At 53.0% G+C, this 57671-nt stretch carries 56 protein-coding genes (2 of these 56 cut by a window edge); 30 read left to right on the plus strand and 26 right to left on the minus strand.

All coding sequences use genetic code 11. From position 1 onward, the window contains the following. The 6 genes from ACI1P1_RS24295 to ACI1P1_RS24320 form a co-directional block, all read left to right on the plus strand. Positions 1-337 carry the end of an aminotransferase-like domain-containing protein gene (locus ACI1P1_RS24295; RefSeq protein ID WP_416219044.1) on the plus strand. It extends 1007 nt beyond the left edge of the window, so only the last 337 of its 1344 coding nucleotides appear in the window; its start codon lies beyond the left edge, outside the window; its stop codon occupies positions 335-337. A gap of 143 nt (positions 338-480) precedes the next feature. Further along, on the plus strand, positions 481-1251 hold the full coding sequence (locus ACI1P1_RS24300) for an amino acid ABC transporter substrate-binding protein (protein WP_416219045.1): 771 nt from the start codon (positions 481-483) through the stop codon (positions 1249-1251). Between the two features lie 33 nt (positions 1252-1284). Continuing rightward, positions 1285-1944 (plus strand): amino acid ABC transporter permease, encoded by a 660-nt coding sequence (locus tag ACI1P1_RS24305; RefSeq protein ID WP_416219046.1) that lies wholly within the window; start codon positions 1285-1287, stop codon positions 1942-1944. A 14-nt stretch (positions 1945-1958) separates the two neighbouring features. After that, on the plus strand, positions 1959-2702 hold the full coding sequence (locus ACI1P1_RS24310; RefSeq protein ID WP_416219047.1) for an amino acid ABC transporter ATP-binding protein: 744 nt from the start codon (positions 1959-1961) through the stop codon (positions 2700-2702). A gap of 144 nt (positions 2703-2846) precedes the next feature. Then, positions 2847-4340, plus strand: a complete 1494-nt coding sequence (locus tag ACI1P1_RS24315) for a UDP-N-acetylmuramoyl-L-alanyl-D-glutamate--2,6-diaminopimelate ligase (protein WP_416219048.1) — start codon at positions 2847-2849, stop codon at positions 4338-4340. 21 nt (positions 4341-4361) lie between these two features. Next, a complete protein-coding gene (locus ACI1P1_RS24320; RefSeq protein ID WP_416219049.1) occupies positions 4362-4868 on the plus strand; it encodes a GNAT family N-acetyltransferase in 507 nt (168 codons plus the stop codon). A gap of 189 nt (positions 4869-5057) precedes the next feature. On the opposite strand, the gene ACI1P1_RS24325 is transcribed toward ACI1P1_RS24320, so the two are convergent. After that, positions 5058-6416 (minus strand): MATE family efflux transporter, encoded by a 1359-nt coding sequence (locus ACI1P1_RS24325; RefSeq protein WP_416219050.1) that lies wholly within the window; start codon positions 6414-6416, stop codon positions 5058-5060. 138 nt (positions 6417-6554) lie between these two features. Here ACI1P1_RS24325 and ACI1P1_RS24330 point away from each other — a divergent pair, with 138 nt between their 5' ends. From ACI1P1_RS24330 to ACI1P1_RS24340, 3 genes are all read left to right on the plus strand, one after another. Beyond that, a complete protein-coding gene (locus ACI1P1_RS24330) occupies positions 6555-7235 on the plus strand; it encodes a TetR/AcrR family transcriptional regulator (protein ID WP_416219051.1) in 681 nt (226 codons plus the stop codon). A 67-nt stretch (positions 7236-7302) separates the two neighbouring features. Then, positions 7303-8565: a DEAD/DEAH box helicase gene (locus ACI1P1_RS24335; RefSeq protein ID WP_416219052.1), complete on the plus strand. Its 1263-nt coding sequence runs from the start codon at positions 7303-7305 to the stop codon at positions 8563-8565. A 183-nt stretch (positions 8566-8748) separates the two neighbouring features. Continuing rightward, the gene (locus ACI1P1_RS24340; RefSeq protein WP_416219053.1) at positions 8749-9729 is read left to right on the plus strand and encodes a diaminopimelate dehydrogenase; all 981 of its coding nucleotides are present in this window, start codon (positions 8749-8751) and stop codon (positions 9727-9729) included. Between the two features lie 62 nt (positions 9730-9791). Here ACI1P1_RS24340 and ACI1P1_RS24345 read toward each other — a convergent pair whose 3' ends face one another. From ACI1P1_RS24345 to ACI1P1_RS24355, 3 genes are all read right to left on the minus strand, one after another. Next, positions 9792-10883: a GerAB/ArcD/ProY family transporter gene (locus ACI1P1_RS24345; RefSeq protein WP_416219054.1), complete on the minus strand. Its 1092-nt coding sequence runs from the start codon at positions 10881-10883 to the stop codon at positions 9792-9794. 249 nt (positions 10884-11132) lie between these two features. Further along, entirely contained in the window at positions 11133-12371 is a 1239-nt protein-coding gene (locus tag ACI1P1_RS24350; protein ID WP_416219055.1) for a Ger(x)C family spore germination protein, read from the minus strand. Further along, complete coding sequence (locus tag ACI1P1_RS24355) at positions 12364-13779, minus strand: spore germination protein (protein WP_416219056.1); 1416 nt, start codon at positions 13777-13779, stop codon at positions 12364-12366. Before ACI1P1_RS24355 ends, ACI1P1_RS24350 begins: the two co-directional genes overlap by 8 nt. Positions 13780-13920: 141 nt before the next feature. Here ACI1P1_RS24355 and ACI1P1_RS24360 point away from each other — a divergent pair, with 141 nt between their 5' ends. After that, positions 13921-15552, plus strand: a complete 1632-nt coding sequence (locus ACI1P1_RS24360; RefSeq protein ID WP_416219116.1) for an MFS transporter — start codon at positions 13921-13923, stop codon at positions 15550-15552. Between the two features lie 87 nt (positions 15553-15639). Here the strand turns inward: ACI1P1_RS24360 and ACI1P1_RS24365 are convergent, their stop codons facing one another. The 5 genes from ACI1P1_RS24365 to ACI1P1_RS24385 form a co-directional block, all read right to left on the minus strand. Then, entirely contained in the window at positions 15640-16320 is a 681-nt protein-coding gene (locus ACI1P1_RS24365; RefSeq protein WP_416219057.1) for an ABC transporter ATP-binding protein, read from the minus strand. Further along, positions 16321-17442, minus strand: a complete 1122-nt coding sequence (locus ACI1P1_RS24370; RefSeq protein WP_416219058.1) for an ABC transporter permease — start codon at positions 17440-17442, stop codon at positions 16321-16323. Between the two features lie 132 nt (positions 17443-17574). Next, the gene (locus tag ACI1P1_RS24375; protein ID WP_416219059.1) at positions 17575-18141 is read right to left on the minus strand and encodes a TetR/AcrR family transcriptional regulator; all 567 of its coding nucleotides are present in this window, start codon (positions 18139-18141) and stop codon (positions 17575-17577) included. 70 nt (positions 18142-18211) lie between these two features. Then, on the minus strand, positions 18212-19228 hold the full coding sequence (locus ACI1P1_RS24380; protein ID WP_416219060.1) for an anthranilate phosphoribosyltransferase: 1017 nt from the start codon (positions 19226-19228) through the stop codon (positions 18212-18214). Then, complete coding sequence (locus ACI1P1_RS24385; protein ID WP_416219061.1) at positions 19225-19866, minus strand: ANTAR domain-containing response regulator; 642 nt, start codon at positions 19864-19866, stop codon at positions 19225-19227. Before ACI1P1_RS24385 ends, ACI1P1_RS24380 begins: the two co-directional genes overlap by 4 nt. Before the next feature lie 303 nt (positions 19867-20169). Between ACI1P1_RS24385 and ACI1P1_RS24390 the strand changes: the two genes are divergently transcribed. Both ACI1P1_RS24390 and ACI1P1_RS24395 read left to right on the plus strand, forming a co-directional pair. Beyond that, the gene (locus ACI1P1_RS24390; RefSeq protein WP_416219062.1) at positions 20170-21783 is read left to right on the plus strand and encodes a hypothetical protein; all 1614 of its coding nucleotides are present in this window, start codon (positions 20170-20172) and stop codon (positions 21781-21783) included. Positions 21784-21823: 40 nt separating this feature from the next. After that, on the plus strand, positions 21824-22678 hold the full coding sequence (locus ACI1P1_RS24395) for a formate/nitrite transporter family protein (protein ID WP_416219063.1): 855 nt from the start codon (positions 21824-21826) through the stop codon (positions 22676-22678). Positions 22679-23026: 348 nt separating this feature from the next. On the opposite strand, the gene mnhG is transcribed toward ACI1P1_RS24395, so the two are convergent. Genes mnhG through ACI1P1_RS24430 form a run of 7 tightly spaced genes read right to left on the minus strand, consistent with a single transcriptional unit; the run spans position 23027 to position 28878 of the window. Next, complete coding sequence (gene mnhG, locus ACI1P1_RS24400; RefSeq protein ID WP_416219064.1) at positions 23027-23458, minus strand: monovalent cation/H(+) antiporter subunit G; 432 nt, start codon at positions 23456-23458, stop codon at positions 23027-23029. Beyond that, a complete protein-coding gene (locus tag ACI1P1_RS24405) occupies positions 23436-23720 on the minus strand; it encodes a Na(+)/H(+) antiporter subunit F1 (RefSeq protein WP_416219065.1) in 285 nt (94 codons plus the stop codon). Before ACI1P1_RS24405 ends, mnhG begins: the two co-directional genes overlap by 23 nt. Then, positions 23720-24202, minus strand: a complete 483-nt coding sequence (locus ACI1P1_RS24410; protein WP_416219066.1) for a Na+/H+ antiporter subunit E — start codon at positions 24200-24202, stop codon at positions 23720-23722. The genes ACI1P1_RS24405 and ACI1P1_RS24410 overlap by 1 nt, the downstream gene beginning before the upstream one ends. Positions 24203-24241: 39 nt before the next feature. Further along, complete coding sequence (locus tag ACI1P1_RS24415) at positions 24242-25726, minus strand: Na+/H+ antiporter subunit D (RefSeq protein WP_416219067.1); 1485 nt, start codon at positions 25724-25726, stop codon at positions 24242-24244. After that, positions 25719-26057: a Na(+)/H(+) antiporter subunit C gene (locus ACI1P1_RS24420; protein ID WP_416219068.1), complete on the minus strand. Its 339-nt coding sequence runs from the start codon at positions 26055-26057 to the stop codon at positions 25719-25721. The genes ACI1P1_RS24415 and ACI1P1_RS24420 overlap by 8 nt, the downstream gene beginning before the upstream one ends. Further along, positions 26057-26488: a Na(+)/H(+) antiporter subunit B gene (locus tag ACI1P1_RS24425; RefSeq protein ID WP_416219069.1), complete on the minus strand. Its 432-nt coding sequence runs from the start codon at positions 26486-26488 to the stop codon at positions 26057-26059. Before ACI1P1_RS24425 ends, ACI1P1_RS24420 begins: the two co-directional genes overlap by 1 nt. After that, positions 26485-28878, minus strand: a complete 2394-nt coding sequence (locus ACI1P1_RS24430) for a Na+/H+ antiporter subunit A (protein ID WP_416219070.1) — start codon at positions 28876-28878, stop codon at positions 26485-26487. The genes ACI1P1_RS24425 and ACI1P1_RS24430 overlap by 4 nt, the downstream gene beginning before the upstream one ends. Positions 28879-29143: 265 nt before the next feature. Here ACI1P1_RS24430 and ACI1P1_RS24435 point away from each other — a divergent pair, with 265 nt between their 5' ends. From ACI1P1_RS24435 to ACI1P1_RS24460, 6 genes are all read left to right on the plus strand, one after another. Continuing rightward, positions 29144-29797 carry a universal stress protein gene (locus tag ACI1P1_RS24435; RefSeq protein ID WP_416219071.1) on the plus strand — a complete coding sequence of 218 codons (654 nt, stop codon included), beginning with the start codon at positions 29144-29146 and terminating at the stop codon, positions 29795-29797. Between the two features lie 159 nt (positions 29798-29956). Continuing rightward, positions 29957-30973: a phosphotransferase gene (locus tag ACI1P1_RS24440; protein WP_416219072.1), complete on the plus strand. Its 1017-nt coding sequence runs from the start codon at positions 29957-29959 to the stop codon at positions 30971-30973. A gap of 211 nt (positions 30974-31184) precedes the next feature. Next, positions 31185-32288 carry an ATP-binding protein gene (locus ACI1P1_RS24445; protein WP_416219073.1) on the plus strand — a complete coding sequence of 368 codons (1104 nt, stop codon included), beginning with the start codon at positions 31185-31187 and terminating at the stop codon, positions 32286-32288. A 416-nt stretch (positions 32289-32704) separates the two neighbouring features. Next, entirely contained in the window at positions 32705-33277 is a 573-nt protein-coding gene (locus ACI1P1_RS24450) for a chloramphenicol phosphotransferase CPT family protein (RefSeq protein ID WP_416219074.1), read from the plus strand. A 423-nt stretch (positions 33278-33700) separates the two neighbouring features. After that, entirely contained in the window at positions 33701-34426 is a 726-nt protein-coding gene (locus ACI1P1_RS24455; protein WP_416219075.1) for a 3-ketoacyl-ACP reductase, read from the plus strand. Between the two features lie 58 nt (positions 34427-34484). Further along, positions 34485-34829, plus strand: a complete 345-nt coding sequence (locus tag ACI1P1_RS24460) for a zinc ribbon domain-containing protein YjdM (protein WP_416219076.1) — start codon at positions 34485-34487, stop codon at positions 34827-34829. A 65-nt stretch (positions 34830-34894) separates the two neighbouring features. On the opposite strand, the gene ACI1P1_RS24465 is transcribed toward ACI1P1_RS24460, so the two are convergent. Then, positions 34895-35422 carry a DUF2812 domain-containing protein gene (locus ACI1P1_RS24465; protein WP_416219077.1) on the minus strand — a complete coding sequence of 176 codons (528 nt, stop codon included), beginning with the start codon at positions 35420-35422 and terminating at the stop codon, positions 34895-34897. A 1-nt stretch (position 35423) separates the two neighbouring features. Continuing rightward, entirely contained in the window at positions 35424-35759 is a 336-nt protein-coding gene (locus ACI1P1_RS24470; protein ID WP_416219079.1) for a PadR family transcriptional regulator, read from the minus strand. A gap of 216 nt (positions 35760-35975) precedes the next feature. Here ACI1P1_RS24470 and ACI1P1_RS24475 point away from each other — a divergent pair, with 216 nt between their 5' ends. From ACI1P1_RS24475 to ACI1P1_RS24490, 4 genes are all read left to right on the plus strand, one after another. Continuing rightward, a complete protein-coding gene (locus ACI1P1_RS24475; protein WP_416219080.1) occupies positions 35976-36440 on the plus strand; it encodes a phage tail protein in 465 nt (154 codons plus the stop codon). Positions 36441-36464: 24 nt separating this feature from the next. Further along, positions 36465-37370: an alpha/beta fold hydrolase gene (locus tag ACI1P1_RS24480; protein ID WP_416219081.1), complete on the plus strand. Its 906-nt coding sequence runs from the start codon at positions 36465-36467 to the stop codon at positions 37368-37370. Positions 37371-37402: 32 nt separating this feature from the next. Further along, positions 37403-38845, plus strand: a complete 1443-nt coding sequence (locus ACI1P1_RS24485) for a flagellar hook assembly protein FlgD (protein ID WP_416219082.1) — start codon at positions 37403-37405, stop codon at positions 38843-38845. 89 nt (positions 38846-38934) lie between these two features. Next, complete coding sequence (locus ACI1P1_RS24490; RefSeq protein WP_416219083.1) at positions 38935-40893, plus strand: GTP-binding protein; 1959 nt, start codon at positions 38935-38937, stop codon at positions 40891-40893. A gap of 16 nt (positions 40894-40909) precedes the next feature. Here ACI1P1_RS24490 and ACI1P1_RS24495 read toward each other — a convergent pair whose 3' ends face one another. Then, the gene (locus tag ACI1P1_RS24495; RefSeq protein WP_416219085.1) at positions 40910-42184 is read right to left on the minus strand and encodes an MFS transporter; all 1275 of its coding nucleotides are present in this window, start codon (positions 42182-42184) and stop codon (positions 40910-40912) included. Between the two features lie 387 nt (positions 42185-42571). Between ACI1P1_RS24495 and abc-f the strand changes: the two genes are divergently transcribed. Then, positions 42572-44488: a ribosomal protection-like ABC-F family protein gene (gene abc-f / locus ACI1P1_RS24500; RefSeq protein ID WP_416219086.1), complete on the plus strand. Its 1917-nt coding sequence runs from the start codon at positions 42572-42574 to the stop codon at positions 44486-44488. Between the two features lie 162 nt (positions 44489-44650). Here the strand turns inward: abc-f and ACI1P1_RS24505 are convergent, their stop codons facing one another. Next, on the minus strand, positions 44651-45460 hold the full coding sequence (locus ACI1P1_RS24505) for a hypothetical protein (RefSeq protein WP_416219087.1): 810 nt from the start codon (positions 45458-45460) through the stop codon (positions 44651-44653). Positions 45461-45724: 264 nt separating this feature from the next. On the opposite strand from ACI1P1_RS24505, the gene ACI1P1_RS24510 reads away from it, so the two are divergent. From ACI1P1_RS24510 to ACI1P1_RS24520, 3 genes are all read left to right on the plus strand, one after another. Further along, complete coding sequence (locus ACI1P1_RS24510) at positions 45725-46612, plus strand: alpha/beta fold hydrolase (protein WP_416219088.1); 888 nt, start codon at positions 45725-45727, stop codon at positions 46610-46612. Further along, positions 46609-47001, plus strand: a complete 393-nt coding sequence (locus ACI1P1_RS24515) for a VOC family protein (protein ID WP_416219089.1) — start codon at positions 46609-46611, stop codon at positions 46999-47001. The genes ACI1P1_RS24510 and ACI1P1_RS24515 overlap by 4 nt, the downstream gene beginning before the upstream one ends. A gap of 109 nt (positions 47002-47110) precedes the next feature. Then, positions 47111-47992 (plus strand): MerR family transcriptional regulator, encoded by an 882-nt coding sequence (locus tag ACI1P1_RS24520; RefSeq protein ID WP_416219090.1) that lies wholly within the window; start codon positions 47111-47113, stop codon positions 47990-47992. A gap of 290 nt (positions 47993-48282) precedes the next feature. Here the strand turns inward: ACI1P1_RS24520 and ACI1P1_RS24525 are convergent, their stop codons facing one another. Continuing rightward, positions 48283-49596: an NTTRR-F1 domain gene (locus ACI1P1_RS24525; protein WP_416219091.1), complete on the minus strand. Its 1314-nt coding sequence runs from the start codon at positions 49594-49596 to the stop codon at positions 48283-48285. Positions 49597-49809: 213 nt separating this feature from the next. Between ACI1P1_RS24525 and ACI1P1_RS24530 the strand changes: the two genes are divergently transcribed. Both ACI1P1_RS24530 and ACI1P1_RS24535 read left to right on the plus strand, forming a co-directional pair. After that, the gene (locus ACI1P1_RS24530) at positions 49810-50673 is read left to right on the plus strand and encodes a sigma-70 family RNA polymerase sigma factor (protein WP_416219092.1); all 864 of its coding nucleotides are present in this window, start codon (positions 49810-49812) and stop codon (positions 50671-50673) included. A 25-nt stretch (positions 50674-50698) separates the two neighbouring features. Beyond that, positions 50699-51181 (plus strand): GyrI-like domain-containing protein, encoded by a 483-nt coding sequence (locus ACI1P1_RS24535; protein WP_416219093.1) that lies wholly within the window; start codon positions 50699-50701, stop codon positions 51179-51181. 81 nt (positions 51182-51262) lie between these two features. On the opposite strand, the gene ACI1P1_RS24540 is transcribed toward ACI1P1_RS24535, so the two are convergent. From ACI1P1_RS24540 to ACI1P1_RS24555, 4 genes are read right to left on the minus strand one after another with little or no spacing between them, the layout of a single operon-like run. After that, the gene (locus ACI1P1_RS24540) at positions 51263-52069 is read right to left on the minus strand and encodes an ABC transporter ATP-binding protein (RefSeq protein ID WP_416219094.1); all 807 of its coding nucleotides are present in this window, start codon (positions 52067-52069) and stop codon (positions 51263-51265) included. A gap of 1 nt (position 52070) precedes the next feature. Further along, the gene (locus tag ACI1P1_RS24545) at positions 52071-53108 is read right to left on the minus strand and encodes a FecCD family ABC transporter permease (RefSeq protein ID WP_416219096.1); all 1038 of its coding nucleotides are present in this window, start codon (positions 53106-53108) and stop codon (positions 52071-52073) included. Beyond that, positions 53105-54145, minus strand: a complete 1041-nt coding sequence (locus tag ACI1P1_RS24550) for a FecCD family ABC transporter permease (RefSeq protein ID WP_416219097.1) — start codon at positions 54143-54145, stop codon at positions 53105-53107. The genes ACI1P1_RS24545 and ACI1P1_RS24550 overlap by 4 nt, the downstream gene beginning before the upstream one ends. Further along, positions 54142-55221, minus strand: a complete 1080-nt coding sequence (locus ACI1P1_RS24555) for an iron-siderophore ABC transporter substrate-binding protein (RefSeq protein WP_416219098.1) — start codon at positions 55219-55221, stop codon at positions 54142-54144. The genes ACI1P1_RS24550 and ACI1P1_RS24555 overlap by 4 nt, the downstream gene beginning before the upstream one ends. Positions 55222-55656: 435 nt before the next feature. Between ACI1P1_RS24555 and ACI1P1_RS24560 the strand changes: the two genes are divergently transcribed. Together ACI1P1_RS24560 and ACI1P1_RS24565 are read left to right on the plus strand one after the other, a co-directional pair. Then, positions 55657-56109: a MarR family winged helix-turn-helix transcriptional regulator gene (locus tag ACI1P1_RS24560; RefSeq protein WP_416219099.1), complete on the plus strand. Its 453-nt coding sequence runs from the start codon at positions 55657-55659 to the stop codon at positions 56107-56109. 23 nt (positions 56110-56132) lie between these two features. Then, on the plus strand, positions 56133-57359 hold the full coding sequence (locus ACI1P1_RS24565) for an epoxide hydrolase family protein (protein WP_416219100.1): 1227 nt from the start codon (positions 56133-56135) through the stop codon (positions 57357-57359). Between the two features lie 100 nt (positions 57360-57459). Here the strand turns inward: ACI1P1_RS24565 and ACI1P1_RS24570 are convergent, their stop codons facing one another. Then, a protein-coding gene (locus ACI1P1_RS24570) for a DUF3231 family protein (RefSeq protein ID WP_416219101.1) crosses the window boundary here: on the minus strand, positions 57460-57671 show its final stretch. Its footprint extends 829 nt past the window's final position; the window shows 212 of its 1041 coding nt (coding positions 830-1041); the start codon falls outside the window, past its right edge; it ends in the stop codon at positions 57460-57462.

Genomic DNA, 57671 nt, shown 5'->3' on the forward strand with positions numbered 1-57671 from the left:
CCACAAGCACAAAATCAGCAGCTTGTACGCCTCGCGGCTGCAGGTGCTGATGGAATCGGTGAAGCGGCACAATGAAGCAGGGTTACTGGAGGTGCCGGAGATTACATCGGGCATCTACACCCCGTTTATGCTGCAGCCCGCGGTCAATCTGGAGCGGCTGGTCATGCGGCTTGCGGCGAGAGGAGTCACTGTTGTACCCGGCAAGGCCTTCTATTTGTCCGGTTATAGGGAACGGGAGAAGTTTCTGCGGATCAGCATTTCCCAGACAGGGGCGGAGCAAATCGAGCAGGGGGTCAAGGCAATCGTGGAGGAGGTGCGGCAGCGGAGCCCGTGGTAAAAATAGACATGCGGTTAATTCTTCTATGAAACTATCGACTCTATGTGAGGGGTATGTTATGATATATTTCTGTGATAACGTGGTAATGGAGTAAAGCGTTTGGGATTACTTTGTGAAATATTTCCTACAGATGGGGGATTCGCATGAAAAAGATTACGGTATTGGGCATGACTCTTTTGATTATGGTGATGGCTGTTCTGGGCTGCTCCAGCTCAGGCAAAAAGGATAACGAGCTGGTCATCGGCATTGACGACAAGTTCGCCCCCATGGGCTTCCGGGATGAAAAGAATGAAATTGTCGGCTTCGACATTGATTACGCCCGGGCTGCCGGTGAGCAGATGGGCTATAAGGTGAAATTCCAGCCCATCGATTGGAAGACCAAGGAGACCGAGCTCTCCAGCGGACGGATCGACCTGATCTGGAATGGCTACACCATTACAGATGAGCGTAAGGAAAAGGTGCTGTTCACCAAGCCGTACCTGAAGAATAGCCAGGTGGTGGTGGTAGCGGCCAATTCCGGCATCACGAAGCTTGCTGATCTGGCAGGCAAGGAAGTGGGGCTGCAATCCCTGTCCTCCGCAGCAGATGCGCTGGACGGCAACGCCATCAAGTCCCAGATCAAGAAGGTAACAGAGTTCTCGGATAATGTGCTGGCCCTTGCCGACCTGAAGATTGGCCGGGTACAAGCCGTGGTCATCGACGAGATCGTAGCGAAATATCATATGTCCAAGGACAAAGCCGCCTTTAAGCTGCTGGATGAATCGCTGGCTCCCGAGGAATATGGCATTGGCGTGAAAAAAGGCAACGAAAAGCTCCTGACCGAGCTGCAAAAGGCGCTGGACGAGCTGAATCAAAACGGCAAGGCTGCAGAAATCTCCAACAAATGGTTCGGCGAAAATAAAGTATTGAAGTAATTGATACAGCTGTTCGAAGGAGCTTTAAGCGCGATGGATCTGGATTATTTGATTCGTATTGGAAAGCCCATGCTGGAAGGGGCCCAAACCACCATATTGCTGTTTCTCATCGCCATTGTGCTGTCCATTCCCCTCGGGTTTCTGTGCACGCTGGCGGTCAAAAGCAGGGTGAAGCCCTTGTCCTGGCTGGCCGGCGCCTACATCTATGTGATGCGGGGAACTCCGCTGCTGCTGCAGCTGCTGTTTATCTGCTTCGGCCTGCCGATGCTGCCGGTGGTGGGCGAATATTTGGTGATGGACCGTTTTGCGGCGGCTTGTCTGGGCTTTGTGCTGAACTATGCGGCCTACTTCGCGGAGATCTTCCGGGGCGGGTTGCTTGCGGTGGATAGAGGCCAGCAGGAGGCTGCACAGGTGCTGGGTTTGAGCCGCTGGAAAAGCATGACGCTGGTGATTATCCCCCAGATGTTCCGGGTCGCCCTGCCCGCGGTTGCCAATGAGTCGGTGACTCTGGTGAAGGACACGGCGCTGCTGTATGCCGTAGCCGTCCCGGAGCTGCTGCATTTTGCCCAAACGGCGGTAAACCGGGACTCCTCCATTGCTCCCCTGTTTCTGGCGGGTGTGATCTATCTCCTGATGACGGCGGTGCTGACGCTGCTGTTCAAGTGGCTGGAGCGGAGATTTAAATTCGAATAAAGGAATGGCGGCATATGACCATGATTCAAGTTGACGGACTACATAAATCCTTCGGCGAGTTGAGCGTTCTGCGTGGCGTAAGCCTGGAGATCAAGAAAAATCAGGTGGTGGCGATTATCGGGCCCTCCGGCTCCGGCAAAAGCACCCTGCTGCGCAGTCTGATCCACCTGGAGCAGGTGAATGGGGGCAGCATCCGGATCGGGGACGATTATCTGGTCCGGGACGGGGCATACGGCAGCGGGACGGAGATCAAACGGATGACGGCCCGAATGGGAATGGTGTTTCAGCATTTTCATCTGTTTCCCCATCTGACCGTAAGGGGCAACTTGGAGCTGGCTCCGCGCCATGCAGCCCGGAAGCAGGAGACGGCGGATGTACGGCGCAACAGCCTGGAGCTGCTGCAGAAGGTCGGCCTGTCCGACAAGGCGGAGGTGTATCCCTCCCGATTGTCCGGAGGCCAGAAGCAGCGGGTCGCCATTGCCAGAGCCCTGATGATGAAGCCGGAGCTCCTCCTGTTCGATGAACCCACCTCGGCCCTTGACCCGGAGCTGACCGGGGAGGTGCTGAAGGTCATCCGCGAGCTGGCGCTGGAACGGATGACCATGGTCATAGTCACCCACGAAATGAGCTTCGCCCGGGAGGTGGCCGATCAGATCATCTTCATGGACAAGGGAGAGGTCATCGAAACCGGCACGCCGGGAGAGTTGTTCGGCAATCCCCAGCAGGCACGGACCCGCGCTTTTTTGGGCCTTGCATAATAGAACAAGGTGAAGCATGTTATCCCTGGTAAGTACAGGCATAACATGCTTTTTTTGTTTGCCCCGGTACGGGTATCTTCCATTTGTTGGCTGATGTGGCGTAAAATAAGGGGGGTTGTATGAAGGTTGGGGAGGTCATGGGTAATGAAGTTAGCGGACTTGGCAGCACTGATTCCGAATGCGATTATTGAAGGGGACCCGGAAATTGAAATAACCGGCATAAGCAATCATTCGCGGCGTGTGGCGCCGGGTGAGCTGTTTGTGTGTATTCCAGGTATTCCGGGATATCAGGAAGACCGGCATCCTTATGCGGGTGACGCGGTTCAGGCAGGAGCGGCGGCTGTGGTTGCCGAACGGAAGGTCGAGGTTAACGCGCCGGTTATCCTCGTGAAGGATGCGCGGCATGCGCTTGCGGTATTTTCCGCACATTTGAATGGTCATCCCAGCAGGGAGCTGAAGCTGATCGGCGTTACCGGCACCAACGGAAAAACAACCACGGCCCACATGATTGAGGCGATACTTCGATATGCCGGTCACAAGACGGGACTAATGGGGAACATAGGCACGAAGGTTGGAGACACCATGTTTCAGACGGATATCAATACCCAGGAGCCGCCCGTATTACAGGCAAATTTGCGGCGGATGGCCGATGTGGATTGTGCTTATGCGATAATGGAAGTCACCTCACAGGGACTGGATGCTGGCCGGGTGCTGGGCTGCAATTTCCGGACAGCGGTATTAACGAACGTTACACAGGACCATTTGGATTATCATGGCACAATGGAAAATTACATTGCGGCTAAAGGACTTTTCTTTTCCCGTCTTGGAAATGGCTTCACCGGCGATCCTGCCACCGGCAAGATTGCTGTGTTGAATGCAGATGACCCGGCTTCGGCTGTCTTCCGCAAATTGACCGCAGCTCATGTGCTGACGTACGGCATACGGGAAGAGGCTGATGTTCGGGCTGAGGATATCCGGTTGACCGCTTGGGGGACGTCCTTCCGGGCCGTAACCTACAAGGGGACTGCCGACATGCAGTTAGGCATGGTAGGCACCTTCAATGTGTATAATGCCTTGGCAGCTATCACAGCTGCACTCGCGGAAGGTTTGCCGCTTGCGACGATCCGGGACGGACTTGTTTCCTTGCCGGGTGTACCGGGGCGGATGGAGGTTATCAACGAGGGGCAGCCTTTTCTTGCCCTGGTGGATTACGCTCATACACCTGACGGGCTGGACAATGTGCTGAGTGCGGTACGGACCTTTGCGGAGAAAAAGGTCATCACCGTTTTTGGCTGCGGGGGTGACCGCGACCGGACAAAACGCCCGGTTATGGGCGGTATCGCAGCTGAATACAGTGACTATGTGGTGGTCACATCCGATAACCCGCGCTCCGAGAATCCAGGACGAATTTTAGCCGATATTGAGGAAGGCCTGCGTGAAAAGCAGTATCCCACAAGCAGGTATGAGATCGTGGAGGACCGTGCCGCGGCTATTGCGCGTGCGGTAGAGATGGCCGAGCCAGGGGATGTAATCGTGATTGCGGGCAAGGGTCATGAAACGTACCAGATTACCAATCATGGAACTATCCATTTCGATGACCGGGAGGTAACCAGGGAGGCGATTCGGAGTCTGAAGTAGGAAATGGAGGATGAATGCCCCATGAGCATTACATTCGAGAAAGTAAGTGCCTTTAAACGCGGCACACTTCTGGATCTATTAACGGATGCGTATTCCTTTGACAGCAGATATGAACAAGCGTGGTATGCGGATTGGCAGACATTTGACCAGTTTTTCTACGATAACCTGCAGATAGCGGATACATGCGGCTTTATCACCGTGCTGCACGGTGAACCCATCGGGTTCGTCTCCTGGGATCCCAGAAAAAGACCGGAATATGTGGAGATCGGCCATAATTGTATCGCGTTGAAACACAAAGGCCGAGGGTATGGTAAGCTGCAGCTGCAGGAGGCGGTCAACCGGATTTCTCAGTATGAGGTAAAACAAATTACCGTTACCACCAACGACGACCTTATTCCTGCCCAGCATATGTACGAAGCCGTTGGATTCTCGCGGTATCAAGTGAGGAGAAACGCCAACAGCGACGATTTTGTAAATGAACACATCGATTATGTGTATCCATTAAACCGGTGTCAAAGCGGAGAGTAGCTCTAACGAATCTGTGCAACGCTATTTGACTGTATGGAGGCACTTTTTAAACCTAACGAATCCTAGCCACGCTATTTCTCCGAATTGGCGCAGAAAGGCTCCCTTACGGTCAAATAGCGTGCTGCAGGTTCGTTAGCGAGACAACCCACCCAGTCCAACCCCTGCAGAAGCTGCGGGCACTAACGATCCTTATCCTTGCTGCACCAATGCTGTCAAATCCGGCTGCAGCTTATGCCGCAGGGCGTAAAGCATACCGGCCCCCACCAGGAACGCCACGGCGTCTGCGATCACCAGCGACCAGACCACTCCGTGGAAGCCGTGGGTTTGGTTGGCGATGAACAGAACGGGAATCAGCGTAATCCCCTGAATCACCGACATCATAAATGCCGCAGTGCCCTGCGCCGTTGCCTGGAAGATCCCCGTAAACAATGTGGTGATGCCGGAAATAAAGAGAGACAAAAACGTTACATGGAGAATATAGCTGCCCATCTCGATTAAATGCGGGTCGTTGGTAAAAAATCCGATCAGGTGGTCGGAGACCAGATAGACGGCAACACCAAACACAACGGCCAGGCCCACAATCGTTTGAATCGTAAACCGGATGGTTTGTTTCATCCGCAATCTATTGGCCGTGAACGTAAAGGCAATCAGCGGCACCACTCCCTCGCACAAGCCCATCAGAATAAACTCGGGAAATTGCAGCAGCCGTGAAGAGATTCCGTAAGCCGCGACAGCCTCATCCCCGTACTCCACAAGAAAATGGTTAAGGATAAGCGACATAGCCCCCAAAAACACACTCATAATAAAAACGGGCACGCCGATTTTGAACACATTGCGCAGGATTTCTCCGGTTATTTTGAACCACTTTAGTGAGATGGTGAGGAATCCGCTCTTGTACTTGATATAGCAGGCGTAGAATACACTTGCGGCCAAATTGGACACAACCGTAGCCGTTGCAACACCCATCACACCCCAATGAAAAACGAAGATAACCAGCGCATCCAGTATAATGTTCACGGCAACACTGAGTATCATCCCGATCATCGAGGTAATCGCGGCCCCCTCCGAACGCACGATATTCTCCAGGGTGAAGAAGGAAACGACGAATGGGGAACCAAGCAGCATGATTAAAACATATTCCCGGGTGAAGCCGAAGGAATCAGGCGTGGCCCCCAGGCCTTGAACGATGGAATCGATGAAGGGCAGACTAACGGCCATCAGAATTAATCCCAGAAGGAGGCTGCTGCAGAAGGCAAAGGACGATACATGCTTCACATCACTATACCTTTTTTCCCCCAGCAGACGGGAGATGAAGGTGCCGCTGCCGATGCCGATCAGATTGCCCAGTGCCATGATAATGGCGAATAAGGGCAGGGTTAATGCCAATGCGGTCAGCATGGCCGTATTATTCAGGGTTCCCAGGAAATAAGCGTTCAGGATGGAATAAATAACGCTCATAGACGTGCCTAACATCATGGGAACAGCGAAGTGGGCGACGGCTTTAGCAATAGGGGCTTTTTCGAAAAAATGAAGGTTTTCTGTATCCATAAGGATCACCACTTTCTTCTCAATTTTGCAAAACTTAATCTAACGGTGTTAGATTGAACCTTACAGTGTTAGATGATATCATGTACCTATAGACTTGTAAAGCACAAACTTACACTGTTAGATAAAAGGGCGGATACGATGAAAAAGCAGCAGCCTCAGATATCGGAGGAAAAGATTCTGGAAGCGTCGTGGGCACTTCTTGGGGAGGACAGCATCGAGAAATTCAGCATGAGGCGCTTGGCCGACAAGCTGGGGATTCAGGCCCCCTCCTTATACTGGTATTTCAAGAGCAAACAGCTCCTCTATCAACGCCTGGCTAATCAGGTATCCGGGATTATACTGGAGGAGTTTCACTCCGAGGGGGACTGGAAGGAGCAGCTTGCGGGGCTAGCCATAACGGTGCGCCGCGTATTAAGCCGGTATCCCTGCTCCACACAGCTGATGATGATGACGCTGCCTCACGAGCCGGACATCATCCGTTTCACCAACCGTATGCTGCTATGTGTGGAATCCACGCCGCTGGGGCTGGAGCAAAAAATGCAGGTGGTTACCACGCTGGTGAATTATGTTTATTACTTCGTTCTGGACCATTACCAGCATGAACGCAGTGTTTCCGAGATGCTTCATGACCAGGGGGCGCTTCCCGGCGAGGAGATGGTGCAGCTCTTGGATTCCATGAACGATAAGGACGCGGGACTGTTCCGGAGAATGTTCACCAACGGGCTCTTCGAGCTGATGGGAACAGACCGGGCTTTTGAGTTTGGGCTGAAGGTGATTCTCTTGGGAATCGAGCAGGTGATAATGGAGCAGGAGAAGTAGCACAAAATAAGGTATAATGCTTGTATAGCCGTTGATGTGTTGACGGCGGCTACTTAAAGGAGAGCTTATGACATTCGAACAATTGCAGTTGATTCCCCCGATTATGAAGGCTTTAACCAAGCAGCAATATACGCAGCCCACGCCGATCCAGGAGCAGGCCATTCCGCCTGCACTGGAAGGCCGCGACCTGTTCGGCTGCGCCCAGACAGGAACCGGCAAAACCGCGGCGTTCCTGCTGCCCATCATCCAGCAGCTTAGCACCCAGCAAGCCCGTCCCAACGGCAAACGCGTCATTCGTTCGCTGATTCTGACTCCTACCCGCGAGCTGGCCATCCAGATTGCAGATAACGCCAAGGCTTACGGCTCTTTTACAAGTCTGCGCTGCGGCGTGATTGTGGGCGGTGTTTCGCAGAGAGCCCAGGAGCAGCTGCTGGCCCAGGGCACGGACATTCTGATCGCCACCCCAGGGCGGCTGATTGACCTGATGAACCAAGGGTTTGTGGACCTGCGTCACGTGCAGATTCTGGTGCTGGACGAGGCCGACCGGATGCTGGACATGGGTTTCATTCATGATATGAAGCGGATTATTGCCAAGCTCCCCGCCAAGCGGCAGACGTTATTCTTCTCGGCCACGATGCCGCCAGAGATCATGTCCCTGGTCAACTCCTTGTTGAAGAATCCGATAAAAATTGAGGTTACCCCTGCCTCCACCACGGTGGAGAGAATCAAGCAGATACTCTATTACGTGGACAAGCCGAATAAGCTGCCGCTGCTCATCGATCTGCTGCAGGACAAGTCCATCACCAGCGCGCTGGTGTTCACCCGGACGAAGCACGGCGCTGACCGGCTGGTCCGCGGCTTGACCAAGGTGAAGATTTCGGCGCAGGCTATTCATGGCGACAAGTCGCAGAATGCCCGCCAGGCGGCGCTGAACAACTTCAAGAACGGCGTCACCCGGCTGCTGGTGGCAACCGACATTGCGGCCCGGGGCATCGATATTGACGAGCTGTCCCATGTGATTAACTATAACCTGCCGAACATCCCGGAGACCTATGTTCACCGGATCGGCCGTACCGGACGTGCAGGGTTGAGCGGGGTTGCCATCTCCTTCTGCGAGGACGAGGAAATTCCATATCTGAAGGATATTGAGAAGCTCACGAAGCAGAAAATTCCGGTGATTGCCGATCATCCTTACCCCATGACTATGGAGAAGCCGGCTCCTGCGGCACCCGCGGCCACGCAAAAAGCCAACAAGGCGAGCAGGGCACCGTCCAGAGAAGGGTCCCGCAAGCCTGGCAGCGAAGCCGGCGGACGTTACCGCAGACGGTAAGCATACGCTGGAAATGGATACAGACAAGGCAGCAACCCCTTCCGCACAGCAGAAGGGGTTGTTGTCTATGAGAACTATTCGAGTATATAACAAGCATTTTCAGCTATGAATCTGACATCTTACGTAATATTGAGGTATACTAAGATACGTCACACCTATTGAATGAAAAGGAGCTACTGGAAAATGACAATGAAGGTTGGGATTGTAGGCTACGGTAACCTTGGCAAGGGTGTTCAGCAAGCGATTGCCCAGAATCCGGATATGGAGCTGGTTGCCATATTCACGCGCAGACAGCCGGAGCAGATGAAAGCGGAGGGCGGAAATGCTCAGTTCGAGCATATCTCTGCCGTTGAGAAGTATGTGGGAGTCATCGATGTGATGATTATGTGCGGCGGCTCCGCAACGGATCTTCCGGAGCAAACCCCTATGATGGCCCGCATGTTTAATACAGTAGACAGCTTCGATACCCATGCGAAAATTCCGGAGTTCTTCGATGCAGTGAACACTGCAGCAAAGGAAAATGGGGTGGTCAGCGTCATCTCCACCGGCTGGGATCCGGGGCTGTTTTCCATGAACCGGCTGCTGGCCCAGTCCATTCTCCCGGAAGGAACGGATTATACGTTCTGGGGCAAGGGGGTCAGCCAAGGGCATTCCGACGCTATCCGCCGCGTACCGGGTGTGAAGGGCGGGGTCCAATATACAGTGCCGGTAGAAGAGGTTATCCAGCGCATCCGTACCGGAGAAACGCCGGAATTATCCACGCGGGAGAAGCATAAGCGTGAATGCTATGTGGTGGCTGAAGAGGGGGCGGACCTGGATGAAATCCGTCATACCATCGAATCCATGCCCAATTATTTCGCGGATTATAACACCACGGTGACCTTCATCACCGAGGAACAGCTGAAGAATGAGCATGGTGAGATGCCGCATGGCGGCTTTGTGATCCGCAGCGGGGTGACAGGCCAAGGCAAACGGCAGCTCATCGAATTCAGCCTGAAGCTGGAGAGCAATCCCGGCTTTACCGCCAGTGTATTAGTGGCCTATGCCCGGGCGGCTTACCGGATGAGCCAAGAGGGCCAGACTGGAGCGAAGACGGTATTTGATATCCCGCTTTCGTATTTGTCTCCGAAATCGGCTGAGGAGCTCCGGCGCGAGTTGTTGTAATTTCGTTTCCTTTTATCCAAAAAGGTACTCCCCGGAGTGCCTTTTTTCTATATGCGAGGTTTTCAGTGGCTTCTTGACTGCTTCATCCGCCCAAGCAGCCAGAGGACCAGGGGAACCGCAACTCCGAAAATCATTGCATATAAAGGCCAGACTTGAAAAAACTCAACCAGATAAGTCGTATTGGGCCATATGGAATGAGCCATAATCAAGGCAATAAGCATTACAGGGATCAATAAGGAAGAGGCATCCTGTAACCGAAACACAGATCCCAGTCCGTGAACCGTAATATACAGGAGTAAGGCCAGCCGAAAAAATATAGAAATGTACCAGTTAATCGCGATGGCAATTTCAAACCGTTGGATAAAATCGCCGATATTGATCGACCGAACAACAGAATAGCTGGAATAGGTCAGATCCGATGCAACGCTTTGACCCAATACTGCAGTAACCATCAGCAACATAACCACACACACAAAGCCGCTAAACAGAGAGCTGCGGACCACAGCTTTTTTCCAGATATCAGAGCTTCCTAAATTTGAAAGCAAAAACAGAAATAAAAACGTCTCTAAAAACGGGAAGGACAGCAATAGAAAAGAAGCCCGTACGATTGGCCTCCAGCCAAATTCAAATACCGGCAAAAGATGCTTGAACTCCGCACCCGGGAGCAGCAAAATGGATACCATCAGAAACAGCAAAGGAATGACCACGAACAGGGTTTCCGCAGAGCGTCCGATGACTGCCGCCCCGCCCCGTACCACACAATAAACAGCAATGAGCATCAGTGCATATATCGCTTCCTCCGGAGTTTCCGGCATGATGGAGGTGGAGATAAAGTCACCTATATTCCGGAGGGTCAAAATAAAGATTAGAAACGGGACGGATAAAATAAAAAGAAAGGTGAAGCATCTGCCGATCCACTTGCCAAGGAGAGCTTCAATATACGCAACTAGCGGTTTGCCCTTCATTTGATTGGCAAGGGCCACGTATAAAGGGATTAATAAAAAGTTCATTGCCAGGGAAACAAGAGCCGATAACCAAGCGTCTTGTTTGGCGATTTTTATGATAGACGTGGGGAGGATGAGATAAGCACTTCCCACTTGATACATCACAAACCAGAATGTTGCCTGCCTTGCGGTTAACTTTTGCTTATTCATTTAAACCTCCATGTTCAAGACAGCCATTTATTCAGAAGCTGGCTTGCCGGTTGGAAGATCCAACGGATAACCAACAGCGGGCTGGGAATGGGAATCCTCAATATTCGGAGGAGGCCCAGCAGGATAGCTCCCAGCATGAGAATTGCGCTCACGGTCACTTCACGCCTCTGGTTTTTTTTTAGGAACGTACGGTATTCTATCAGCACGGCGATCAGCGAGATCACAAGTATCCCAGCCAGCATATGGTTTTCACTCCTCTATAACCGGATTATTCTCAATAGGATTGGTAATTTTACCGTTGCGGCGCAGGTTGTAATTCATCTCAATCTCCACAGGAAGCTGGCTAAACATCTGCGCCCACTCCCCTTTCCATTCTCTCCACAATTCCGGAAACTTCCGGTGGAAGGTTTCCCCGAATCCAAAGATATCTGATTTATAGGTATGCTGGGCTTGGTGAACACCGCTTAACAAAACTCTTTTTAACTCCTCCGAAGCCGCTCGTTGCATTTCCATAAAGGTTGCTTCATCTGCGATATCTGCCTGGCACTGGACCTCTGCAAGATTCGCCTCGATAAAAATTTCCAGTCGGATGCCCGGTTTATTCTCCTTCACCAGCGGTATGGTTTTAATGTGGGAGTGAGTCACTTCCACAGCAAATGATCCATCCAACTCGGGGCATGGGACTACGGCTGCAGTGCTGACAACCTTATTGGAGATATAAGTTAAGGCTTTGCTGTCCGATTCATTCAGCCAACCAACCAGACGGTCCCCGCGGAACACGCCGACTCCTGTGTAGGCATAGCTTGCGTATGTGGCAGGCTGCTTCACATTGTCCAGGGACATTCCCTTCTTCGGGTTTCCAATCAGCTCTATTCCGGTCAGCACCGGCTCGATGCCGGTCTCAGTAAGGCTTTGCATAATATCCAGGACATTCACCGCCGTGGTAGGCGCCCATAATTTCTCCGATATCTTCAAGGATTTACTCAGGTCCAGAGCAGGAAGAACCTCCGATGGCGTCACAAAGGAAATAATGTCCTTTGCCGAATGCTTACGCGCAATGGCCAAGTGAAAGTCGGGACGGATTTCATGATCGCGGAACAGCATATCCAGCGGGACCTTGATTCCGTTCTTGGCGGTTTTCTCGTCAAAGATGACAAACTGCAAATGGGAAAAGTACATTCTCCGGGAAGCCTTAGTCGTGAGCTTGCGGAAAGCCTCAAACAGGGTGGAGGCGTGTTCCGTATACACCCTCGTGGGAGAACGGTCTGATACTTTATTGCGTGTCATCTGCGAAGGGTCTACCACCTGCAGGCTTAGCTCATATTGGTCACCGACTGAATCAATTCCCACAGCGAGCACAATGGACAGCTCATTCAGCTCCTTGCGGTTCCAGCATCCTGTCAGCATAACCGCCAGGACCGCCACGGCTGCCCAAGCCAAGATCAACTTTTCGATTGGTTTCCGATTGGACCGGTTCACATTACCCATTGTTCTTGCTCCTGAACGGAAAGCGTAAGATAGCATCGCTTTGCTTGCGGGCGTTATACGGCGCGATCGGACTCATGTAAGGCACGCCAAAAGAATGCAGACTGTTCAAATGAACGACGAGAATGATGAGTCCCACAGTAATCCCGTAAATACCGAAAACCGCTGCCAGTCCCATGAAGCAAAACCGGAGCAATCTAATAGCAATAGACATGGCATAGGAGGGGATGACGAAGCTGGATATAGCGGTAATGGCCACGACTATAACCATAACAGCCGATACAATACCCGCTTCAACCGCGGCTTGCCCAATCACAATAGACCCTACGATTGACACGGTTTGCCCGATAGCCCGGGGCATTCTAATGCCCGCCTCCCGTAATATTTCGAAGATAATCTCCATGACTAATGCCTCAATGAATGCCGGGAAGGGGACACCCTCACGCTGTGCGGCCAGGCTTAGCAGCAGCACAGTAGGCAGCATATCCTGATGATACGTGGTAAGAGCAATGTAGATGGAGGGCGCTAGCATGCAGATGAATAAAGACATATACCGCAAGATCCGAATGGCATTGCTATAGGTATAGGATTGATAATAATCCTCGGCCGATTGGAAGAAATCCACGAACAAGGACGGCGCAAGCAGCACAAAAGGGGTTCCGTCCACAATGATAGCGATCTTCCCCTCCATAATGCCTGCTGCCACTGTATCCGGACGGTCGGAGCTGAACAGCATCGGGAAAATGGTCTTGATGTTTTGTTCCCGCAGGCATTCCTCCAAGTATTGGCTATCCAAAACCCCCTCCAGCTTGATGCTGGTGAGCCGGGTGATGGTCTGCTGAACCATTTCTTCATTCGTAATGCCATGCATATACATAATTGCGATATCGGTTTTCGTCTTGCTGCCAACCTTAACTGTGGTGATCCGTACCCTGGAATCCTTTATTCTCCTCCGGATTAAGGTGGTATTCGTCCGCAAGGTTTCGGTGAAGGAATCCTGCGGTCCTTTGATCGTGGACTGGGATTTGGATTCGGAGATGCTCCGTTCCTCCCATCCAGGCAAGGATATCATGGAGCCTTCCGCCATTCCATCGAGAATAATAAGAAGACCACCGGATAGTATCTGTTCAACAGCGTCTTCAAGAGAAAGAACAGTTGTGACCTCACCGGCATCCAGAACACTTTCGTTCAATATCTGGATCGTGACCGTTTCATCGGCCGCCCGGTCGTGCAAGGATGAGATCACATTGTTCTGGAGCAGCTTCATATCGACCATTCCATCCAAGTAAAAGAGGGCAGCACGTTTGCCGCCGGAGATGACGATTTCGCGGACAATAAAATCGCTGCTGCCCATGATGGACAGCATCCGATCTATATTATGCTGGAGTTGGTCTGAGATAAGCTGCTTCATGATGCTCCCCCCCTGTACTAGCAGTATTCCCAGAAAGAGGGTATTAATCCAATCTGCTTGTGTGAGAAAAGGATTTGAAAGGCGGCTGACAAAGGTGTAAGATCAAGCTGAAAAGTCAATTTGTTCTAGGGGGGAGCCGCTCTGGCCAAGAAATCTTCGCAATTTTGGGCTTTGCTTTTATTCTCCATCGGGGTATTTATGGCGCAGCTGGATAACGGGATTATCAGCTCTGCGCTGACTACCATCAACCGGTATTACGAGGTGACCGATAACTGGGGAGCTTGGGGGATTACCATCTACACCCTGGGACTGGCCATCAGCCTGCCCATTGTCGGGAAGCTGTCCGACCGGTACGGAAGAAAGAAGCTGTTTGCTATTGAAATCGCTTTATTCGGACTTGGCTCAACTCTGGTAGCGGTAAGTCCCTCCTTCGGCTTCTATCTGGCCGCGCGTTTCATTCAAGCGCTTGGCGGCGGCGGTATTTTTATTATCGGGAACTCCCATATCTTAAGTACGGTGGAGCCTGATAAGCAGGCCAAATACTTGGGGCTGTTGGGGGCGATGAACGGGGTTGCGGCGGTGCTGGGGCCCAACATCGGCTCTTTCCTGCTGGACTTAACGGGAAACTGGCATATTCTGTTCCTGATTAATGTGCCTATTGCCATTGTTTTGCTGGTGCTGGCCTTTATGAAGCTGGAGGAATCGGCGGACCCGACGCCCGGGCGGTTGGATCTGTTGGGTACGGTTCTGTTGTCGTTTGCCATTTTATCGATTATGTACGGCCTGACCAACATTGATATTGATTTCTGGGCAAGCTTCCGGAGGCTTGAGGTATCCGGCTTTTTGGGAGCTGGCATCGTATTGTTCGTGGCGTTGATGCTGTATGAGTCCGCCTTGGAACGCAAGGAAAACAGTGACCCTATTCTACCGGTGCATCTGATCCGTCAGCCCCGGTTTTTAATGGTGCTTTTGATAGGCGCCTTATCCGGCGGAATTTTGGCGGGAATGATTTTTATTCCGGCATTCACAGAGAATGTGCTGGGCATCTCCGCGGAGAAATCGGGCTACTGGATGACCCCTCTTGCCTTGGCAGCGGGGATTGGCGCCGGGATGGGAGGCATCCTCGTATCCAAACGCGGGCCCATATTCGCCGTTCTGGTCTCCGGGCTGATTGCCGCTATCGGATTTGCCTTATTCCCGCTGTGGATCGAGATGAAGTGGCAGTTCGTTGTATCCAGTATGATTGCGGGCGTCGGGATTGGCGTTATTCTGGGCGCTCCTCTCAATATTCTGGTGACGGAAGGGTTAAGGTCCGATAAGGGCTCAGCCCTTGCCTCCTTATCCTTGCTCCGGCAAGTGGGCATGACGATAGCTCCCACGATCTATGCCGGATTCATTGCCCGCGGCTATGCCAATCTGGGGAATCTGTTCAAAACCGACTTCCAGGAGGTGCTGCAGGCCAATGTTGCGCAAGCTTCCTTATCCAAGGAGGCACTGGGCGAGCTGGCCCAAATCGGGCAGCGGATGGCAGCCGGCTCGGGGGCGGTCAATGCGGACCAAATGAATCAGATGGTGGGCTCCATTCAAGATCCTGGCTTAAGGGATGTTGTGGTACGGAGTGCTGCCGAGATGACCAAACGGGCTGCAGAAAACGGTTATGGCGGGCTGTATTGGTCGGCGGCCATTCTGGGAGTGCTGATCATTGGCGCTACCCTCATCTTAGTTCCCTTGCGCCAGAAGGCTGCTGTTGCACATGAGGGTGAAACGGGATGAAATGCGAAAGGGGCTGCCCGGAAAGTCCATTAAGTTTGACTTTTCGGACAGCCTTTTTATTCAACGAGGCCAGGCTTTATATGATTATTATTCAGCCAGCAGCAGCTTGCCATCTTCCATATGATACACCTTATCACAGTAGTCCAGCATCCGCTCATCATGGGTGACCATCACCGCTGCTATTCCACGGGTTTTCACCTGATTGGCAATCAGATTCACCACTTCATGCGCCCGCGGCGTATCCAGACTGGCTGTAGGCTCATCCGCCAAAATGACGCTGGGTTTGCCCATTAACGCTCTTGCAATGGCTGTGCGCTGCTTCTCACCGCCCGACAGCTCTTCCGGGAAGCTGTTGAGCTTCTCCCGGAGCCCTAAATCCTCCAGCAGCTTGATGGCGTAGGCCTTATCCTCCGCTTTTATCTTCCCCGACATTTTCTTGATGACCAGCAGCTGGTCAAGCACGTTCAAATAGGGAACCAGGTTGGACGATTGCAGGATAAATCCGATTTCCTTCAACCGGATACTGGACAATTCGCTATCGGATAAGGTGGAGAATGGGTGACCATTCAAGGTTATTTCGCCCTCGGAGCTCTTAAGCAGTGCTCCCGCCACGGACAAAAACGTACTTTTCCCCGAACCTGACGGTCCCACTACAGCGATAAATTCGCCGGGTTTAACGGTTAATGAAATCTTGTCCAGGATGGATATCCGGTTCCTTCCCTCGTCATAAAACATCGACACATTATGGATGCGCAAGCCTGTTGTCATTTACTCCACCCTCCCAAGCGCTTTTAGCGGATCAATTTTGGTGATTTTGCGGACAGACACAAGAGAACTCAGCAAAGCAATCATAAGAAGAACAAAGGAGTACACCATAACCAGATTGCTCTCCAGCTTGAACGGCATCCCTTGGGGCATAATGGCTGCCGTTCCATACGTAAGCAGAATTCCGATTACGATACTGATCAGGGATAGCACAAGGACCTGAGACATGATGGATCGGATCAAAAATCCATTTTTGGCGCCAATGGCCTTCATAATTCCGAACTGGTTGGTTTTCTGCATCGTCATGACATAGAAGAAGACGCCCAGCACAAATGCGGAGATCACCAACAAGAATCCAAGCATCATCATAATCGAGCCATTCTCTTCCTTGTAGCCCGGCAGGCCTTGCACGGCTTCCGAGCGGGTAACGGTATCCGTATTCGCAAGCTTGGCGTTGATGGTTTCCGGATCGATATCCGGCCCTTGAAGCATAATAGCATTTACAGGGGCTTCAATTCCCTTATCCGAGCCCGGAGCCGCGAAGGCAATTTTCCTCCACTCCGATATGGGAATGAATACGGCCGGAAGGTGATTGTAGGTTTGATCCTCCACAAATCCCGTAATCGTTAGTGCTTCCTCCATTCCGTCCAGCTTGAAGGTGTCTCCCAGTTTAAAGCCTTCATCCTTCATGGATGTATCCACGATCACCCCGGAAGGGGAAGCTTGCGCAAGCGGCTGTCCTTCTACCACATTAGGCTCCAGAAAGCTGCCGGGGAGAATACCCAGGATAGCGATATCGACTTTATCTTCATTCTTCAGGCTATCCCCCTTCAGAGCGGTAGCCATTGAACCTCCCATAGGGGATGCTGCGGATACGTTCGGCATTTTTTCCAGATCCTGCAACAATCGTTCGGATAGAAGAGATTTGCTCATAGAAGATTTGGAGCCTTGCTCGAAGAGAACATAATCGGCCTTCATGTTCTTAAAGGAGGAAGCGGCCAATGAGGATAAGCCATTCCCCAATCCCGACAGAATGAATACCAGCCAGGCCATCAGAACAAAAATAACGATAATCATCAAAAATTTCATCTTGCTGTGTTTGATTTCTCTCAAGGCAAGAAACATACAGGGGCTCACTCCTTATTATTTATATTTGACACTTGTGTCTAATTGGATGCGTTCATGACCGATCCATGTCTATTATTAAACATCATTACGACACATGTGTCAAAATAAACAATATGGAAATTTGGATGCCTATTTTTTCGCACCGCCCATCCACATGTCAAACAGCAGCTTACTCCACTGAGAGACGGGAACGTTCATCATATTCGGCGTGCTGATCAGATTAAAAAAGACGCCCACATGTACCGGAAGCGGGATGTCATCTCGTAAGAGCTTTTCCTGTTGGGCTTTTTGGACAAGACGGGTAAGCTGGACCTTGAGGAATTCATGAGCATTCTCCACATATTCCACATTGGCGCGCGTTTCTTCGGAGCCGTTTGTTTTGATCTTATACGAATCGCCCAAAAGCTGGTGAAATTTGAATTCCTCCATATAAATGGCCAGCAGCTCCTGTAGAGCGGTTGAAGCATCACTTTCGTCAAGGGCGGAAGCCTTCTCCATGATGGACTGAATGGCGCGTTTCATACATGCCGAAATAATCTCATCCTTATTGGCGTAATACTGATAGATGGTGCTCCGTGCACCGGGGAGATGCTGGGAAAGCAACTTCAGATTAAACCCGTCGTACCCATGCTCCAGTACCAAACGTTTGGTCACATCCAGCAGCTCCGAACGGGAATAGGCTTGTTTTCTGCTCATTGGAAACGGTCCTTTCTTTCTTCAGGTAGCGGATGATTCATGTTCATTATAGTAAAAAAGCGGCCCGTTCTCAACGGACCGCCTCTTGCCATTTCCGGTAGGACTCGTAAGCTGCACCCTGGCGGATGGCCGATAGAGCCCGTTCGATGCCCTCCTCTACGGAGCCTGCGGCTTGGGCGGCCCACAGGCGGACTGCGCTGTTCAGCAGCACCATGTTGAAATAGGGGGATACGGTATGGCCCTCCAGTACGTCGGCAGTAATATGGGCCTGTCGCTCCGCTGTCCAGACTTCCTCCTCCGGCAGCTCGGCCTGCAGGTCGTAGGCTTCGGGGTCAACCACGTACAGCTCCGGGGCTTCCCCATCCCGGACCAGATGGGTGCGGGTCCGTTTGTTGGGGAGAAGATCCTCCGACCCCTCCGCACCTTGAATGATTATACCGCTCCGGACACCCAGTCTGGAAACAAGCTCCGCCATCTTCTCGAAAACAGTCCCGTGAAAGATGCCAAGCGCCATGTACGGCGCATCGGAGAAACGAAGCAGCTTCTCTACGGAGTGGAAGATGGTCCTAATCCCCATCTGCTCGCGGTACGGCCGGATATCCCGGAGAGCCGTGCACCACTCCTCGGCAGGGACGAACAGGACGCCAGACCGTTCCGCAGCTTCTAGCAGTCTGTTTCGATCATCCAGCCGTGCACCCAGCTGCAGCGCCACTTCCTGCAATGTCACGCCATGCTTCGGCGGCAAGGGTGCACTCCCATGCAGGGTGACGGGAACGCCGCAGGACGCAACGACGAAGGATACGGCCCATGTGGCCATGTAGGATTTGGTCCGTCCGTCGTAAGGGCCGGCGCAATCCAACGAGCCGGGGACCGGATGGAGCAGGGAGCGCTTCCGCAGTGCATGGACAAAAGCCAGCAGCTCATCGGCGGATTCCATCTTGACCCGCTCCGCCGCCAGGAAAGCCCCGATCTGCACAGGGGTGGCTTCCCCGGATAATATCAGCTCAGCCGCCTGGCCGGCCTCTTCATAGGTTAAATCTCTCGAGCCCCGTTTGCCGCGGCCAACTTCCTTGATGAGTGAAATCACTTGCGGCTACCCCCTGTCTTGTTTTCCGAGATCCACTGATACACATTGACGATGGAGCTGGCCACATCCACGACCCGCTTGCGTTCATTCATGGCCTGGGTGCGGAGGAATTCGTAAGCATCCGCCTCGGAAATCTTCTTCATTTCGCATAATATCGCCTTGGCACGCTCAATCCACTTCCGTTCCTCCAGCCGGCTGAGCAGCTGCTCCCGTTCCTTCTGCCATTGGGTCCGGCGCAGGTGATGAGAGGAGCTGATCATCAGTGTCCAATGGATCTGTGCCGGGGTCATACCCGGGAACAGAACGCCGTCCACCTCCAAGCCTCCATGGCAGCTCTCCGTTACGGCAGCTTCGCCGCACCACCAGATCACCGGCCAATCCCGCCAGGACAAGACCCGGGCGACCCACTCATCCAGGCAGGAGGAAGGAACGGCGAGGATGACGGCTTCACACTTGGCGGCTAAAGCCTTGGTCTTCTGGTCGCCGCGCAGGGATTGGACCCGGAAGCCCAATGCGGTAATGGCCGTTTCCGGGCGTATCCCGGACCGGTCAGCTTCATCACTGCTCCGTTTCGTCTCCCCTGAAGCATCAGCTGCGGCTTCACCGGATGGTCTGATCACCAGAAAATGTTGAAGCATCTGCGGCCTCCTTACCTGTAAAAGATCCTCGTACAGCTACATATGTAATGTAATATTACATAAAAATTCTCTGGTTGTCGATAATAATAATTAACTAAGCATCCATGTAATCTATATTGACGTGAGTCAAAAGGAAAGCTATAATCAATTCATCACAAAGGCGTGATACCCTTTCGAATATATGTGTTCAGCGTACAATGGCGTACTCTGAAACCGGCAATGAGGCCAACCTGCGGACAGCATTCGTCCGTCTGTTGGCCTCTTTATGTTCACTAAACAAAGTTACGAGGGAGAGTGGTGGAGATGGCGACTACAATCGAGGCCTACAAGGCTGAATTAAGCTTTAGCATCATCTGGGATAAGATCGTCCGTTATGCGAGTGTTGGCTGGGACACCTTGGAGGAGGCCGATGTCCAGGCGCTGAAATGGTACGGCGTATTCGTGCGCAAATCCACCCCGGGTTACTTTATGATACGGGTCCGCGTCCCCGGCGGCATTCTGGAGCATGGCCGGTTTACGGCGGAGCAGCTGAGAGCCTTGGCGGACGTAACCCGGGATTACGGCAGGGATACTATGGACCTGACCACCCGACAGCAGGTGCAGCTGCGGTGGATTCGGATGGAGGATGTGCTCACGGTGTTGGAAAAGCTGAATGCCGCCGGGCTTTCCACCATGCAGACGGGCATGGATAACATCCGCAATGTGACCACCTGTCCCGTGGCGGGACTTCAGGCGGATGAGGCATTGGATAGCCGGCAGCTCGTGAAGGAGCTGAACGACTCTATCGTAGGGAACTGGAAGGTAGCCAATCTGCCGCGGAAGTTTAATATTACGGTTCTCGGCTGCTGTGATAACTGTACCCATGCAGAGATCAACGATATTGCCCTAACCCCGGCGAAGAGAGGGGATCTCTCAGGCTATAACGTGTGGGTGGGCGGCGGTCTCGGGTCATGGGGAACCCAGCGTTCCCTGTCTCTGGATGCCTTCGTACTGCCGGAGCAGGCAACGGAAATCTGTCATGGGATTCTGGAGCTGTTCCATGAACGGGGCAACCGGGAGAAGCGGAATAAAGCCCGGCTTAAATTCCTCATCGAGGAAATGGGACTGCTGGCCTTCCGGAAGGAAGTGCTGGGGAGGCTGTCCTTTACCCCGTTGTCTGCCGGTACCGAGCTAACAGATGACCACAGCCACCGAGACCACATCGGTGTTCACCCCCAGAAAACCCCGGGGTTGCACTACGTAGGTCTGAATGTGGTAACCGGGCGGATGAAGCTGGAGCATGTATACGAGGTGGCGCGTTTGGCGGAAGCCTACGGCAATGGGGAGGTCCGTCTGACAACGGCCCAAAATGTAATTATTGCCAATGTTCCAGACTCGAAGCTGACAGAGCTGCTTGCCGAGCCGGTACTGGAGCAGCTGCAGCATGATCCGCTGCCTTTTGCCCGCGGCCTCATCTCTTGTACGGGGAATACCTTCTGCCCCTTCGCCATGATCGAAACCAAGCAGCGCACCTTGGAGCTGGTTACCTATCTGGATCAGCAGATCGGCCGAAGTGTAATGGAGAGCATCGGAGTGCTGGAAATCCACGCCTCCGGCTGTCCGAACTCCTGCGGCAACCCCCATACCGGACAAATCGGCCTCATCGGTAAAAAGGTGAAGGTAGACGGGCAAGTGGTGGAAGGCGCCGATATTTACTTGGGGGCGGAGCATGGCGTGCATGGCTCCTTTAACGAACGGTGGAAAATCGCTGTGCCTTTTTCGGAGATGGGACCACTCCTTGAAGGGATGATCCGTCAATATATCGAGGAGCGGGAGCCTGAGGAGCCTTTCCGCAGGTGGTGCATCCGGAACGGTCTGATCCAGGGAGAATTGAAGCAGTTTGCTCCTATGATCAAGGATGAAGAACATACGGCCTAGGGACCCTAACAGGTCCAATCGGTAAAAGGGGAGATCAACCATGTCTTATGTAAAACCTGACCAAGTGGTCGAAGCGATGATTCAGGCCGGCACGGCCAAATCCCTGCTGCCGGTGAAGCAGCTGCTGCTCCGGGGGTTCCTGGGCGGCGCGATTCTCGGGTTTGCCACAACCCTGGCTTTCCAGGCCACGGTCCAGACGAAAATCGGCATGGTAGGGGCGCTGGTGTTCCCCGTTGGGTTTGTGATGATCATCCTGCTGGGACTGGAGCTGGTCACCGGCAACTTCGCCCTCATTCCCGTTTCTGTGATGGAGGGGAAAGCCAAAGCCTCCGCCATGCTGCGCAACTGGAGCTGGGTGTTCGTGGGGCATGTGATCGGGGCCGCCTTTTACGGCCTGCTCTATTACATTGCCGCCACCAAGATGGGCCATGTGGGAGACGATGCGGTAGGGGCCATGATCATCAAAACCGCAGAAGCCAAAACCAATGGGTACTCGTCCTTGGGCTTCGACGGTATGATTACCGTGTTCGTCAAGGCGGTCCTGTGCAACTGGATGGTGTGTTTGGGGGCAGTGATGGCCATGACCTCCCAATCCACCGGCGGCAAAATCGCGGCTATGTGGCTGCCAATTCTCACCTTTTTCGGGCAGGGCTTCGAGCACTCCGTTGTTAATATGTTTGTCATTCCTACGGGCATGATGATGGGAGCAAAGGTCAGCTTTGCCGATTGGTGGCTGTGGAATCAGATTCCGGTTACGTTGGGCAACCTGGCGGGAGGCTTCCTGTTCACGGGCCTCGCCCTCTACCTGACGCAGAAAAAACGCGCAGCGGCTTCGGCTGTGGTGCCAGCTGCTGCGGATACACCCGCGTCCCCGTCCATAGCCAAGCACGCCTAGGGTGCAAATAACACAAAAGCCGCCAAACACAAGGGATTCCCTTGTGTTTGGCGGCTTTTGTGTGCTGCAACTGCTTGTTCGGTGTAGCGGCGGCGCTAACGAATCTGGGCAACGCTATTTGGCTGCAGCGGGGCTTTTTTGAAATCTAACGAATCCTAGACACGCTATTTTGTCCGAATGGGTGCCAAATGGCTTCCAAGCGGGCCATTAGCGTGTCTGAGATTCGTTAGATTTTCATAACACCCGTTTTTTGCGAAATAGAGTGTCTGAGATTTGTTAGCCCACTAAGGCAAACAGACGGTCGACCAAGCAGCCAGCAGATATAGCGCCCACCCAACCAACACCGCTCTATGCCTCGCTGGTTCCCAGCCCTGGCTTCGGCTTCTTGTCCCCCGCAGGCTCAGCCCGATCCTGATCCTCTGCAGCCTCCTGGCTGTCGAGATACTCCTGGAGATCATCCTGCACGCTGGTATCCGAGAGCGGTACCTTGGAGCGGTGCGCCGACCGGATAATGATATGCCCCGATACAGGAGCGGTCAGGAAAACGAAGGCAATCCCCAGGAGCAGCCGGATGCTGGATACGCCGTGTGTAAACAGAAAATAGAAAAAGGCGGCTAACAGAATGCTCAGAATGCCCAGGGTTGCGCTTTTGGTGGAGGCGTGGGCGCGGTTGTATACATCCGGCAGGCGGAGAATGCCCAGGGAGCTGATCAGACTCATCAGGGTTCCGGTAATGACCAGGACGGAGACGACAATTTCAATGATCGTTGTTGCGTTCAATAACAGTCCCGCCTTCCATATATTTGCTCAGAGCAATGGTGCTCAGGAATGCTAATATGCCGATAAGCAGAATTGCTTCCAGATACGCGTGGGAGTTCAGCATGATGGAAAGAACGGCGATGATACCAATGACGATGTATCCCATCGTATCGAGAGCCAAGATCCTGTCGTGCATGGAAGGGCCAACAATGACCCGGTATAAAGCCACCACAAGAGAGATGGACAGCAGGAACATGGACAAAAGCATCACGTTATCAAACATTACCGCATCACCTCAATAATGGCATTTTCGAACTTGCGCATGGTTCTGGTTATATTATTCCGGTAGTCCTTGGCATCCATAGCATGGATAAACATAACACCCGCCTTGGGGTCGATCTCCATAATGACGGAGCCCGGCGTCAGGGTGACCAATGCGGACAGGAGAGTAATTTCGAATTCCGTCTTGAGAATGGTCTCCGAGCGGAAGATCCCCGGCTGTATATTCAGCTTCGGCCGCGTCACCTGCAGGGCCACCACCCAGGTGGATTTGAAGAGCTCCACAATGAACAATCCGATCAGCTTGGCGATGGAGATCGCCTTTTTGCCGTAGAAGGACTCGGGGAAGAACCGCCGCATCAGGAAAATAATGATGAAGCCGATGGTGTAGCCAATGCCGAACACCACCACATTCCAGGATTCGTTAAGCAGCATATACACAAAAGCGATCAGCAGGTTGAGTAAAAGTTGAGTCGTTATGTTCATCACGTCCTTTACCGTTTAGGAGCTATTCCGCTGAAGAACTCAGGTGCCCCGCTTGAAAACAGCGTCGATATAAATGGAGGGATTCATAACCGTCTCGACGGCTTGCTCCACATAAGAAAGCACCCATTCGGCCCGCAGGCCCATCACCACAATAAGCGTCACCAGGATGATGCCGGGCAATAAGGCGCTGTTGCCGGTTTCCTTCTGATCCCCCTCGCTCATGAGCGTTTCTCCCCAGAAGCTGTGAATGAAGATCTTCACAACGGAGTAGAGCACCATCAGACTGGTCAGAATCGCTACAACCGACATGGCCAGATGTCCTCCGGACACCCCGCCCTTCAAGATCAGCACCTTGCCGACAAAGCCGCTTAACGGGGGAACACCGGCAAGAGCCAGAGCCGCAATAAAGAACAGCCAGCCCAGAATGGGGCGGAAGAGCAGGAGGCCGCTGAAATTCTTTAATTTATCCGAGCCGAAGATGGAGATGATCGCTCCGCCCAGGATGAAGATCAGCCCCTTGGCCAGCATATCGTGGATCAGATAGAAGATGGCGCCGGTCATGGAGTCCGTGGTCGCCACTCCAACCCCGAAGAGGATGAAGCCCACAGCCACAACCACGTTGTAGGCAAGAATTTTTTTGATTTCCCAATGAAAGATGGCGCCTAGTGCACCCAATATCATCGTCAGCACCGACATATAGAGAATCGCCGTATGGGTAATCTCCGGCTTATGGTAGAACAGCAGCGTGAATGTGCGGATAATAGCATAAATGCCGACCTTGGTCAGCAGTGCTGCGAACAGCGCCGAAACGGCAGGGGGAGGTGCGCTGTATGAGCCGGGCAGCCAGAAAAATAGCAGCAGGCCTGATTTGAGGCCGAATACGGCCAGGAACAGGAAGCTGACCGTGGTCAGCAGGCCGTCTTGTCCGATGGCCGCAATACGTTCGGACAGATGGGCCATATTCAGCGTCCCCGTAATGGAGTACAGGTAGGCGATGGAAACGACGAACAGGGTGGAGGATACCACATTGATGATGACATATTTGATGGATTCCCGGAGCTGGAGCCGTTTGCCGCCCAAGGACAGCAGGACATATGAGGAAATCAGCATAACTTCGAAAAAAACGAACAGGTTGAAGATATCCCCGGTCAAAAAGGAGCCGTTCACGCCGCACAGCAGGATGAGGATAAACGGATAAATATAATGAAGCTTGTGCTCATGGGAGATGGAGCCGAAGGTATACAGCGCGCACATCAGACTAACGGTAGTGGCGGTAAGGACAAGCAGGGAGGACAGCATATCTCCCACAAGATTGATGCCGTAAGGCGCCTCCCAGCCTCCCACATCCAGGACAAGGATGCCTTGGGTGGAGACGCGGTGGATGAGGAAGATGGACACCCCGATGGTCAGGACCATGGCGATGACGGTCAGCACCTGCTGCAAACGGACGCGGCGGCGGAAGAAGATCATGGTCATGCCCGTGAGAAGGGGAATGATGATCGGCAGAATTAAAACATTAGTCATGCATGCTACCTCTCAATTGCTTCAAATTGTCAGTGCCCAGCTCCACATATGTGCGGTAGCCCAGCACCAGAAGAAATGCAGTCAAGGCAAAGCTGATGACAATGGAGGTAAGAATCAGCGCATGGGGCACAGGATCGGTGTAGCTGGAAGCCCCTTCCCCCAAAAGAGGTGCAGCGCCCTTCTTCAATCCGTTGATGGCCATCAGCATAAGATGGGTGGCATGGGAGAAGACCGTGATGCCCAGGATGATCCGCAGCAGGTTTTTGTTCAGGATCAGATAGGTTCCGACGGTAAACAGGATACCGGAAATAATGATGATGAACGTCTCCATTATTTTTTGTCCTCGCTTATACTCGTGATTATCGTCATGGTGGTTCCGACAACGGTCATGTATACCCCCAGGTCAAAGGCGAGAGCAGAAGCAATCTCCGTTTTGCCGAGAAGCGGAAGATTCACATAGGTAAAGGATTGGAACAGGAAGGGCAGATCCAGCAGCATGGAAACCGTGCCGGTCAGCACGGAGGTAATCACTCCCGCGGCGGCAATCCGATTGAACGGGAACGGAATGATGTCCCGCACAGACTGAAGGTCGAAGGCCAGATATAGCAATACCAGCGCTGAAGAGGTAATGAGCCCTCCGATGAAGCCGCCACCCGGATCATGATGCCCTGCGAACAGAATGTACACGGAGAAGATCAAGATGATGAAGACCAATATTTTGGCGGCCACCTGAAGAAAGACATCCGTGAATTTTAATTTCATGGCTGTTTCCTCCCTGCCTGGCGAAGTTTAATCATGGTGAAGATGCCGATTCCCGCTGTGAAAAGAACAACACTTTCCAGCATCGTATCGAAGCCGCGGAAGTCCACCAGAATGGCGTTGACCATATTCTTGGCACCGGCAAGCTTGTAGGAATCCTTATAGAACTCGGCAATGGACTCGAACATATGATGGCTTTGCGTGGAAAGCCCGATTAAGGTCAGGGTTGTGCCTACGCCAACCGCAATAAGAGCGTTGGACAAGCGGAATTTCATCGGTGTAATATACTTGCTGACCCGGGGCAGAAAGTAGAAGCACAGCAGGAACAGGGTGGTCGAGATGGTTTCCACAACAAGCTGTGTCAGAGCCAAATCAGGAGCCCGGAAGATGATGAAGAACAGGGACACGATATATCCAATGACACTGACGGCAATAATGGAGATCAGCCTTGATTTGGTGAACACCATGTGGATTGCTGCCGCAACTGTGGTAAAGCCGAGTAAATATTCATACGTCTGGATGGGTGCATTGCCTGACAGATCCAGACTCCATGCGTCCTGCAGAAAGAAGGAGCCTCCCGCCATGACAATGATGAACACAAACAGATAGGATAAATAATGGGTGGTAGAGCCGGTGATATAGAAGCCGGTAATTTTGCCGGCCAGACGCTCCATTCCGGTGATCCCGTTGTCATAAACCCGGTTAAGACTGAACCTCAAGGGGATGCTGTCGTAAACATCCGTAAACTTGGTAATATACCGGTACATAACAGTGCCCAACAGGATAATGCCCAAGGTCATGAAAATCTCTGTATTAAAGCCGTGCCAAGCGGAAATATGTACATGCCATTCCGCTCCATTGGCGAAGACCTGCGGCAGAATTGCTTTTACCGTAGGCTCCAATAGGGAGGACGCGATCATATTCGGAAAGAAGAACAGAATCAGGACGAAGGCCGCCAGAATCATGGGCGAGATGAGCATACCCAGAGGAGCCTCGTGGGGGATGCGTTCCCCCGCTTTGGGCTGATGAGGGCCCATAAACACCTTGAAGATCAGGATCATACAATACACAAAGGTCAAAACGCTTGCCAGCCAGGCAATGATCGGTATGAAGATAAACGCGCTGTTCATGGTGCGCGAGGCGGTCAATACACCGGTGAAGAACATTTCCTTACTTAGGAAACCGCCGAAGGGAGGGAGGCCTGCCATGGAGAATGCGCCAATCATGGTCAGGGTGAAGGAAACAGGCATCACATGAATCAGTCCGCTTAAGCGGCGTATATCCCGTGTCCCTGTTTCGTGGTCAAGAATACCGATCATCATAAACAGACAGCCCTTGAAGATAGAGTGGTTGATCAGATGGAACACACCTGCCAGAACAGCACCGGCAAACAATAGGGAGCTGTCGCCGTATTGGCTGTTAAGAGCGATGGAGCCGATGCCGAACAAGCACATAATCAGACCGATTTGGCTGATGGTGGAGAAAGCGAGCAGCGCCTTCAGGTCGCTTTGGCGGATGGCCTTCATAGAGCCGATCAAGAGAGTAATCAGTCCTACCAGGGTAATGGTCCAGAACCATTCCATATGTCCACCGAAGATAGGTGTCAGACGGGCCACCAGATAGACTCCTGCCTTAACCATTGTTGCGGAGTGCAGATAGGCGCTGATAGGAGTAGGAGCCTCCATGGCATCAGGCAGCCAGATGTGGAACGGGAATTGGGCCGATTTCGTGAAGGCGCCGAGCAGGATGAAAAACATGGCCGGGAGGAAATACGGGTGCTGCGCCAATTGATCGCTTAAGGCAATCAGCTCACGGATGCTGAGCGTACCGCCGGCGGAGGATAGGATGATGAAGCCGAGGAGCATAAAGAAGCCGCCGGTCATGGTGATGAACATGGATTTTTGGGCCCCGTAGCGCGATCTTTTGCGGTGGTACCAAAAGGCGATAAGCAGGAAGGAGGAAACGCTGGTCAGCTCCCAAAACGCATACAGGGTCAAGAGATTATCGGAGAGCACGGAGCCTAACATCGCTCCCATAAACAGCATCAGATACGCATAAAACAGATGCAGCTTCTCCCGGGTTTTGGACATATAGAAGATGGAGTAGAACACCACCAGAGCGCCGATCCCCGTTATCAGCAGAGCAAAAAGCAGGGAGAGACTATCGAGATAAACGGAGAAATCAATACCTAAAGACGGAATCCATGAAACCGTGTACAGCAGAGGCTCGAGAGGTTGGCTGGAGGAATAGAAGCCTGCAAAAAAGATGAGCAGCGCCACAGGAACCGCCATAACGAACCAACCGGTATGTATGCGGTGCGCATATTTAGCCAAAAGGGGGATGAGAGGGACAGAAAAAAAAGGGATCAGAATCGCGATATGCAGTAAGTTCAACTATAAGCCGCTCCTTATTCTTTAAGTTTTGTTGTAAAGGGTGGGGGTGGCAGTTTCGCAAGAACATAACCGATTTTTTGATGAAGGTTCTCCTACCGGAATCAAGCGTTTGGGCAGCATGGGTCTACGTCTCCTTTAGTATGGCCATATTTAATCCTATTACGTATTGATGGATTGTAGGAATAATTATACCCTATGCGAGTTGACACCATCAAACTTTATGTGTAGTCTAGTGCTATCTTTAGGCAGAGGTGAATGAAAAACCATGAAGACTGGAAGTATGGATGAATGCATACTTGTCTGTGTTTATTATGGACCGAACGGCGAACGGCTTATCCGCAGAGGCGGTAAAATTGCCAAAATGCTGAATTGTCCGCTGTATGTGTTAACCGTTGACCGGCAACCCGAAGACGAGTGGGATATCGAAAAAAGCCACTATATTTCGGCATGGAAAAAGATTGCCGATGAGCTCGGGGCGGAGGAGTTCATTGTGAAATACAATGAAAAACGCCCTGTGGCCAAAGTGATTACTGAGGTAGCCAAGCAAAAAAATGTGACGCAGATCGTATTGGGACAGACAGCCCAAAGCAGGTGGGAGGAAATCACGAAGGGCTCCATTGTAAACCTGCTGCTGCATGACATCTCCTTCGTTGATCTTCACATTGTGTCTGTGTCCCGTGAGCTGAACGTTCAGGAGGGCTTCTACGAAACAGGAGTCCGCGCCTATCTGAAGGAGGGGCCTGAAGGCTTCCGGCTCTGCTTCAACCACACTCATCTCGACAAGTATGAAGGTATTTTCTATAAAGAGGTTGGGACGGACTTCAACAACGGAATTTTTAAATTCCTGCTGGACAACGAAACCATCGAGGTCCGTGTAGTGGACGATTATGTAAAGGATATTAACGACCGGGTCAATTAATGCGGAAGCGGCTTCCGGCAGACAACAGCGATTATAGGGGGACATGGTCTACCATGTCTTCTTATTCGTCCAGGAAAGTGAGTTTGCGTTGACTGCAGTGTTTTTTTTGCAAACGCTTTCCGATCTGGTGGGGACGTATCTGCCATAAGAGGGGATCCGATGATGCCGTTGATAACGGAGGCTCAATTAATCGATGAAATCGGCTGCTGGCTGAAAACACATCTTTCGGTTACGGTGCAGTCGGGCAACCGCATCAGACGCGGGCTGATGAATGAGAAGTGGATTGTGGAAACGGACAAGGGTCGACTGTTCGTTAAGTGCTATCACCCGGAGCGGTACAAGGAGAGATGGCAGAATACGGAGTTTCGGGCGGGCTTTGAAGATGCGCTGCAGCTCCAGCTTCTTTTCTATCAATCGGGTGGGCGGTGTCCTGAACCGTTGGCGCTGGATGGGCGCTGCATGCATCTCCTGCCCTGCGGAAGATACATGGCTGTGATGACCTGTTGTCCGGGGATGATGGTGCCTGCCGGCCAGATGGGTGAACGCCGGATGTACGCACTGGGAAGGGCGGCGGCGGATATGCACACCGTCTGGGATTCCGCGGCGGTAACAGGGGTAGGGGTAGCGATTCCCCGGAAGGAACCTGCTTACCGGCTGTCCCGGGAGAGGATGGAGCAGACGTGGGAGACAAATTGGGATGCGGCCCGCGGCTCGGCGGGGCACATCCGGAATGCCTTGCAATTACAGAAGGCAATCATTGATTCACTCCGGCAGGACGATCTGGCGCCCCCGGCCCCAGGCTGGGCTCATCTTGACCTGTGGGCGGACAACCTGCTTTTTGAAGGAGATGCGCTTACCGCAATCGTGGATTTTGACCGGGCACGTTATTCGTTCCCAGCAATGGACCTGGGAAGGGCTGTTTTGTCAGGCACTCTGAGCGGCGGCGGATTCCAGAGGGATGCAGTGGCCGCCTTCGCCGAAGGCTACTGCAGCAGACGGCCGCTCCCGCCGGGTTCGCTGGTGCAAGCGGTCAAGTATGTCTGGTGTGTGGAGACGTTTTGGTGGATCCAGCCGTCGATGGAAACGTCCAGCGTGGTCCCTGTGCGCTTCGCAGAGGAGATGATGGTCACCGCGAGGAATTGGGAGCAGTTGGACGCCCTTCTGGAGGGCAGCTAACTGAGCCGATCGCGGATCAGAGGCAGTGTGCAGCAGTGGATTCCTCCCCCCAGGCTAGTCGTAAGATTGCCATTATTGTGGGCCGGTTCAGCAGAAGTATGCTAATATGCGCCTTTTGGGCAAAGCGCAGAGATAATGAGCTTTGCCCTTCTTTTATTTTTATTTTCCTGTGATATACTTTAGCTAAATAAACCAGTAAAGGAAATGGCCTATGACAAACCCAAAGCCACTTCACTACGAAGACAGTCTAAATGAGATTAATCGGTTGAATCAAATTAATCAATTGATCTTGGATTCCGTTGCCGAAGGCATTTATGGAATTGATCTGAACGCGAGAGTGGTTTTTGGGAACAAGGCGGCCGAACGGTTAACAGGGTATTGTGTGCAAGAATATGAGCATCACACCCTTCATGAGCTGATCCATCATACAAATTCGCGGGGAGAACAAGTACCGCTTTCTTTTTGTTCGGTTTATCACGCACTTACCCATGGTGAGAGTCTGTTTATTAAAGATGACGTGTTCTGGAGGAAGGACGGCTCTTATTTTCCTGTGGAATATACCGCGAAACCGATGATGGAGAACGGCACACATATAGGAAGTGTAATTACCTTCCGCGATATGACGGAGAAGCTGCGGACAGACCAATTGATTGTAGAATGGGACAAATTGTCTGCAGTAGGACAGTTGGCCGCAGGCATTGCCCATGAAATCCGGAATCCGATTACGGCACTGAAGGGTTTTCTTAAGCTTATGCAGCGCAGCGGGCAAGTAAATGACGGACATATTACCATTATGGGCTCGGAGTTTGAACGGATCGAATGCATTATTCAAGAGCTTCTTACCTTCTCAAAGCCTTGTGTTTCCCAATACAATAATGAAGAAATAGGGGATATTATCCGTCATGTGGTTACCTTAATGGAGCCTCAGGCCTTATTAAAAAACATCGCTCTCTCGATGGAGTCCGCCTGCCTTCCGTTATATATCCGTTGCATTAAAAACCAGATTAAACAGGTGCTGGTCAATCTGATCCGAAATGCGATTGAAGCCATGGACAAGCCGGATGGCAGCATTCAAATTAAAATTTCTCACCAAACGGCCCACGTCATCATTGAGGTGATAGATAATGGCCCGGGCATTCCAGAGCGTGCCCTTAACAAACTGGGTGAACCCTTTTATTCCACAAAGGAGAAGGGGACGGGGCTTGGATTGATGGTGACCCAAAATATTATCCGGAACAATCATCATGGTATATTGGATGTGAAAAGCCAGGAAGGGATAGGAAGCATCTTCGCGGTTATATTGCCGCAAGTTTAAAAATAAAAGGATCGGCTTTGGCGCTAACGAATCTGTGGAGCGCTATTTGTCTGTATAGAGGAACCTTTCAAATCTAACGAATCTCAGCCACGCTATTTGTCCCGAATTGGCCCCAAAAGGCTGTTAAGCAGGCAAAAAATACACCCGAATATCCAGGGTGAATTGATACGTCACTCTGCCTCCTCTAATCAAAGAAAAAAACAGCTAAAATAAAACTCAACCGCCGAGTATTGGGATACTGTGACAAATGTACTTGGGGAACTTTGGACCCGGCTTTATGATGGTATTGCTTTGGATTTCCCATCCTCTTATGACAGGAGAATTGTCGTATGTGTAATTGGATGAACGCCTCCTTAACGAATTAATTTAGGAGGCCAAGGTAGTACCCTTTGCCTCCCATATAGGAGGAATGAGAAGTGGAAAAAGGTATTATTATTTTGCTGAGCGGTGTATCAAGCGCTGGGAAGACAACACTCACTAAGGTCCTGCAAAGCCAATTGGACGAAACGTTCTACCATATTTGCTGTGATGATTTTATGAATATGGCCCCCAAGCAGGTGCTGCGCGACGATCTGGACAACCAGCTTCTGATTACCCAGGGCATCATGCATGAAACGGCCCAACTGTTTAGTGATAAAGGACTCCCTATCATCATTGATGATGTGATTCTGGATTTGCCGGATAAGAATGACTGGTTATTCGAATACGTCACTATGTTTGCCGGTTATCCGGTGTTGTTTGTCCATGTGGAATGCCCAATCGAGGAATTGGAGCGCCGCGAGGTGTTCCGGGGGGACCGGACCATCGGCCAATCCCGGTGGCAGCTGGCTCATGCATACACAGATATTCCCTACGACCTGACCGTAAACACACACGTTCATTCGACAGAAGAGTGTGCACTCCAGATCAAGAACATGCTCATTAAGCAGGAACAGTGGTGGGCATTTCGAGTATTAGGGGAGCATTTCGAAACAACTCCAAGACGATAAATTCAAACAAGGCTGCCTGTTTTATGGGCGGCCTTTTGCTGTGGAAAAAACTAATCCATCTGTCCTAATTTCCAGTTTTTATTGCTTTTTAATTTGTCGCATTTATCTCTGCCCTTTACAATACATCACTAAGACCGGAGAATTGGGCAGCTAAAGGCCGGACGATACCACCGGAATGTATATAAGACGGGAGAGTGTAATGATGAATATGGGAAGAGCTGTTCTGCAGACATTGGAATTCAGCCAGGAGCTAACTCTGGTACTGGCTGGCCGTGTTTCATTCGGCGCTGCGGCGGAAGGTTAACGGCCGTATCTATCCGGAGTTGAAAAGCAAGCTGCACGTAGTTGAGGTTTAGGCATCCCGCTCCGGTAATGGTATAATCAGGGGGATATCTCAATTCGGAGTGAGAGGAGCTTGCTTACATGGCACAATCGATTAAAGACAAAGTAGCAATTGTAACCGGAGGAGCAAGAGGAATCGGCAAAGCCACGGCCATTGCCCTGGCCAAGGAAGGTGTACATGTGGGGCTTCTGGCCCGTACCGAGGCGACGCTGAAGGAAGTAGCGGCAGAGCTCGAAGGGCTGGGTGTCAAAGTCGCCTATGCGGCCATTGATATTTCGTCCAAGGAGCAGGTGGACGCAGCGGTCGAAGCCTTAACTGCAAAGCTGGGACCGGCCGATATCCTGATCAACAATGCGGGCATTGCCACCTTCGGCACGGTGCTGGAGATGGACCCGGCGGAGTGGAAGGGTATGATCGATACCAATCTGATGGGCACCTATTATGTCACCCGTGCCGTATTGCCGCAATTGATCGCCAAGAACGGCGGAGACATCATTAATATCTCCTCCACCAACGGGTTAAACGGCGCAGCCACCTCCAGTGCATACAGCGCATCCAAATTCGCTGTGATTGGTTTCACGGAATCCCTTGCCCAGGAGGTACGCCGCAACAATATCCGGGTATCGGCGTTAACCCCCAGCACCATTGCTACGGACCTGGCCTTGGACCTGAGCCTGATTAAAGAAAACAATGATGATAAATACGTTCAGCCGGAGGATGTGGCAGAGTTTATTATCGACCAACTGAAAATCCACAAACGGATGTATGTGAAGGCTGCTACCTTTATCGCAACCAACCCGTTCTAAAGCAAACTTTCTATTAGAAGCCAAGACCATATAACACCTGAGGGAGTGCATATATTTCATGTCGAGCTTGCCGAATTGCCCAAAATGCCATTCAGAATACACATACGAGGACGGGAGTCTTTTGATCTGCCCGGAGTGTGCCCATGAATGGAGCTTGGAATCGGGCGCTGAGGACAGCGGCGATATAAAGATCGTGAAGGATGCCAATGGAAACATCCTGAATGACGGGGACTCCGTTACGGTCATCAAGGATCTGAAGGTGAAGGGCAGCTCATCTGTCCTGAAGATCGGAACCCGTGTGAAAAACATCCGGCTGGTGGATGGGGACCATAATATCGATTGCAAGATCGAGGGATTTGGGGCCATGAAGCTAAAGTCGGAGTTTGTGAAGAAGATTCTATAGAGGCGAAACGTAAGAAGCGGAGAGCAGGCGATCATGCCGGGGCTCTCCGCTTTTTGGTTATTCTCCTATGAGAGGCGGTTCCTTTGTTTTTTTCGCAGGGTCCGGGTATACCCGATAAAGGGAAACACCGTAAAGATCACACAAACCATCAGAACAAGGCTTGCACCGGAAGCCATACCTACGTAGAAGCTTTGGTCAGCCTGGTTGAGCATGAATAAACAGCCTAATAGCAATCCCATAAAGATAAGCGCCAGCTTGCCCATCTGCCGCCTGTTGCTGCGGAGAATCTCCATTTCGGAATCTGCATCGCTAAAAATGGGGGAGGTGCCCGCTGCCGCTCTAAAAATCTGGTAGCCGTGTTGGGCCACCACCGGCGTCCAGCCGCTGGCCTCGTAGAAGGACAGCATATCGGGGCCGATGCGTCTCTCCATATTCAATGCATAATCGTAATCCTGCGGCTGCCCCTCCTCGAAGCGGTACAGCAAGCCTGATAACCCGGCAAGATGCCAACCTTTCCGGCTCATTTCCCTCAGCATCCTCATATCCTTCTCCGGCGCTATCGCCAGCCCGTTGCATAACCGGTATTTAGCCATTTTAACGCCCTCCTGAATTCTGATTAAAATGCTGTTCTGCTATATCGATAATCTGTTTTCTGCGGTTGAAATTTTCCCGGAGGATATTCCGCCCTTCCTCCGTAACCTGATACAGGATTTTGGAGTCATCTCCGCTGATTTCCATGATCCACCTGGCCTGGTTCAGCTTCTTCAAGGTGGTATACATGGTGGCGGGACCAATCTCCACGCTGCCCAAGGTCATATCCTGAATAACCTGCATAATTTTATAGCCGTGTATGGGCTCCAGCGTGGCCAACAGGATCAGGAAGATACTATCTGTAAGCTCACCGGATTCGTAGGGACTTGTTCGGGCCACAGGGTCGCCTCCTCTATATCAATGATGGATATAACAACATTGTATCCATCATTGATATAGTTGTCAAGATTTGCTCCAGCGGGCAAAGAAAAAGCCCCGCCCACCTTATCGGTGAAATGATAGGAGTGATTCAGTGGAAAAATGCAAATCCTGCCGTTTTCTTTGGTAAGATAAGAGTACCGCCAGGGAATAATGGAATGGAAAAGGAGGCTGGACATGCCCTATATCGTTGATTTTAAACATGTGTCTACCGTCGGCTTGGAGTCCTCACCTGTAGCAGCGGCGCTGGCCGGAATGCGTGCCAATGAAGCCCGCTATTTTATGAACAAATACAAGCATGCATTCACCACCCTGCCTGTCAGCGAAAGCCAGGACAATCTGGATTACGTGAACCGGGTGCTGAAGGAAGAGCGGAATATCGAGTTTGCGGCCAAACCGCTGGAAACCTCACGTTTTCAAGTGGAAAACATCCAGTTTACCTACGTCTTCTACGAGGACGGGCTTGGAGTCAATGTGATGTATACAGTGGACGACCCTAAGAAGCGGGCGGTGGGCTTTAAGCTGTCGGAGGGTATGGAGATACCGGCGGAGCTGGAGGGCAAGTTCAAGTTCGCCAGGCAGAAGTCCACGTTGGCCGGAACCATAAGGGGTTCGTTTTTTGTGATCAAGGGGCAATATTAAGGGCTGTAAAAAAGGAGCGCGTATATGGAAGGAGACTTACTCGATATTCGCGGAAAACGGCTATACGTGGAAATCCACGGAGATGCGGATGCTCCCGCGCTATTATACCTTCACGGCGGACCGGGGGAGAGCTGCTATGAGTTTATGCTGCATCAATCGCTGCGGCTGTCAGAGAAACTTCGTCTAGTCGGTATTGATCAGCGCGGGGTCTGGCGTTCAGATGCACTCGAGGAAGAGGAAGCATTGGGGCTGCAGGACTTGGTGGAGGATTGCGAGCAGCTTCGTGAGCATTTGGGCATTCCGCGCTGGTCTGTGCTGGGGCATTCGTTCGGAGGTTTCTTAGGCGTGCTGTATGCCGGCTATTATCCGGATTCGGTTGAGTGCCTTGTTTTGGAGGGGCCTTCCTTTGATTTCGATAAGTCCTTCCGAAACTGGCTGCAAAAAGCTGCGCCCTTCTACCAATCCATCGGGAAACCCGACAAAGCGCAAGAATGCCTGGCCGCAGCACACGGGTCCCAGTCACCGGAGGAAACGCTGCAGGCTTTTATGGAGCTGGGCCAAGGCTTAGGCAAGCTAAGAATGAAGGTGTATACGCCGAATGACGGCAACAACTACAACAGAATGCTTTATTCGGACAGTCAGGTCAAAGAGTTCGGCAGACGCAGCGGAATTCATTTCTCCCAATTAATCGCTGAAGGGCGCATTTTTGATTCCTTGCTCCCCAAGCTGAAGGATTTAACGGTGCCAACGCTATTGATTAAGGGCAGGCATGATCCCGTTATTTGCGAGGAGCAGACACAAGCATTTGTGAGGGACGTACAGAACGGACAGTTGATGATTTATGAGGAGAGCGGGCATTTGCCTCATTTTGAAGAACCGGACAGATTTGCCGCAGATGTGATTCAATTTGTGCTGGGGACAAGGCAATAAGAATCTATCATTTGTTTATAGGAGGGATTATTTTGCGGAGAATGGCATGGGTCTTTCTGGTTTTGATCGCTTTTACTTTTTTCTTGCACCATTCCACAACAGCTCAGGCTGCCCCGCAGGACCTGGCTGAGAAGCAATTGCCGGCTCTGCTTATTCTTACGGAGCCCCAAACCTTATTGTACGACGCTCCTGACGGGAAGCAGATAGGAAGTGCAGCGCTGCAGGTAGCAAATGTGCTGGAGGCGGAGGAGGGATGGCGCGGTTATTTCATACAGGAGTCCCAGCCCTTGATCTGGTACAAGATTGAAACCGAAGAAGGGCAATTCTGGATCAGGCCGAAGCAGCCGGAATATACCGGTGATTTTTACGAATGGATCCGGACCTCGGCAGAAGAGTTTTTATATGATGAACCGTCGGAGCAAGGGAAATCGGCCAATACCATTTCTCCGCAGCCGTTGAGAACCATCGGCACCTACAACGGATATTACCGTATCCAGACATGGTTGGGATATAAGTGGATCAAGCCGGTGCATGAGCTGCTTCCGTATTATATTCCTACCGATGAATGGGTCAGCGTGAATGAAACGATGCCGATTTTCGATGCGCCGGAGGGGGATGCGGCGATCAGCGGGTATTTAAGTCCGGGGCAATCCGTGGTTGCCTTCGAGCGGATAAATTATGATTGGTTCCATATCCGGACATGGCTGGGGGATAAGTGGATCAGCCATGACTATTTCTTGCCGAAGGATTTGCAGACGGGAGAGAAAGCCGTAGAGTTAAAGGACAATACCCCTGTTTACGCGTTTCCCAACCGGGACGCCCAGGTATTGGGGACTCTTTCCCCCCAGATTGTGATGTCATTCGAACGAGGTAGCGGCTGGTATCATATCCGCAGCAGCTGGCTTGGCGATGTGTGGATCTATGCGAGCCCTTCTGCTGCGGACCCGGAAAAGTATGTCCCTCCGGTTGTTGTGGCGGACCAGCCTATCGCGGGCACATGGAGCTTCATTCAGATTGATCCGCACTCCAATGCGCCGCGGGATTATCCGCTGTCTCCCTCCATTCTGCAGGCTCCTAATGCGAGGAGCATTACCCCATTCGGAGAACCGGTTTCCCTTCAGTTTTCCCTAGCCAACGCAAGTGATGATCCGATTACCATAGCGAAGGATGAGCAGGTTACAATTGAAATCGAGAGAATAACCGGTTCCTACTTTAACCGCACCTATGAGAAGGTTTGGAGCGGGACACTGCCGGTATCCCAAGCATTCAAAACCAAAATGTGGACCGCGCAGGCCCTCATGGAGTGGGATGGGAAAGATTCGGACGGCAAGCCGGTTCCGTTCGGCGAATATACGGCCCGTGTGAAGCTGCCTTGGACCATCCATTACAGCATTGATGGTAAAGATGAGGCGCTGCTGCAGAAAGTGAGAGATTCGATTTTCACAAAATGTTATTTTTCCATCGGTGCTCCCTAAGTGTATGAAATAAATCGATGATAAAATGAAATCAAGAACTACGATTGCCAGAAACGAACACAGACATGAAGCGGTGAAAGTGGGAGCGTATGAAACGACTGACGATTGGGCTGTTTGCCCATGTGGATGCAGGGAAAACGACCTTTGCGGAACAGCTGCTGTTCCATACCAACAGCATAAAGTCGCGGGGCCGGGTGGACCATCAGGATGCGTTCCTGGACAGCCATGATATCGAGCGCACCAGGGGCATTACGGTCTTTGCCGACCAAGCGGTGATGGACTACAAAGGGGATACCTATTATCTGATCGATACCCCCGGGCACGTGGATTTCTCCCCGGAGATGGAGCGGGCCTTGCAGGTGATTGACTATGCTGTGGTGATTGTCAGTGCGGTGGAAGGGGTTCAGGGCCATACGGAGACGGTTTGGCAGCTGCTGCATAAGCACCGGATTCCAACCCTTTTCTTTATCAACAAAACGGACCGTACCGGCGCAGATGTGGGCAGAACCGAGGAGGATATACGCCAGCAGCTGACAGGGGAACTTTGCCCGATACCCGCATCCTTCGTTAACGGCATCACCGGCGAACCGCTGCGGGAGTTTATGGCGGAGCGGGATGAGGCTGCGCTGGAGGCGTTTCTGGAGGGAAGGAGTGATCCTGCATTCTGGCTGCAAACCATGCAGCGGCTGATGCGGGCGGGTTTGCTTTATCCTTGCGCTTCCGGCTCGGCGCTCCAGGATACGGGAGTTGCGGATTTTCTGGAGCAGCTCCATCTGCTGACGGCTTCCACCTATAATGAAGGCGCCGCCTTCGGGGGGCGGGTCTATAAAATCCGTCATGATGCAAACGGGGTAAGATTGACGTTTATTAAAGCGCTGAGCGGCAGGCTGAAGGTTCGGGAGCTGCTTCAATATGACAACGGCGGGGTTCCGGTTGAGGAGAAGGTTACCCGGATTTTTCTCGTAAATGGCCTTAAATTCCAGCCCGTGGAAGAGGTGGCGGCTGGTGATTTGTTTGCCGTTGCCGGTTTGTCCGCCGCTTGGGCCGGGCAAGGTTTGGGAGTGGTGTCGGACACGCTGGTCTATGAATCGGAGCCGACCCTGCAGTCCACGGTGGAATTCGGCGATTCTCTCCACGTGCAGAAGGTGCTTGGTGTATTCCGCATATTGGAGGCCGAGGAGCCTTCACTGAATGTGGTTTGGGAGGAAATTATGCAGGAGATCCACATCCGGGTGATGGGTGTGATCCAATTGGAGGTGCTGGAGCAGCTGGTGAAGGACCGGTTCGGCTTCACCGTTTCCTTTGGGCAGCCGGAAATCCTGTACAAGGAAACCATCCAAGCCGGTGTGATGGGCTACGGGCACTTCGAACCTCTGCGGCATTATGCGGAGGTGCATGTGCTGTTGGAGCCGGGGGAGCGGGGAAGCGGGATTCAATTTGAGAGCGAATGCCATCCCGATGTGCTCAGCATAAACTACCAGAATCTGATCCGGACCCATCTTTTTGAGCGGGAGCATCACGGGGTGCTGACCGGAATGCCGGTTACCGACTTGCGGATTACCTTGGTTAGAGGCGCTGCGCATAAAGAGCATACTCATGGCGGGGACTTCCGCGAGGCAGTTTTCCGGGCGCTGCGGCAGGGATTGGAGAAGGCGGATAATCTGCTGCTGGAGCCTTATTACGATTTCAAAATCAAGGTGGACATCGATGAGATGGGAAGGGTGCTGTCCGACGTCCAGCGGGCATCAGGGACATTTGATCCGCCCCAGACTATGGAAGCACATGCGTTGATTACCGGCAGAGTGCCGGTTTCCACCTTCATGAGCTACAGCACCGAATTCGCCTCCTTCACCCATGGGCGGGGCAGCATGCGCTGTGTGTTCGGGGGTTATGACCGGTGCCACAATGCCGGTGAGGTGATCGAACGGATCGGCTACCGGAGAGATGCCGACCCGCTGTATACCTCCTCCTCGATTTTTTGTGCCAAGGGGGCGGGATATTCGGTGCCGTGGGATGAAGCGGAGGGGAAGATGCATCTGCTCCGGTGAAGAGTTGTTTGGCCGGTTAGCCGTTGGCTGTGCCGGCTTCTTTATCGTGGAAGGCCCGGTATCCGGCCAGGCCAACCAGAAGGGCAAGCAGGGTCAAGCCAGCTGCCAGCAGATACATGTTCACGATGCCGAACCGTTCGGCCAGTCCCGCCATTACCAAGAGGGAAATACAGAACACCAGATGCAGCAGGGTTGCCTGGGCGGAAAGCACCTTGGGCAGCATCAGCTTGGTTACACTTCGCTGGATCAGGGTGCGGCGGTTAATGATGGACAGCTCTGCGAACGGGCCCATCAGCAGTACAAGCATAAGCGCAACAAAGGGCTGCGTATTCAGCGCGTAAATGGCGGTTAAGCTGCCATACCCTGCCATGCCGATGAGCATGGCCGCCAGATACCGGCTGCCGATCGTCCGGCTGAGAGCCAGAACCAGCAGCCCGCCGCCTACCGTACCGGCGAAATATGCCGCGTTAATAAAACCCCACCACTCTTCCCCTTGCCCCAGGGCCACCTGCACAAAGGCAAGGGTAAATGCCCCAACCCAAACCGATCCGCCCAGCATGTCTACCACATCCATGAAAGTGAGCAGCCGCAAGCGGGGCACCCGCCAGATCAGCTTCCACCCTTCGGTCAGGGTAAGCCATCGGGAGTCTTCCCGATCAGGCGCTGTTTCTTTTTGCTGCTGGTTGGCGTGCTGGGTATGCTCTGGATCTGCCGGTTCCTTGATCCCCAGTGTAAAGGCTGCTGCCAGCCCGTAAACGAATGCGGTCAGCACCAGCGTGGAATTGGCGCCGATCACTGCAACGATGACTCCGCTTAACCCCCATCCCGCAAACTGGACCACCTGATCGCTGACGCTGACCAGGCTGTTGGCCTTCAGCAGGCCCTGTTCATGGGTCACCAGCCGCGGAACCAGCGCGTTCCGGGCCGGAACGGTCCATCCGTCCAGGAAGGACATCACAAACACAAGTGTAAACACGGCAATCAGGGAAGCCCCATCCCCATTCAGCTTCAAGTAGACGGCAAGACAAATAAACAGCAGAAACTGGCCTGTCTGTGACATCAGCAAGAGAGCAGGCAGCTTAAAGCGGCTGATCAGTAACGGGGCGATGAAGCCGCTCAGCATTTGGGCACCGCTGCGCAACAGCGGCATCAAGGCTGCCGATACCAGCGAGCCGGTCCGGTCCAGCACCAGTACAGTAAGCGCCATTATATACAGAACATCCGCTGCGTTGGCTGCGGTTTGAGTCGTCCACAGGAAATAGAAGGGTCTGGTTAAAATCGGTGGTTTCATGGAGGCGTATCTCCGTTTCGTAAAGTCAACAAGAATAAGGATACGGGATGTGGATAGGTTTTACAAATGGGAAGGTCAAGGTTTGCCCAAAACGGAATGGATGTAGTATACTATCTGCAAGATGCATACAAGGAGGTGAAGGTAGGATGAAACGGGAGTTTGTGAACGAACAATGGAGCCGGCTGCCCATCGCGATGGCTGGCATCGTTCATGGTTTTAACGTAGACGGGAGAAGTCTGCCTAATTTTAACCATACGATTTCACAAACCGCGAAATGGCTCCTACCTTAACCTGAACGGATAAACCAGACAGGACGTAGGGAATTTCCCTGCGTCTTTTTTGTTTGTTTCAAGAAACGGGTGGGACCTCGCCTAAGGAGGAACCCTGATGTTAACAGTAAATTGTCAAAATGTGAAAAAATATCATGCAGCACAGCTGGTTTTGGAAAACGTGACCTTCGAGCTGCTTCATGGAGAGAAGGCTGCACTTGTGGGCCGCAACGGCTGCGGGAAAACCACACTGCTGCGTATGGTCGCCAAGCTGGATAACCCGGATGAAGGCATGCTGTCGGTACGGAAGAATGCGCGGATCGGATATCTTCAGCAAATTCCGGGTGCAGAGGCCGGCACGACCGTCCGTGAGATGCTGGAAACGGGTTTCCGGGAGCTGCTGGACTGCCGGGAGAGGATGCGTGTGCTGGAATCGGCCATGTCCTCGCCGGATACGTTACCGGAGCAGCTGGAAACTCAGCTGGCGGAATACGCCAAGCTGCAGGAGCGTTTTGAGCGGGAGGGAGGATACGAGCTGGATGCCCGGATCGACCAGGTCGCCAAGGGTCTGGGCATTCCAGATGAATGGTACGGCCGGACCTGCCATTCCTTATCAGGCGGGGAAAAAACGAAAGTCGGTCTTGCTTCCCAGCTTCTCCGGGAGCCGGAGCTCCTTTTGCTTGACGAACCGACTAACCATCTGGATATGGCCGCTGTGGAATGGCTGGAGGAATTTCTGCGGAAGTACGCGGGCACCTGCCTGATTGTATCCCATGACCGGTATTTTCTTGACCGGGTGGTCACCAAAATTGTGGAGCTGGAAGACGGGGAGTCTACCGTATTCCATACGGATTACACCGGCTATGTCAAGGAGAAGGAAGATCTGCTTATCCGGCAGTTCGCCGATTACCAGGAGCAGCAGAAGAAAATCAAGAAAATGCGGGAGACCATCAAGCAGCTGCTGGAATGGGGAAGAATCGGAGATAACGGCAAGTTTTTTCGGAGGGCGGCCAGCATGCAAAGAGCCCTGGACCGGATGGAGAAGCTAAAGCGGCCTGCGGTGGACCGCAAGGAAGCGGAATTCGGCCTGCAGCCGTTGGAACGGTCAGGAAAACAGGTTGTGGTGATGGATGGGGTGCGGAAGCAATATGAGCAGCGAACCGTACTGGGCGGCGTGTCCGGCGAACTCCTGTACGGGGAAAAGGTGATGCTCATCGGGGATAATGGCTCCGGCAAGTCCACCCTCCTGAAGCTCATTCTGGGGGAGGTTCCCCCGGACAGCGGCTCCGTCCGTTTGGGTTCCCGGGTGGAGGCGGGTTACCTAGCCCAGCAGCAGGCTCCCCCTCATCCGGGTCAATCCGTACTGGACTACTTCCGGACGGAAGCGGGAATGGAGGAGGGCGAAGCCCGGAGCCGGCTGGCGGCATATCTGTTCTACGGCGCGGAGGTATTCAAATCGGTGGGACAGCTCTCCGGCGGAGAATGGACCCGTCTGCGGCTGGCGCTGCTGGTTCACAGGAAGCCTAACCTGCTTATTCTTGACGAACCAACCAACCATATGGACATCGCTTCAAGAGAAGCGTTGGAGGAAGCTTTAGAGGATTACCCGGGCACGATTCTCATCGTGACTCATGACCGGTATCTGATTAACCGGCTTGCCCAAAAAATTTGGGAATTGGACCGGGGCGCCCTCGGCGTATACCTGGGCGGCTTTGATGAATACAAGGCGGAGAGCGTAAGGAGAAAGGCGCTGAACTTGGCAACGGAAGAGGAATCGCGGTGTACCCGCCCTGAACCGAAGCCTAAGCCCACAGATGTAAAGGAAAAAAAGAAAGACAGCCCGCCGGACATCGGCAAGCTGGAGGCGGAGATGAAGGCGATCGAGGGGCAGCTTGAAGAATTGGATGCTCTCCTGTATACGCAGAACCATACCAGCACCCCCGCACAATTAGAGCAGCACTGGCAGGAGAGAGAAACCCTGCAGGAACGTTTGGACCGGCTGATGGAGACATGGATCGAAGCCGGGGAAGAATAGAATAACTGGATGAAGTTCCAAAGAGGCTGTTCTCAAATTCCGCCGAGGTGAATACCTACTTGACGGATTGAACAGCCTCTTGTTTGGTGTCTGAGATGTGGGGGAGATGCTGTAACGGAACTCAGCGACCCTGCCACTGAGGCTGATTGTTTTCTGCTGGCTCTAGGGTAAAAGAGAAGCGGCTTTGTCCAGAAGGGTGCTGATCTTCTGTTCGCTTTGCTGGATCCGTATTTTCTGGTTGATGATTTGGGTGGATGCGGTTGACAGGGCGCTAAGGGAACGAAGGGTTTCCGCCGCATCCTTGTTCTTTAGGGAAGCTGTAAGGGTTTTGCTGTCTGCAGCAATTTGTCTGCCGGTTTCCGCGGACGCGGTTTTCTCCGACCGGATTTTGGACTGCTCCAGAGAAACCTCCTTGAGGACGTTGCGGACGGAATTCGCGGTTTTGGCGGTGGATTCCTTGACCTTGGCATATGCCTCATCCTTCAAGCGGATGTCCCCTCTGGCGATTAAAGCGGAGGCTTTGACTACACTAAGCTGAGCCTCTAACGCTTCTACCAGCGATTTGTTCTTCAGCTTCCGGGCAATGGTGAGCTGCTTGTTCAGTGAGGTTTGCAGCGTAAACAACGGCTTGTACCGCTCACGGGCCTCTGTTGACCCACTCTTCAGGGAAGCAAGCTTATCCGCATTCAGCTGCTTGATCCGGGCATTAATGGCCGATTGCTTATCCGCATTGGCACGGTGCAGAGTGTCGATGCTCTGGTCCAGATTCTCATTCTGCCCCTCCAGCTCCAGGAGCTTATTGGTTTGCCCGGTCAGCTGTGCCTGAAGGGAAACGCTTGACTGGGCGGCCAGCTTTTCTATAGAGGCTTGGGCGGTTTTGCTGAGTTTGGCGGTAGAAGCGGCAGAGGCTTGCAGCGGCAGGGACAGGGCGAGCAAAATAGCCATTACGAGGGTGATCAGACGTTTGTTCAAGGGAGATCTTCCTTTCGGGATGGAATGTGGCCGAACATACCCTGCCGCAAACGCAAAAAGGCACACGTAAGTAAGACCGGCTCGGCCTTATCTTACGGGTGCTTCCACGTAAGCGATCATATGTTCGATTGTTGTTATTATAGCAGATTTGGGGCGCTTGTCAATGTATGGAATCCCTCAATTGGAAAAAAAGGATGCTGCCGGTAGATGTCTCCCTTGCTTACTGATATGATAATAGAAAAACATGGGAATAGGAGAAATCCAGTGGCCGGTATTTTTAAATCGACGGAAAACGAGCAGGAGTATCTTCGCTGCTACAGCAACAGCCTGGCTTTATTCGAGGCGGACTGTACATCGCTTACGGTCCCGACCTCCTGGGGAGAAACCCGTGTGCTCCGCTTCGGGGATACCGGTAAGCCGCCGTTAGTGCTGCTGCATGGGATGACCATGAGCAGTACCATGTGGTATCCCAACGTCAAGCATTGGCTGAAGGAGCGTTGTGTATATACGGTGGATGTGATGGGGGACTTCGGAAGAAGCCAACCTGACAGGGCGGTGAAAAGCAGACAGGATGCCCGGCAATGGCTGCTTGAGGTTATGGACGGGCTGCGGTTGGACAGCACGGATCTGGCGGGTCATTCCATGGGCGGGTTTCTTGCCCTAAATTTTGCTCTTGCCCATCCGGAGCGGATATCCCGGCTGATGCTGTATGCTCCGGCAGGGACCTTTCACAAGATCAGCTTCAAGTTCTTTGCGAAGATTTACCCTGCATTATTATTTCATACGGAAAAATGGATTGACCGCGCGTTTGCATGGTTCTCGGGCAAAGGTGAGCCTCTGCATCCGGTATTCCGCGCCCAGGTGCTGGCCGGGTACCGCTATGCCAAGCCGCTCTTGCAGGTGATGCCCTCCGTATTCCCCAAGGAGGAATTCAAGGACTTCCAGGTTGCGACTCTGCTGCTTGTTGGGGACAAGGAGGTTATCTATCCCGCCGGAAAGGCGGTGGAGAACGCACGGAGCCTGATTCCTGGCATTGAAGCCCGACTCATTCCCGGAGCCAGCCATTCCTTGACCATAGAGCATGCGGATATCGTGAACCAGCTTACGCTTGATTTTCTGAAGACAGCCCCTAGAACAATGGAGGCACGATGATGAAAATAGGATTGCAGGTGTATGTGCAAGGCACAAAGGAAGCTGTCCCATTTTACCAGAAGGCATTCGGGGCCACGTTGGGGTATAACGTCAAAAATCCTGACGGCACCTACATGCATGCGGAGCTGATGGTGGAAGGCACACTGCTCCTCGCCTTGAGTGAATCGGGCAGCTCCACCGGCGCGGAAAACATGAAGCGGTACTCCTCCACCGATTATCCCACCATGAATTTCAGTGTGAAGCTGGATAGCGCCGAAGATGTTAAGCGCACATACGAGATTTTAAGTGAAGGCGGGAATATTCTGTTACCCTTGGGTCCTCTGCCCTGGAGCGCCTGCTGCACCAATGTAGTGGACCGGTTTGGAGTGTTCTGGTATATCTACGTATAAGCTGAATAGCCGCCCGGTGTTGGGTGGCTATTTTTTTATTGGACCCGCTTGCAGTTGTCGCGGCGTCAAGTGCTAGACTAAACTCAGAGCTCAGGAAGGAGATTCTTGCATGAACAGGTCTATAACCATCAATAAACTGTCGGAGCAGATGGGGCTGACGAGCCGCACCTTACGGCATTGGGAATCGGAAGGATTGTTCACAAGCGAAAGAGATGCCTCCTCGGGATGGAGAGTGTATGACGAGAATGCCCTTATGCGCATCCGCATCACGTCTATCCTGAGACGCCTGGATATTCCCCTGAAGGATATCCAGACGGTGCTTGCCAACCAATCCCTGTCCCATCTCAGTTTGGTTGTAAAAAAGAAGATTTCCGGCCTGCAGATGAAAAAGGCGGAGATTGCCCGTTTTCAGGAGCAGCTGGAGCAGGTGCTTCATTACCTTCAGACCCAGGAAGAAGACAGTATGGTCAGGATGGATCAACTATTAACCGATACGGAGGATATCTATATGCATCAAACAAGCGGAACCAGTACGTTAAAAATTGTCAATCTGCCGGCTATGCGGATGGCCTATCATATTGCGGTAAGCAACTCCCCGGAAGAGGAGGCAATGGCGCCGGTGCTGGAGTGGACGAAGGCGGCGAATGTATTGGGGACGGCCCGTTTTTTCGGCGGCAACATGAAGCCGTTCCCCACTGAGGCGGGCAATCCTTACGGCTATGGAATGTGCGTGAGTATTCCTGATGGGGTTACCGTTCCCGAGCATCTGAAGGAAATGGTCCTGCCTGGAGGACTCTATGCGGTGCTGGAGAGCAGCGATGATATTCCAGGATCGTGGAGCGTGCTGATGAAGGCGCTAAAGGAGGATGGGTTCTACCAATCTGACCGGTCCCGGCTGTGTCTGGAGGAGCATATCCGCAACGAAAAGCCGGAAGGCAGCGGCAATCCCTTCCACCTGGTCTTGATGGAGCCGGTGAAGGCAGTTCGATAGAGGAGTAAGAATGGGCGGACACAGGAGCCGCTATTCCGCGGAAATTCGATCTTTTTCCGATGAAGCGGACTGAGGAGACCTTATTCGGAGGAGATGAGCAGTTTTTGGTGACTTTCCGGCGAAATAAGGTCCCCCCTGTCCGTAAAGACTTCAAATCAGCGTATTTTGAATAAATAGCGGATCTACAGTCCGGATAAGATTAGGATCCGATCTCATGAAGAGATTTCGGTAAAATAGCCGGCCACAAGGGGCCGGCTCTCTGCATAGATGATATATTTCAAAAACTTTCGTTACACAATATTTAGACCAGCGCTTGCATACCCGGCAATAGTGGAGGCTACATCCAGGCCAGCTGTGACCGTTGCGGAGAATACCATCAATAAACGGGTTTGCGCCGTTACCGGTATGCTGAGCCCTGTTGTAATGCCATTGCTTATTGTTCCCAGGGCTATAATACCGGTTAAGGAGGGAGCTAATGTCACCAAGGCACCGGGAACTGCGGTAAAGCTATTGTCCGGTGTAGGGGCGCTGAACAGTTGGGCTGTAATGGTAATCGTTGAACCGACTAAGGTAACTGCGGCTGTTGTGCTGAAATAAGCGGTGATGGAGGTGATTACGCCGTCGCGCGGAGCGGAAAAGGCTTCATTCACCAACAGACCGGGGCCTCCGCTCAAGTCAATGGTGCCCCCTGCGATGGTAACACCTGCCGCATTGGTTCCGAAGCCTATGAGGCTGGAGGTATTCAACAGTCCGCCCAACACGGTTGTTAATGCTGCGGGGGTTCCGGAAGCGAAAGGAATGATGGCGCCTGACCCGGGAGCACCTGTTGCACCCGTAGAACCCGTAGCTCCAGTAGACCCTGTAACCCCGGTGAGTCCGGTCACCCCAGTAACTCCGGTAGCACCGGTAACGCCTGTAATACCTGTCACCCCAGTAGTCCCTGTCACTCCAGTACCCCCAGTAACCCCGGTCACCCCAGCCCCAGTTACGCCTGTAAGTCCTGTGGCACCGGTGGGCCCTATGAGTCCGGTAGAACCAGTCGCCCCAGTCGTTCCGGCTCCTGTGGGACCAGTCGCTCCAGGCAGACCGGTAGCCCCCGTGGCCCCCGTTGCTCCTGTTATTCCTGTGGAGCCGGTGGTATCAAGAGCGTCCATCAAAATAACCTCATCCACCAGAATCTGGCCGTTGGCCGGAGCGGGCGCGGTGCTAAAGGATAACTGGGCTTGAGTAGCGGTCAAAGGAGCGGGAACGGTAACCCCCTCAAATACCTGCCAGTTTGAATCCGTAAAGAAGCCTTGTGGAACAATCAAGGTAAGACCGTTGCTGATATATTGGTTGGCAGCATTGAGAAAATTCACGGTTATAACAATGGCCGCACTTTGCCCCGGGGTGTTTCGGGCGAAGGACACCGACAAGAACAAGCCTTCTCCAGGTTCTACAGGTACGCTTTGCTGGAGAGATGTGGCAGGTGTTCCTCCCAACAGCACCGCACTTTGAAAGCCTTCCTTAGATACAGAGCTTAATCCGGTATTCACACCCACCCAGGAGGCAAGTCCTGCTTCAAAGCTGCCATTGATAATCCGGTTTCCAAGCTGAATAGCCATAACTCCCACCCCGCTTCTCAAAGAATGTATAAAAAAAGCCCCACTGGAAAAAGTGGCTGGAATATAGTATTCCGGATAATTGCTATGAACACAAAATTCCGCAAAAATCTAAAGTAATATCATATGGCACGTATTAGTTGCTGTCACATTACCGGCAGCTCTTACGTCATAGTTATGTACACTAAATCTTTCATAAAGAAGGAAGAGTCCACGATGGATGAACAGGAGCAGATGGCGGAGCAGTTTGAGGCATCGCGGAAACGTCTATTGGCGGTGGCATACCGGATGCTTGGGTCCCCAAATGAGGCGGAGGATGCCGTACAGGAAACATGGCTCCGGTACAGCCGCGTTGACCGGAATGCCATTCAAAACCTGGAAGGCTGGCTGACCACGGTGGTATCCCGAGTTTGCCTGGATATGCTGAGGACCCGCCGGTCCAGGCAGGAGGAGCCCATGGAGACACAGCTGCCGTTTGCCTATGACGGCCGTCCCGGGGAGGACCCGGAGCAAGAAGTATTATTGGCGGATTCCGTCGGCGCCGCTTTGCAGATTGTGCTGGGCAAGCTTAGCCCGCCGGAGCGGGTGGCCTTTGTGCTGCATGATATTTTTGCCCTGCCCTTCACCGATATTGCCGCTGCGCTGGGCAAATCCGAGGAGGCCGTCCGGCAAATTGCCAGCAGAGCAAGGCGCCGCATCCGGGGCGGTCCCATAGCCGATGAACCTGCTTTGACCCGGCAGCGGGAGCTGGTGGAGGCCTTTCTGGCAGCTGCCCGGGACGCAGACTTTGACCGTCTGTTGGCGGTGCTGGCGCCGGATGTCATCCTTCGGGATGACCGGCGGGAAGGTGCGCTGCAGACGACCCGCGGGGCGGAGCTGCTGGCGAAGCAGGTGGCGGGACGGATTCAAGCCTCGCATATCGTCTTGGTGAATGGGTCGATCGGTGTGGTGGTGGCTCCACAGGGAAGGCTTCGATATGTGCTGCAGTACACCATTCGTGAGGGAAGAATTGCGGAGGTGGAGTTGATTTCCGATCCTGCCCGCATCAGCGGGTTGGACCTCGCTTTGCCGGAGATGTAATCCAAACATGGAGGAGGAAGTAAAAATGGCAAATTTCCTAGTGGAAGAAAAGGAAGCATTCCGTTTTGTAGGCTACAAGGTTCAGCTCGGTCCGCCCGCCCAGATTCATGCCGAAGGGTATTCTCCTGCCAAAACAGAGTTTTTTAAGGGCGTTCTGCAAAGCGGGAAAATGGCTGCCCTTAAGCCCATATCGGAAAGCCCGTATGGTTATGCGGTTGTAACGGCGGACCAGGCAGGGGCATTCTATTATGCCGGTGTTGTTTCCTCCAAGCCAACGGAGGAGGGAAAGGAGGAGGTGCTGTTCCCGAAGGGCCTCTATCTGGTCGTGAGCGGAAAAGGCGGGCTTTCCCGTCTGGCCTTCGACAAGCTGGAGGATCAGGCATTCCATGAAATCCTGTCTGGAGATATCCAATACCGGTATACCGGTGGGCCGGTTGCAGAGGTATTGCTGAACGGCAACCCTATGGATGCGGAAGTGGAGATTTGGGTGCCGGTTGAGGAAAAATAAAGACAGATAAAAGCCTCCGGCGGAACATGTTTTTGTCCCGTTGGAGGCTTTTTTTAATCCTGCCGTATGGAGAGCCGGCCATCAGCCCTCATGAACATAATAGCGGCCCTTGGGGATTACCATCGGCGAACCTGAGACCGGGTCCGGGATAACAGTGCAATCCAGTCCGAAGATATCCTTCACCAGAGAGCTGGTAATCACCTCGGCGGGTTTTCCCTCCGCCAGAAGCTTCCCCTGGGACAGGGCAAAGATGTAGTCGGCGTACCGCGCGGACAGGTTGATGTCATGCAGCACCATCACGATCGTCGTGCCTTTCTTCCGGTTCAGATCAGTCAGGAGGTCCAGGATTTCGACTTGATACGTGATGTCGAGGAAGGTGGTCGGCTCATCGAGGAATAGAATATCCGTCTGCTGTGCCAAGGCCATGGCAATCCAGACACGCTGCCGCTGACCGCCGGAGAGCTCGTCAATATTCCGGTTGGCCAGCTCCGTAATATTCATGATCTCCATAGCCTCGGCTACGGCCTCCACATCCTTTTTGGTCCAGCCGCTGAACAGGGACTGATGCGGAAACCGGCCCCGGCCCACCAGATCCGCCACCGATATCCCCTCCGGCACAATCGGGGATTGGGGCAGCAATCCCACCACCCGGGCCAGCTGCTTCGGCGGAATCTTGCTGATCGGCTTGCCGTCCAGGGTGACGGTGCCGGAGGTAGGCTTGATCAGCCGGGCCAGCGTCTTCAGCAGGGTGGATTTGCCGCAGGCATTGGCCCCGATCATGACACTGATTTTATTGCTGGGAATGACCAGGCTGATGCCGTGGAGAATGGTTTTATGATCATAGCCGGCTACAATCTGCTCCGCTTGAAAAAGATGCGTCGGTTTCATGTTAGAAATCTCCCTTTCGATTCATCCGGATAAGCAAGAAGATCAGGTACGGCGCGCCCAGAATGCCGGTCATAATGCCGACGGGATATCTGACGGCAAAGGCGAACTGCCCGATGAGATCACCGGCCAACACCAATATCACCCCGACCAAACCGGAGGGAATCACATTGGAGAAGGAGAAGCCGACGCCAACCAGTCTTTTGGCTATCGGTCCCGAAAGGAAGGCCACAAAGGCGATGGGACCTGTTGTTGCGGTAGCCAGCGCAATCATGCAGACGGAGCTGACGATCAGCATGATCCGGGTTTTGTCTGTATTTACACCAAGCGAAGTGGCGGATTGCTCCCCCAGCTCGAGCACGGTAAGATGTTTGCCCAACAGGATGATGATCGGAGCACAGATCAGTACGGTAATGACCAAGGGCGGAAGCTCATGCATCTGGGAGCCGTTGAGACTGCCGCTGAGCCATCTGAGGGCGGCCGGGATATCCTGCTGGGCGCCCACCAGAAGAAGGTATGAGATGATGGCATCCAGCATCGCCTGAACGCCGATGCCCACCAGGATTAAGCGGCCGACGGCAAAGGAGGTGCCTCTGGAGCATACATAAATCACCAGCACCGTAGCCAGTCCGGCAATAACCGATGCCACGGAAACAACCGCCCCGCTGGTATGCAGCACGGTAATGCAAAAAACCGCAGCTGCACTGGAGCCGGAGGTAATGCCGATGACGTTGGGATTGGCCAGGGGGTTGCGCAGCATAGTCTGGAAGGTGCTTCCGGCGACGCCGAAGGCAAAGCCGGCGAACAGCCCGGCCAGCATACGGGGCAGCCGGATGGTATTCACGGCAAAGGAGACCCCTTTGATCTGCTCGCCCATCAGGGTCCGGATCACATCCTTCACCGGATAGATGGTGCTGCCCAACAGCAGCATGGCCATACAAAGGGCACATGACAGTACTGCCAGCACAACGGTAACCAGGACCCACCGCCGGCGTCTTTGGCGTCTGCCCGCCATAATAAAAGCAACTGTTTGATTATTCATAATGACCGCACTTTCGAACGCATGGCTAATAGGATAAGTAACGGGGCCCCGACAAAGGCTGTCACCACACCGACCTCCAGCTCCCCGGGGCTGCCCAGAAGCCGGCCGATTATATCGGATATGGTCAGAATAACGGCGCCTGAAATGGCCGACATGGGGATTACAAAACGCAGATCGGAGCCCAGCATAAGCCGGGTAACATGGGTGGCGATCAGGCCCACAAAGCCGATGGGGCCAGCCAGAGCCGTGGTGGCTCCGCACAGGAGAACCCCTGCAAGCGCGGCAACCATCCGCAGGATGCCCGTACGGACGCCCAGTCCGGTGGCCACATCATCGCCCAGGGCCAGTGCATTCAGGGCAGGGGCGGTCACAAGGGCAGCCAGGATGCCAAAAGCCAGAAACGGCGCGAAGGTGGCGATCCCGCTCCAGGATGCCGAACCGACGCTCCCCACCTGCCAAAACCGGAACTGGTCCATCACATACGAGCGGGGAATCATAATGGCGCTGACCAGAGAGGCCAGGGCGGCGCTGGTGGCTGCTCCCGCCAAAACCAGCTTAATGGGGGTGGCTCCGCCACTCCCCATGGATCCGATCCCGAATACGAAGACGGCGGTAATGGCCGCGCCGGCCAAAGCCAGCCAGATGTATTCGTTGGCGGTGCTGATATTCAAGAAGGCAATGCCGCAGACCACGAACAGGGAGGCGCCGGTATTCACGCCAAGAATACTCGGGTCGGCAATGGGGTTGCGGGTGACGGACTGCATCAGAGCGCCGGACACGCCCAAAGCTGCACCGCTTAACAGGCTGAACACCGTCCGGGAAATCCGTTTGCGGACAATATTGGCCCCGTAGGAGTCCACATCAGGATGGAACAAGCCGTCCATCAGCTCTTTCCAGCCCAGCAGCCGGGAGCCCAGGACCAGGGAGGCAAGCACGCATACCCCCACCAAGATCAGGCTGGCCACGAGGACCAGCGGGAAATGCTTGGGGATATGCGGGTTTGCCCATTTGGTTTTGGAAGCGGACGGGCTGCTCATGGGAGCTTCTTGATGGCTCCGTCAATCAAGGCCAGATAATCATCGATGGTATAGGCAATGGACAGCGGGTTGGGATTGCCGGAGGCGGCCAAGGCAGTGCCGTTGCCGATAAACACCACGGAGCCTCTTTGGATAGCCGGAATTTTGCTCAGCAGGGAGTCCGCCTTCACCGCTTGATACAGGTCATCGCCGCCATAGCCGATGATGATGTCCGCATCGTTAAGGACGTCGGCATTTTCTGCGCTCAGGTTCAGGGAATACGCGGTAGGATTCGTAATTTTGCTGGTAACACTCTCGGGATAGGACATACCCAGCTCGATCAGGAATGCCCCGCGCGGGTCAACAGGCGTGTACACATGCAGCTTGGACATATCCTTGGCGGAGAAGTTCACCCAGGCCACCTTTTTGCCCTTCATTTGAGGGTACTTGGCGGCTTTTTCTTGAATCAGGGCTTCCGTGTCCTTAATCAGCTTCTCGCCTTCGGCCTTCATCCCCATGCCGGTGGCGTTATACAATACCTGATCCCGCCAGGTGGTGGACCATGCTGTGGTTTGGTAGGGCACAACCGGAGCGATTTTGCTGAGGATCTCGTAATCCTCCTTGGTAATGCCGGAATAAGCGGCAAGAATAACGTCCGGGTTGGAGTCAGAGATGGCCTCGAAGTCCAGACCGTCCGTATCCTGGAAGATATTCGGCTTGTCCACATTAAGCTCCTTGAGCTTCTTAGCGGTCCAGGGCAGAAGCCCGCTGTTATCCTGTACGCCGAAGTTGGCGGCCGAGAAGCCTACCGGCACCACACCCAGAGCAAGAGCAACATCATGGTTGGCCCATTGGATGGTGGCTACCCGCTCAGGCTTCTTGGAGATGGTGGTTTCGCCGAATGCATGCTTGATCACAATGGGATATTGGGTGGTATCCTTGGGAGCTTGGCTGGCTGCAGGCGCCGGGCTGCTGCTTGCAGCCTGGGACGGAGCAGGGGAGGAGCCGGATTGCTGCGAGGCGCAGCCTGCCAGCAGGATCATGACCATAGTTGCGAGGAAAAGTACCTTAACGGAAATGTGCTGCTTCGTATTCATTCTCATATCCTTCCTTGTTGCATCATGTGTTTTTTTAAAAAAATAGCCCAATTGATAATGATTCTCGCTATCAAATATAAGTTTTAATGCCCCGTATGTCAATAGTATAAATATGCGTTTGTACCCCCATCTTCACCACTGGTAATGGCCGACAGGTCATGACGAATTCTAACGGCGGTGAGAGTCCTTATTTCAGCGAAAACGCCTCTTCAAAAAATCTAACGGCGGCCACGGCCGCTATTTGGATAAATTGCCCTGCGGCAAGCCCTATTCTAGGCAAATAACGTCTCCTGCTTCCGTTAGATTTGGCAAACCTCTATTTTGGGGCAAATAGCGTCTCTCACTGCCGTTAGGAACATAGCCACTTCGGATTAAAGCAGTTGAAGCTGCTTCTTTATATTAGTAACTTATATAAATATGTGATATAATTCCTCCATGGAACCTAACACAACCCCCAATGAGCTGGACGTCACTGAGTTTGCTTTGGTTTTTGAGGAATTGACCCGGATTATCATCCGATTGCCCTCGGTGGAGAAGCTGAGCTTTACCACGCTGTCCGTTCTGCATACCTTGTCCCGGAAGAGCCCCATGCGGCTGACGGAGCTGACTGCCAATGAACAGGTGACGCAGTCGGGCATTACCCAATTGGTCACCCGGCTGGAGAGGGACGGACTGGTTGAGCGCAAGCCCGACCCCACGGACGGCCGGGTGGTGCTGGTGCATATTACGGCGAAGGGTGCGGACGTTATTGATTCCCGCCGGCTGGACCGGATTGCGCAGCTTTCAGCCTTTATGGAGGGACTTACTCGGGAGGAGAAGGAGACAGTGGCCGCGGCGCTACCTGCCTTAAGGAAGCTGGGGGAGCTGGGCAACAGGACGAGGACGTAACAGGTGTAAAGGAGGAACTTACTATGACCGCTGCTTTTTGTGGGTTGCAGTCCACCCCGGTCCATATCCCGGATGAAGTGCTTGCGGATCTGCAGCACCGCCTGCGCTCCACCCGGTGGCCGATGGATGCCGGCAATGAGGACTCCTTCTACGGGGTAAACCGCCATTATCTGGAGGGGCTTGTCCGGTACTGGATCGAGGAGTTCGATTGGCGCAAGGCGGAGCAAACCATCAACCGTTATGAGCATTATCATGTCCATGTGGATGGAGTGCCGGTACATTTTATGCGAAAGCCTGGAGTTGGCCCTCATCCGATGCCGTTGATTCTGTCCCATGGCTGGCCGTGGACGTTCTGGCACTGGTCCAAGGTGATTGATCCGTTGGCTGATCCCGGCGCATTCGGCGGTGATCCGGCGGAGGCCTTTGACGTTATCGTGCCGTCCTTGCCAGGGTTCGGATTTTCGGTGCCGCTGCCTCATAACCCGGATATGAACTTTTGGAAAATGGCCGATCTGTGGCACACGCTGATGACAGATGTACTGGGGTATCCCAAATACGCGGCGGCGGGCTGCGATGTAGGAGCGTTGGTGACCGGCCAGCTGGGGCATAAATATGCGGAGGAGCTGTATGCGATCCATATCGGCTCCGCCCAGAGGCTGGATTTTTTCAACGGGGAGCGCGCCTGGGATTTTGCCGGGGGGCGTCCAATTCCCGAGAACATTCCGGAGCAGATAAGGGCGCAGATTCTGGAGCTGGACCGCCGGTTTGCCTCCCATCTGGCCGTGCATGTGCTGGATTCCGGGACTCTGGCTTACGGACTCAGCGATTCTCCGGTGGGCATGCTGGCGTGGATTCTGAAGCGGTGGATGAAATGGAGCGACAATAAAGGGGATATCGAGTCCGTCTTTACGAAGGACGATCTGCTGACCCATGCCACTATCTTTTGGGCCAACAACGCCGTTGAAACCTCCATGCGGGTGTACGCCAACAACAACCGCTACCCGTGGACACCCTCCCATGACCGCTGGCCGGTGATTGAGGCCCCTACAGGCATCACCTTTGTCGGCTACGAAAATCCGCCGGGCATCCCAACGGAAAAACGGGTGCAGCATTTTCTGGATAGTGACCGTGCCCCTTGGTATAACCATGTGAACATTACCGCCCATGAAGAGGGTGGGCATTTCATCCCCTGGGAAGTCCCGGATAAGTGGGTGGATGACCTGCGCCGTACTTTCCGGGGCCGTAGATAAACCGTAAAGCCATCCTGTGGAGGATGGCTTTTTTGTGTCATGAATCCCATGGATTTGACAAAAATTACGTTTGGGGGTTATCTGGAGAATATAAAGGAAATCATGGGAGAAAGCTGCTTTGTTGGGCTAACGCTTTTCGGTCGATGGCCTGGGGCTGCTGCTCCAGCCAGCCGTATTTCACCATGATGTTATAGCAGAGTGCGCCTGCCTGCAGGGCGTGGTTAGACACGCGCTTGTAGTTGAGGACGATGTCGGACCGGAGGCTGGCCCCAATGGCCGCGCCATAATAAGAAAGGGCGGTATTGACCAAAA

Origin of the sequence: Paenibacillus mesotrionivorans (assembly GCF_046098205.1) — a bacterium.
GTDB classification, from domain to species: Bacteria; Bacillota; Bacilli; order Paenibacillales; family NBRC-103111; genus Paenibacillus_AR; species Paenibacillus_AR mesotrionivorans.

Excerpts from the sequence above, each read along its gene's own strand:
- ACI1P1_RS24300 (WP_416219045.1), top strand. The coding sequence starts at position 481 with ATGAAAAAGATTACGGTATTGGGCATGACTCTTTTGATTATGGTGATG.
- ACI1P1_RS24305 (WP_416219046.1), top strand. The coding sequence starts at position 1,285 with ATGGATCTGGATTATTTGATTCGTATTGGAAAGCCCATGCTGGAAGGG.
- ACI1P1_RS24310 (WP_416219047.1), top strand. The coding sequence starts at position 1,959 with ATGACCATGATTCAAGTTGACGGACTACATAAATCCTTCGGCGAGTTG.
- ACI1P1_RS24315 (WP_416219048.1), top strand. The coding sequence starts at position 2,847 with ATGAAGTTAGCGGACTTGGCAGCACTGATTCCGAATGCGATTATTGAA.
- ACI1P1_RS24320 (WP_416219049.1), top strand. The coding sequence starts at position 4,362 with ATGAGCATTACATTCGAGAAAGTAAGTGCCTTTAAACGCGGCACACTT.
- ACI1P1_RS24325 (WP_416219050.1), bottom strand. The coding sequence starts at position 6,416 with ATGGATACAGAAAACCTTCATTTTTTCGAAAAAGCCCCTATTGCTAAA.
- ACI1P1_RS24330 (WP_416219051.1), top strand. The coding sequence starts at position 6,555 with ATGAAAAAGCAGCAGCCTCAGATATCGGAGGAAAAGATTCTGGAAGCG.
- ACI1P1_RS24335 (WP_416219052.1), top strand. The coding sequence starts at position 7,303 with ATGACATTCGAACAATTGCAGTTGATTCCCCCGATTATGAAGGCTTTA.
- ACI1P1_RS24340 (WP_416219053.1), top strand. The coding sequence starts at position 8,749 with ATGACAATGAAGGTTGGGATTGTAGGCTACGGTAACCTTGGCAAGGGT.
- ACI1P1_RS24345 (WP_416219054.1), bottom strand. The coding sequence starts at position 10,883 with ATGAATAAGCAAAAGTTAACCGCAAGGCAGGCAACATTCTGGTTTGTG.
- ACI1P1_RS24350 (WP_416219055.1), bottom strand. The coding sequence starts at position 12,371 with ATGGGTAATGTGAACCGGTCCAATCGGAAACCAATCGAAAAGTTGATC.
- ACI1P1_RS24355 (WP_416219056.1), bottom strand. The coding sequence starts at position 13,779 with ATGAAGCAGCTTATCTCAGACCAACTCCAGCATAATATAGATCGGATG.
- ACI1P1_RS24365 (WP_416219057.1), bottom strand. The coding sequence starts at position 16,320 with ATGACAACAGGCTTGCGCATCCATAATGTGTCGATGTTTTATGACGAG.
- ACI1P1_RS24370 (WP_416219058.1), bottom strand. The coding sequence starts at position 17,442 with ATGTTTCTTGCCTTGAGAGAAATCAAACACAGCAAGATGAAATTTTTG.
- ACI1P1_RS24375 (WP_416219059.1), bottom strand. The coding sequence starts at position 18,141 with ATGAGCAGAAAACAAGCCTATTCCCGTTCGGAGCTGCTGGATGTGACC.
- ACI1P1_RS24385 (WP_416219061.1), bottom strand. The coding sequence starts at position 19,866 with ATGCTTCAACATTTTCTGGTGATCAGACCATCCGGTGAAGCCGCAGCT.
- ACI1P1_RS24390 (WP_416219062.1), top strand. The coding sequence starts at position 20,170 with ATGGCGACTACAATCGAGGCCTACAAGGCTGAATTAAGCTTTAGCATC.
- ACI1P1_RS24395 (WP_416219063.1), top strand. The coding sequence starts at position 21,824 with ATGTCTTATGTAAAACCTGACCAAGTGGTCGAAGCGATGATTCAGGCC.
- ACI1P1_RS24405 (WP_416219065.1), bottom strand. The coding sequence starts at position 23,720 with ATGTTTGATAACGTGATGCTTTTGTCCATGTTCCTGCTGTCCATCTCT.
- ACI1P1_RS24410 (WP_416219066.1), bottom strand. The coding sequence starts at position 24,202 with ATGAACATAACGACTCAACTTTTACTCAACCTGCTGATCGCTTTTGTG.
- ACI1P1_RS24415 (WP_416219067.1), bottom strand. The coding sequence starts at position 25,726 with ATGACTAATGTTTTAATTCTGCCGATCATCATTCCCCTTCTCACGGGC.
- ACI1P1_RS24420 (WP_416219068.1), bottom strand. The coding sequence starts at position 26,057 with ATGGAGACGTTCATCATCATTATTTCCGGTATCCTGTTTACCGTCGGA.
- ACI1P1_RS24425 (WP_416219069.1), bottom strand. The coding sequence starts at position 26,488 with ATGAAATTAAAATTCACGGATGTCTTTCTTCAGGTGGCCGCCAAAATA.
- ACI1P1_RS24435 (WP_416219071.1), top strand. The coding sequence starts at position 29,144 with ATGAAGACTGGAAGTATGGATGAATGCATACTTGTCTGTGTTTATTAT.
- ACI1P1_RS24440 (WP_416219072.1), top strand. The coding sequence starts at position 29,957 with ATGATGCCGTTGATAACGGAGGCTCAATTAATCGATGAAATCGGCTGC.
- ACI1P1_RS24445 (WP_416219073.1), top strand. The coding sequence starts at position 31,185 with ATGACAAACCCAAAGCCACTTCACTACGAAGACAGTCTAAATGAGATT.
- ACI1P1_RS24455 (WP_416219075.1), top strand. The coding sequence starts at position 33,701 with ATGGCACAATCGATTAAAGACAAAGTAGCAATTGTAACCGGAGGAGCA.
- ACI1P1_RS24460 (WP_416219076.1), top strand. The coding sequence starts at position 34,485 with ATGTCGAGCTTGCCGAATTGCCCAAAATGCCATTCAGAATACACATAC.
- ACI1P1_RS24465 (WP_416219077.1), bottom strand. The coding sequence starts at position 35,422 with ATGGCTAAATACCGGTTATGCAACGGGCTGGCGATAGCGCCGGAGAAG.
- ACI1P1_RS24475 (WP_416219080.1), top strand. The coding sequence starts at position 35,976 with ATGCCCTATATCGTTGATTTTAAACATGTGTCTACCGTCGGCTTGGAG.
- ACI1P1_RS24480 (WP_416219081.1), top strand. The coding sequence starts at position 36,465 with ATGGAAGGAGACTTACTCGATATTCGCGGAAAACGGCTATACGTGGAA.
- ACI1P1_RS24490 (WP_416219083.1), top strand. The coding sequence starts at position 38,935 with ATGAAACGACTGACGATTGGGCTGTTTGCCCATGTGGATGCAGGGAAA.
- ACI1P1_RS24495 (WP_416219085.1), bottom strand. The coding sequence starts at position 42,184 with ATGAAACCACCGATTTTAACCAGACCCTTCTATTTCCTGTGGACGACT.
- abc-f (WP_416219086.1), top strand. The coding sequence starts at position 42,572 with ATGTTAACAGTAAATTGTCAAAATGTGAAAAAATATCATGCAGCACAG.
- ACI1P1_RS24515 (WP_416219089.1), top strand. The coding sequence starts at position 46,609 with ATGATGAAAATAGGATTGCAGGTGTATGTGCAAGGCACAAAGGAAGCT.
- ACI1P1_RS24520 (WP_416219090.1), top strand. The coding sequence starts at position 47,111 with ATGAACAGGTCTATAACCATCAATAAACTGTCGGAGCAGATGGGGCTG.
- ACI1P1_RS24525 (WP_416219091.1), bottom strand. The coding sequence starts at position 49,596 with ATGGCTATTCAGCTTGGAAACCGGATTATCAATGGCAGCTTTGAAGCA.
- ACI1P1_RS24530 (WP_416219092.1), top strand. The coding sequence starts at position 49,810 with ATGGATGAACAGGAGCAGATGGCGGAGCAGTTTGAGGCATCGCGGAAA.
- ACI1P1_RS24535 (WP_416219093.1), top strand. The coding sequence starts at position 50,699 with ATGGCAAATTTCCTAGTGGAAGAAAAGGAAGCATTCCGTTTTGTAGGC.
- ACI1P1_RS24540 (WP_416219094.1), bottom strand. The coding sequence starts at position 52,069 with ATGAAACCGACGCATCTTTTTCAAGCGGAGCAGATTGTAGCCGGCTAT.
- ACI1P1_RS24545 (WP_416219096.1), bottom strand. The coding sequence starts at position 53,108 with ATGAATAATCAAACAGTTGCTTTTATTATGGCGGGCAGACGCCAAAGA.
- ACI1P1_RS24550 (WP_416219097.1), bottom strand. The coding sequence starts at position 54,145 with ATGAGCAGCCCGTCCGCTTCCAAAACCAAATGGGCAAACCCGCATATC.
- ACI1P1_RS24555 (WP_416219098.1), bottom strand. The coding sequence starts at position 55,221 with ATGAATACGAAGCAGCACATTTCCGTTAAGGTACTTTTCCTCGCAACT.
- ACI1P1_RS24560 (WP_416219099.1), top strand. The coding sequence starts at position 55,657 with ATGGAACCTAACACAACCCCCAATGAGCTGGACGTCACTGAGTTTGCT.
- ACI1P1_RS24565 (WP_416219100.1), top strand. The coding sequence starts at position 56,133 with ATGACCGCTGCTTTTTGTGGGTTGCAGTCCACCCCGGTCCATATCCCG.